This window comes from Marinococcus halotolerans DSM 16375 (assembly GCF_000420725.1).
GTDB lineage: Bacteria > Bacillota > Bacilli > Bacillales > Marinococcaceae > Marinococcus > Marinococcus halotolerans.
The window spans coordinates 57,672-109,418 of sequence record NZ_ATVM01000009.1 but is presented as its reverse complement, the minus strand read 5'-3'; the positions used below and the strand labels follow the sequence as shown (position 1 = coordinate 109,418).

At 49.6% G+C, this 51,747-nt stretch carries 47 protein-coding genes and 2 riboswitches; of the genes, 38 read left to right on the top strand and 9 right to left on the bottom strand.

Annotation, left to right across the window (positions count from 1 at the left end):
• The 5 genes from G548_RS0108515 to G548_RS17735 all read right to left on the bottom strand — a co-directional run.
• On the bottom strand, positions 1-281 hold a 281-nt coding region (locus tag G548_RS0108515), incomplete at its 3' end, for a helix-turn-helix domain-containing protein (RefSeq protein WP_022793740.1).
• 89 nt (positions 282-370) lie between these two features.
• Positions 371-1,180 (bottom strand): ABC transporter ATP-binding protein, encoded by an 810-nt coding sequence (locus tag G548_RS17740; RefSeq protein ID WP_022793739.1) that lies wholly within the window; start codon positions 1,178-1,180, stop codon positions 371-373.
• Positions 1,181-1,209: 29 nt separating this feature from the next.
• Complete coding sequence (locus G548_RS0108505; RefSeq protein WP_022793738.1) at positions 1,210-2,244, bottom strand: FecCD family ABC transporter permease; 1,035 nt, start codon at positions 2,242-2,244, stop codon at positions 1,210-1,212.
• The gene (locus G548_RS0108500) at positions 2,245-3,285 is read right to left on the bottom strand and encodes a FecCD family ABC transporter permease (protein ID WP_022793737.1); all 1,041 of its coding nucleotides are present in this window, start codon (positions 3,283-3,285) and stop codon (positions 2,245-2,247) included.
• Between the two features lie 214 nt (positions 3,286-3,499).
• Entirely contained in the window at positions 3,500-4,408 is a 909-nt protein-coding gene (locus G548_RS17735; RefSeq protein WP_022793736.1) for a VOC family protein, read from the bottom strand.
• Positions 4,409-4,639: 231 nt separating this feature from the next.
• Between G548_RS17735 and G548_RS0108490 the strand changes: the two genes are divergently transcribed.
• On the top strand, positions 4,640-4,846 hold the full coding sequence (locus tag G548_RS0108490; RefSeq protein WP_022793735.1) for a hypothetical protein: 207 nt from the start codon (positions 4,640-4,642) through the stop codon (positions 4,844-4,846).
• A 1-nt stretch (position 4,847) separates the two neighbouring features.
• A complete protein-coding gene (locus tag G548_RS17730; RefSeq protein ID WP_022793734.1) occupies positions 4,848-5,420 on the top strand; it encodes a Fic/DOC family protein in 573 nt (190 codons plus the stop codon).
• A 33-nt stretch (positions 5,421-5,453) separates the two neighbouring features.
• On the opposite strand, the gene G548_RS17725 is transcribed toward G548_RS17730, so the two are convergent.
• Positions 5,454-6,089: a YitT family protein gene (locus G548_RS17725; protein ID WP_022793733.1), complete on the bottom strand. Its 636-nt coding sequence runs from the start codon at positions 6,087-6,089 to the stop codon at positions 5,454-5,456.
• A gap of 153 nt (positions 6,090-6,242) precedes the next feature.
• Here G548_RS17725 and G548_RS0108475 point away from each other — a divergent pair, with 153 nt between their 5' ends.
• The 8 genes from G548_RS0108475 to G548_RS0108440 all read left to right on the top strand — a co-directional run bounded on the left by G548_RS0108475 (position 6,243) and on the right by G548_RS0108440 (position 15,484).
• The gene (locus G548_RS0108475; RefSeq protein ID WP_022793732.1) at positions 6,243-6,692 is read left to right on the top strand and encodes an Lrp/AsnC family transcriptional regulator; all 450 of its coding nucleotides are present in this window, start codon (positions 6,243-6,245) and stop codon (positions 6,690-6,692) included.
• 89 nt (positions 6,693-6,781) lie between these two features.
• A complete protein-coding gene (locus G548_RS0108470; RefSeq protein WP_027847294.1) occupies positions 6,782-7,741 on the top strand; it encodes an AAA family ATPase in 960 nt (319 codons plus the stop codon).
• Positions 7,738-8,922 carry a DUF58 domain-containing protein gene (locus tag G548_RS17720; RefSeq protein ID WP_022793730.1) on the top strand — a complete coding sequence of 395 codons (1,185 nt, stop codon included), beginning with the start codon at positions 7,738-7,740 and terminating at the stop codon, positions 8,920-8,922. The genes G548_RS0108470 and G548_RS17720 overlap by 4 nt, the downstream gene beginning before the upstream one ends.
• Positions 8,923-8,937: 15 nt before the next feature.
• Positions 8,938-11,085, top strand: coding sequence for a transglutaminase TgpA family protein (locus G548_RS0108460; protein WP_022793729.1), 2,148 nt, complete (start codon positions 8,938-8,940; stop codon positions 11,083-11,085).
• A 31-nt stretch (positions 11,086-11,116) separates the two neighbouring features.
• Positions 11,117-11,217: riboswitch (purine riboswitch) on the top strand.
• Between the two features lie 21 nt (positions 11,218-11,238).
• On the top strand, positions 11,239-11,382 hold the full coding sequence (locus G548_RS19195) for a hypothetical protein (RefSeq protein WP_022793728.1): 144 nt from the start codon (positions 11,239-11,241) through the stop codon (positions 11,380-11,382).
• 47 nt (positions 11,383-11,429) lie between these two features.
• Positions 11,430-12,974 (top strand): glutamine-hydrolyzing GMP synthase, encoded by a 1,545-nt coding sequence (gene guaA / locus G548_RS0108450; protein ID WP_022793727.1) that lies wholly within the window; start codon positions 11,430-11,432, stop codon positions 12,972-12,974.
• An 88-nt stretch (positions 12,975-13,062) separates the two neighbouring features.
• Positions 13,063-14,376 carry an NCS2 family permease gene (locus G548_RS0108445; protein WP_022793726.1) on the top strand — a complete coding sequence of 438 codons (1,314 nt, stop codon included), beginning with the start codon at positions 13,063-13,065 and terminating at the stop codon, positions 14,374-14,376.
• Positions 14,377-14,488: 112 nt separating this feature from the next.
• Positions 14,489-15,484, top strand: a complete 996-nt coding sequence (locus G548_RS0108440) for an acrylyl-CoA reductase family protein (RefSeq protein WP_027847292.1) — start codon at positions 14,489-14,491, stop codon at positions 15,482-15,484.
• Between the two features lie 6 nt (positions 15,485-15,490).
• On the opposite strand, the gene G548_RS0108435 is transcribed toward G548_RS0108440, so the two are convergent.
• Complete coding sequence (locus G548_RS0108435) at positions 15,491-16,087, bottom strand: DNA-3-methyladenine glycosylase (RefSeq protein ID WP_022793724.1); 597 nt, start codon at positions 16,085-16,087, stop codon at positions 15,491-15,493.
• Positions 16,088-16,249: 162 nt separating this feature from the next.
• Between G548_RS0108435 and G548_RS0108430 the strand changes: the two genes are divergently transcribed.
• The 27 genes from G548_RS0108430 (at position 16,250) to gatB (ending at position 49,373) form a co-directional block, all read left to right on the top strand.
• Positions 16,250-17,137, top strand: coding sequence for a nuclease-related domain-containing protein (locus G548_RS0108430; protein WP_022793723.1), 888 nt, complete (start codon positions 16,250-16,252; stop codon positions 17,135-17,137).
• A gap of 208 nt (positions 17,138-17,345) precedes the next feature.
• Entirely contained in the window at positions 17,346-18,944 is a 1,599-nt protein-coding gene (locus tag G548_RS0108425) for a diguanylate cyclase (RefSeq protein WP_022793722.1), read from the top strand.
• A 20-nt stretch (positions 18,945-18,964) separates the two neighbouring features.
• The gene (locus G548_RS0108420; protein ID WP_022793721.1) at positions 18,965-19,333 is read left to right on the top strand and encodes a response regulator; all 369 of its coding nucleotides are present in this window, start codon (positions 18,965-18,967) and stop codon (positions 19,331-19,333) included.
• Complete coding sequence (locus tag G548_RS0108415; RefSeq protein WP_022793720.1) at positions 19,326-22,142, top strand: ATP-binding protein; 2,817 nt, start codon at positions 19,326-19,328, stop codon at positions 22,140-22,142. Before G548_RS0108420 ends, G548_RS0108415 begins: the two co-directional genes overlap by 8 nt.
• A 48-nt stretch (positions 22,143-22,190) precedes the next feature.
• The gene (locus G548_RS0108410) at positions 22,191-23,498 is read left to right on the top strand and encodes a Zn-dependent hydrolase (RefSeq protein WP_022793719.1); all 1,308 of its coding nucleotides are present in this window, start codon (positions 22,191-22,193) and stop codon (positions 23,496-23,498) included.
• A 106-nt stretch (positions 23,499-23,604) separates the two neighbouring features.
• Positions 23,605-23,805 carry an NETI motif-containing protein gene (locus tag G548_RS0108405; protein WP_022793718.1) on the top strand — a complete coding sequence of 67 codons (201 nt, stop codon included), beginning with the start codon at positions 23,605-23,607 and terminating at the stop codon, positions 23,803-23,805.
• Between the two features lie 91 nt (positions 23,806-23,896).
• A riboswitch (purine riboswitch) is annotated at positions 23,897-23,998 on the top strand.
• 175 nt (positions 23,999-24,173) lie between these two features.
• On the top strand, positions 24,174-24,668 hold the full coding sequence (gene purE / locus G548_RS0108400; protein WP_027847291.1) for a 5-(carboxyamino)imidazole ribonucleotide mutase: 495 nt from the start codon (positions 24,174-24,176) through the stop codon (positions 24,666-24,668).
• Entirely contained in the window at positions 24,656-25,795 is a 1,140-nt protein-coding gene (purK, locus tag G548_RS0108395; RefSeq protein WP_022793716.1) for a 5-(carboxyamino)imidazole ribonucleotide synthase, read from the top strand. The genes purE and purK overlap by 13 nt, the downstream gene beginning before the upstream one ends.
• A 31-nt stretch (positions 25,796-25,826) precedes the next feature.
• Entirely contained in the window at positions 25,827-27,122 is a 1,296-nt protein-coding gene (gene purB, locus G548_RS0108390; RefSeq protein WP_022793715.1) for an adenylosuccinate lyase, read from the top strand.
• 29 nt (positions 27,123-27,151) lie between these two features.
• Positions 27,152-27,871 carry a phosphoribosylaminoimidazolesuccinocarboxamide synthase gene (gene purC, locus G548_RS0108385; protein ID WP_022793714.1) on the top strand — a complete coding sequence of 240 codons (720 nt, stop codon included), beginning with the start codon at positions 27,152-27,154 and terminating at the stop codon, positions 27,869-27,871.
• Positions 27,864-28,112 (top strand): phosphoribosylformylglycinamidine synthase subunit PurS, encoded by a 249-nt coding sequence (gene purS / locus G548_RS0108380; RefSeq protein WP_022793713.1) that lies wholly within the window; start codon positions 27,864-27,866, stop codon positions 28,110-28,112. Before purC ends, purS begins: the two co-directional genes overlap by 8 nt.
• Complete coding sequence (gene purQ, locus G548_RS0108375; RefSeq protein ID WP_022793712.1) at positions 28,112-28,795, top strand: phosphoribosylformylglycinamidine synthase subunit PurQ; 684 nt, start codon at positions 28,112-28,114, stop codon at positions 28,793-28,795. Before purS ends, purQ begins: the two co-directional genes overlap by 1 nt.
• A complete protein-coding gene (gene purL, locus G548_RS0108370; protein WP_022793711.1) occupies positions 28,779-31,007 on the top strand; it encodes a phosphoribosylformylglycinamidine synthase subunit PurL in 2,229 nt (742 codons plus the stop codon). The genes purQ and purL overlap by 17 nt, the downstream gene beginning before the upstream one ends.
• Complete coding sequence (purF, locus tag G548_RS0108365) at positions 30,983-32,404, top strand: amidophosphoribosyltransferase (RefSeq protein ID WP_022793710.1); 1,422 nt, start codon at positions 30,983-30,985, stop codon at positions 32,402-32,404. Before purL ends, purF begins: the two co-directional genes overlap by 25 nt.
• An 18-nt stretch (positions 32,405-32,422) precedes the next feature.
• The gene (purM, locus tag G548_RS0108360) at positions 32,423-33,460 is read left to right on the top strand and encodes a phosphoribosylformylglycinamidine cyclo-ligase (RefSeq protein WP_022793709.1); all 1,038 of its coding nucleotides are present in this window, start codon (positions 32,423-32,425) and stop codon (positions 33,458-33,460) included.
• Positions 33,457-34,068 carry a phosphoribosylglycinamide formyltransferase gene (gene purN / locus G548_RS0108355; RefSeq protein ID WP_027847290.1) on the top strand — a complete coding sequence of 204 codons (612 nt, stop codon included), beginning with the start codon at positions 33,457-33,459 and terminating at the stop codon, positions 34,066-34,068. Before purM ends, purN begins: the two co-directional genes overlap by 4 nt.
• Positions 34,065-35,597, top strand: coding sequence for a bifunctional phosphoribosylaminoimidazolecarboxamide formyltransferase/IMP cyclohydrolase (purH, locus tag G548_RS0108350; protein ID WP_022793707.1), 1,533 nt, complete (start codon positions 34,065-34,067; stop codon positions 35,595-35,597). Before purN ends, purH begins: the two co-directional genes overlap by 4 nt.
• 89 nt (positions 35,598-35,686) lie before the next feature.
• Entirely contained in the window at positions 35,687-36,934 is a 1,248-nt protein-coding gene (gene purD / locus G548_RS0108345) for a phosphoribosylamine--glycine ligase (protein WP_022793706.1), read from the top strand.
• 370 nt (positions 36,935-37,304) lie between these two features.
• On the top strand, positions 37,305-39,047 hold the full coding sequence (locus G548_RS0108340) for an adenine deaminase C-terminal domain-containing protein (RefSeq protein WP_022793705.1): 1,743 nt from the start codon (positions 37,305-37,307) through the stop codon (positions 39,045-39,047).
• 115 nt (positions 39,048-39,162) lie between these two features.
• Positions 39,163-39,477, top strand: a complete 315-nt coding sequence (locus G548_RS0108335) for a YerC/YecD family TrpR-related protein (protein ID WP_022793704.1) — start codon at positions 39,163-39,165, stop codon at positions 39,475-39,477.
• Between the two features lie 227 nt (positions 39,478-39,704).
• On the top strand, positions 39,705-40,391 hold the full coding sequence (gene pcrB, locus G548_RS0108330) for a heptaprenylglyceryl phosphate synthase (protein WP_022793703.1): 687 nt from the start codon (positions 39,705-39,707) through the stop codon (positions 40,389-40,391).
• 72 nt (positions 40,392-40,463) lie between these two features.
• Positions 40,464-42,686 (top strand): DNA helicase PcrA, encoded by a 2,223-nt coding sequence (gene pcrA / locus G548_RS0108325; protein WP_022793702.1) that lies wholly within the window; start codon positions 40,464-40,466, stop codon positions 42,684-42,686.
• Positions 42,687-42,700: 14 nt separating this feature from the next.
• A complete protein-coding gene (gene ligA / locus G548_RS0108320; protein ID WP_022793701.1) occupies positions 42,701-44,704 on the top strand; it encodes an NAD-dependent DNA ligase LigA in 2,004 nt (667 codons plus the stop codon).
• A 137-nt stretch (positions 44,705-44,841) separates the two neighbouring features.
• Positions 44,842-46,044 (top strand): CamS family sex pheromone protein, encoded by a 1,203-nt coding sequence (locus G548_RS0108315; protein WP_022793700.1) that lies wholly within the window; start codon positions 44,842-44,844, stop codon positions 46,042-46,044.
• A 110-nt stretch (positions 46,045-46,154) separates the two neighbouring features.
• A complete protein-coding gene (gene gatC / locus G548_RS0108310) occupies positions 46,155-46,445 on the top strand; it encodes an Asp-tRNA(Asn)/Glu-tRNA(Gln) amidotransferase subunit GatC (protein WP_022793699.1) in 291 nt (96 codons plus the stop codon).
• Positions 46,446-46,462: 17 nt separating this feature from the next.
• A complete protein-coding gene (gene gatA, locus G548_RS0108305; protein ID WP_022793698.1) occupies positions 46,463-47,920 on the top strand; it encodes an Asp-tRNA(Asn)/Glu-tRNA(Gln) amidotransferase subunit GatA in 1,458 nt (485 codons plus the stop codon).
• A 16-nt stretch (positions 47,921-47,936) separates the two neighbouring features.
• Positions 47,937-49,373 (top strand): Asp-tRNA(Asn)/Glu-tRNA(Gln) amidotransferase subunit GatB, encoded by a 1,437-nt coding sequence (gene gatB / locus G548_RS0108300; protein ID WP_022793697.1) that lies wholly within the window; start codon positions 47,937-47,939, stop codon positions 49,371-49,373.
• Positions 49,374-49,392: 19 nt separating this feature from the next.
• On the opposite strand, the gene G548_RS17715 is transcribed toward gatB, so the two are convergent.
• Together G548_RS17715 and G548_RS0108290 are read right to left on the bottom strand one after the other, a co-directional pair.
• Positions 49,393-49,980 (bottom strand): GNAT family N-acetyltransferase, encoded by a 588-nt coding sequence (locus tag G548_RS17715; protein WP_022793696.1) that lies wholly within the window; start codon positions 49,978-49,980, stop codon positions 49,393-49,395.
• 73 nt (positions 49,981-50,053) lie between these two features.
• Positions 50,054-50,365 (bottom strand): hypothetical protein, encoded by a 312-nt coding sequence (locus G548_RS0108290; RefSeq protein WP_022793695.1) that lies wholly within the window; start codon positions 50,363-50,365, stop codon positions 50,054-50,056.
• Positions 50,366-50,804: 439 nt separating this feature from the next.
• On the opposite strand from G548_RS0108290, the gene G548_RS0108280 reads away from it, so the two are divergent.
• Entirely contained in the window at positions 50,805-51,740 is a 936-nt protein-coding gene (locus G548_RS0108280; protein ID WP_022793693.1) for a helix-turn-helix domain-containing protein, read from the top strand.
• The last annotated feature ends 7 nt before the right edge of the window (positions 51,741-51,747 follow it).

Sequence of the window (51,747 nt, the reverse complement as noted above, 5' to 3'; positions counted from 1 at the left end):
CTACTCGAAATGCCGTAGAGGTTAATAATATCCCGCTGGGATATCCCCTCATTCAGGTACGCTTCCACAGCTTCTTGTTTCCATTCCGGGGGATACCGCTTCCACTGGGTGGCTTTCGTCAGCGCTTCGGCTCCATGGCGTTCGTACCGATCGATCCATCCCCTTAACGTCTTTTCGTTGATGTCCCAATGACGACAAAACTCAGCCATATTCATTGTCCTCTGATCAAAAGCGTGGATGATTTCTATTTTCTGCTCGGTCGTATATCCTCGATAAGGCATAAAAATGCTCCCCTCTAAGCAAAACAGATGATTTATTTCATCTGTCTACTTAAAGGGGAGCATATCATAAATAATGCGCGGCTCTCTTTTTAGGATCCAAATATTGGGGAAGCTGCCTGTTCTTCGCATAAATTATAAGGAAGGCAGAGTGGCATGCCGGAACGGGGATCTTTAATAATATCGCTTTTAATGCCAAACACTTTTTCGATAATGCCTGCTTCCATTACTTCGTGAGGGGTGCCGGTCTTTACGACATTACCGTGCTTGATGGCAACAATATGGTGAGCATAGCGGCTGGCATGGTTCAAATCATGCACGACCATCACGATGGTCCGATGCTCCTGTACGTTCAGTTTTTCAAGGATGTTCAGCACTTCCATCTGATGGGCCATATCAAGAAAGGTGGTAGGCTCATCTAAAAACAGGGTTTCGGTTTCCTGGGCCAGAGCCATGGCGATCCATGCCCGCTGACGCTGTCCGCCGGATAAATGATCAATCGGGCGGTTGGCGAATTCGCGCATGCCGGTGATTTCAATTGCCCAGCCGATCATTTCTTTATCATGGGCCTTTAAGGAACCAAAACCGCGCTGATGGGGAGCCCGCCCATATGTCACAAGCTCCGTAACCGTTAAGCCCTGCGGTGCTTCGGGATTTTGGGGAAGAATGGCCATCTGCTTGGCGAGTTCTTTTGTTTTTTGGCTGTGGATGGAGCTGCCGTTTAAGTAAACGACGCCCTTCGAAGGCTTCATCAGCCTTGAGAGGGCTTTTAAAATGGTTGACTTTCCGGAACCGTTTGCGCCGACAAGCGCGGTAATTTTACCAGAAGGAATCTCAATATTTAAATCGTTTACGATTGTCTGCTGATCATAACCAATATGGAGTTGATCTGTTTCGATCATCGCATAAACATCCTTTCAGGGTAATAAAGTTAGACATTGCTTCTGGCAAGCAGGTATAGGAAATAAGGAGCGCCAATAACCGCCACAACAATCCCGGCATGAATTTCCGACGGTTGAATAATAGTACGGCCGAGCGTATCCGCAAATAAAAGCAGAAGTCCTCCGAGAAGTGCCGAAGCAGGGAGGGCGAGCGCATGATTCGGACCGATCAGCCTCCGTGCTATGTGAGGAGCAATCAGTCCGACAAAGCCAATCCCGCCACTGACAGAAACTGCCGATGCTGCAAGCGCCACTGAGGCGAAGGTGAGTAAAAGGCGTTCTTTTTCCACCCGGAGGCCGAGCCCTTTTGCCATCTGTTCGCCGAAGGTAAGGGTGTCGAGGGCGCGCCAACGGTAATAAATGAAAATCGACAAAATAATAAACCAGGGAAGAAACGAATATACATAAGGCCAGGTGGAGCCGTAAATTCTTCCAGCCAGCCATATAGCGACAAAGTCAAACTGTTCCGGCTGCAGACGCAGCATGAGAACAGTCATCAGTGCATTCAGCCCGGCAGCTACTGCAATACCGGTCAGTATCATTCTCATTGGCACGAGACCGAGCTGCCGGTCGTAGGCAAGAATATAAATTAATGCTGCAGCGAGCAGGCCGCCCACAAGCGCGAATACCGGAAGCAGATACGGAGAAGCGGCATCAATCGAACTGAAAAACGAAATATATAAAACTACAAACAATCCTGCTCCGGTAGTAATGCCAAGAATACCCGGGTCTGCCAGGCTGTTACGGGAGATTCCCTGCAGCACGCAGCCTGAAACGGCAAGAGCCGCCCCGACAAGAAGAGCGAGCACGATCCGGGGCAGGCGGAACTGAAATAGTACGAGATTTTGATTACTGTCCCCAAACCCGAAGAGTGTCTTTAACACCTCGAGCGGGCCCAACGGGGTAACCCCGGAATTCATGCTGAACAGCAGCACGATAAATATGAGAATGGCGAGGAGGCTGAATACTAAAATGCGCCTTCTACGGCGTTTTCGTTCCCATTCGCCGGAAAATATAGATTGCATTTAAAGCTCCCTCCTCTCGCGGCGTGCAATGTATAAAAAGAAAGGCACACCGATAAGCGCGAATAAAGAGCCGAGAGGGGTTTCGTACGGTGGGTTGATAATCCGGGCACCGATATCGGCAAGCGACATAAAAATTCCGCCCACCACGATAGAACACGGAATGATCGCCCGGTAGTCGACTCCAACAAAAAAACGGACTACGTGAGGGATAACGAGACCGACAAATCCGATAGGACCCGCAATGGATACGGCAATGCCGGCGAGAAACAAAACGGCAAGTGTGCATAGCAGTTTAATCAGGCCGACACGCTGCCCAAGACCTGAAGCGATATCGTCCCCAAGGCTTAAAATAGTGACAGAGCTCGAGAGGGCAACCGCAAATATAAGCGCTCCCCCCATCCACGGGAGGGCTGGCAGCAACTGTTCCCACCGGACGCCGGACAATCCGCCGGCATACCAGAAAGCAATATCCTGGCTGAGGTCAAAGTGAATGGCGATGCCTTCACTTAACGCCGTAAACAGGGCGTTAATCGCCGCCCCGGCAAGCACCATGCGAAGAGGTGTCAGGCCGATGCGTGAAAGCGAAGCAATCCCAAAAATCAGTCCCATGCTGATTGCTGCCCCTAAAAAAGAAAAGACTATCAACAGGTTATAAGTGAGCCCCGGCAGAAACGCAAAACAGACTGCCACCATAAAAATTGAACCTGCATTGATGCCAAGAATCCCGGATTCGGCCAGTGGATTTCTTGTCATCCCCTGCATAATAGCTCCGGCTACGGCAAAGCAGGCGCCGACAAAAATATCTGCAACGGCCCGCGGGAGACGAAGCTCCCGGATAACTACGTGATCATTCAAGGAAGCGTCATAGTGAAACAATGCGTTCCAAACAGTACCAATTTCCACGTCTGCAGCACCGACAGAAATCGAAAGCAAAAAAATAAATCCAAGTATAGGAAGGCCGGCAATAAACATTAGTACAGCTGTTACAGGACGTGAAGTAATATCGTCTTTATAGGTGGAAGATTCCGTTTGTTGACGCATGTTATATCCTCTTTCAACATTAAAAAATCATTCAGTAGTGATAATCATTATCAATCAATGTTTATCATATCAGCTGTACTTCTTTCTGTCCATGTTTTCCTGTATAAGCAGTGCAAATAAAACACATCCGGCCCTTTCCGAAAGAAGGCAGGATGTGCTTAAAAGTTATGTCAGTTGATTATTTTTAAACTTGCATAGCAGTGAAAAGTGATTTTTATTCGGTCAGCCGGGTCATCTGGGCAGAGGACAGGACGGCATCCGGAGCAATTGCAGTATAGCATACGACAATGCCCGAAGGATCGGTGGCATAAAGGGCATGTTCTTCGCGGTGAAACCGGTAGCCGGCTGCCTCCAGCCGTTCGGCGACGGGGTCGAGAGCACGGGCAGAAGGAAGCAAAATCGTGTACATGTCGAGGCCGGTGTTTCGTATGGATGCTTTAGGAGCCCTGGCTCCGGCCCATGGATTAAGGCCGATATGATGATGATAGCCGCCGGCGGCAACAAAAAAAGCAGGGAATTTCTGCGGGTCGGCGGCCAGGTCGAATCCCAGCACCTCTACATAAAAACGATAAGCTTCATTCATATCGTGCACATGAAGATGAACGTGTCCCATCACGGTCCCGGCCGGCACACCGTGCCACTGAGTATTTTTTCCCTCCTGAAGCAGCTGATGTTCATGTAGGGGATCAACCGTCATGTGGACAAATCCGTTACTGTCGTAGTTCCACTCTGTCCGGGGGCGGTCACGGTAAACCTCGATGCCGTTTCCATCCGGGTCCGTCAGATAGAGCGCTTCGCTGACGCTGTGGTCGGAGGCTCCGTACTGCTCGCCGGTGCTGTGCAGATGACGGATGAAGGCCCCCAGGGACGCACGGTCCGGAACAAGAAGAGCAAAGTGGTAGAGGCCGGCATGCGTGCGCGGGGGAGTGATCGAACCTTCCACCTCCCGGAGCATGACAAGAGGCGTGCCGTCAGACGGCACGCAGAGAACAGCGGTGGAAGACGAGCGTCCGAGCATCCGGAGTCCGAGGACATTTTCATAATAGGCAGCGGCCCGGCTGATACTCTGAACTCTAAGTTGCACAGGGCCGACAGAAACAGCGGGATCAATCACATTAGTCACGCGTAAACACTCCTCTTATTTTTATTATAGTATGCAGCTTTCATCATACTAGCAGGAGGCTCACGCATGGAAGTACCCACTTTAAAGTGGTATAGTATCCAAAATGATACTAACAGAAGCGACACCTGAAAAACGTGCAAAAAAGATTTTCTTTTGTTCTGGGCAGGAGAGAGTAAATGGAAACGAGAAGAAAGCAAAAACTGTTTCATTACAGGCAGGGGAGGGCAAACAATGCATGAAAAACACGGATCGTCCGCAATAGACAAATACGATTTCCTGGATACCCCCGAAGAACGGGAGCTTCAGAATGCGATTGTTTCTGCAGAAATAGAAGGGTTTGTGTTTTCAGAAAAAGATATCGAAGCCGTGCGGAAGCTCCGCGACGGGCAAATGACGATTAAAGAAGTGACAGCTTCTGTAGCGGAAGGACGTTTATAATATGAGCGAATCCTATTACACGTATGGAGACAGCGGAGTGCTTATAAACAAAATGAATTTTCGGGAAGCAGCCAAAGCAAAGAAAATCGAACAGATTATTACAACGTACCGCCTGCAGCAGATGATGACAGCAAAAAAGGTGCTTGGCTCCTTTGATGAAGAGCATATACGGCGTATTCACCGGCGGCTGTTTTCTGATGTTTACGCCTGGGCCGGAGAATTTCGGACGGTGGATCTTGCAAAAGGGCATACGTCATTTCTGCCTGCAGCGTTTATCGATAGAGGTCTTCGTCATCTAAGGGACTCTGTACAGGCAAAAAATAAAATGACGTACAGGGACAGGAAGGCTTTTGCCGAAGCATTTGCCCCAATTTACAATGACCTTAATCATATTCATCCGTTCCGGGAAGGGAATGGCCGAACGCAGCGGGAATTCATTCGGCAGATTGCCTGGCACCACGGCTTCGACATGAAGTATACTCCGCTCCAGCAGGAAAAGCTATTTGAAGCCTCTGTAGCTGATGATGAAAAGAAAGCAGCCGCAGCACTGGTGGAGGCACTGACTGAAAGCTGAAAAAGCAGCCTCCTGCGGGAAGCTGCTTTTGATTTATTGTTTTTCGATCAGTGCTCCCTGGCGCGAAGAGCGTGGCTTCGCTTTAGGAACGGGTCTTGAAGCGGCGATTTTTCCTTTAGCTATACTGAGTACAAAAGCAGTAGCGATAATAGAGATTGTGGAGTAAGCGCCGGCGATTAAGCCGACAGAAGCGAGTCCCACAGCCACAGCCAGTATATCAAAGGATAAATTGACTTTACCGGGGTTCCACTGGAGACGGCGCTGAAGAAACAACGCCAGAATGTTAGCTCCGCCGAGCGAGGTGTTGTTCATAAATAAAACCGATATGCCAGCTCCGATGCTGACACCGCCGAAAATGGCCCCGGCAGCCGGGTGAATACTGAAAGCAGGAAGAAAGTAATCCAGGCTTGTCAGGGCAGAAAGCAGGGATACTGCAGCGATTGTATTCAGCGTGAATTTCCATCCCATATGCACAACAGAAAACACGTAAAAAGGCAGGTTGATTATAAAAAACACTGCTGAAAAAGACAGCGGCAGGACGTAGGTTAAGCCGAGCGCAAGGCCTGCGGTGCCTCCGGTGACTAAACCAGCGTGCTGGAGCAGAGTAATGCCAAAGGCAGCTAACAAACATCCGGCCAGGACTTGTAGTATATTGGTTATGTTTATCAACGGTCGTCTCTCCTTCAACAATAGGTTACTTCTATTATAAGAAAAAATAATCCATGGCTGAATAATTATATGAAGGATAATATCTTGAAAATCGTTAAAAATGAATACATATTTGATTATTAGCATTCAAAAAGAAAGGTGAAGTGCATTTAAATGGATCATATTGATATCGAAATGCTCGAAATACTTCAGGAGGACGGAAGGATATCGGTAAGTGATTTATCCAAAAAATTAAATTTAAGCCGTCCAAGCGTTTCTGAGCGAATGATGAGGCTGCAGGAGAAAGGGATTATTGATCACTTCAGTGCTGTTGTTTCTCCGGAAGCTGTGGGTCGGGATACGCTTCTGATGATCCAGGTGAGCGAATTAAAGGACACCATTCCCCGTTTTGAAAAGATGATTGCAGAGGACACGCGGGTACTGGAATGCCACAGGGTGACCGGGGAAGTGAGCTATTTTATTAAAGCAGCGGTGGAAGGAATGGACAGCCTGAGAGAGCTTGTTGATACCCTGATCTCCTATGGAAATATTAATACGTCGATTGTGCTGAAATCGCCGGTGGAGAGAAGGAAAATACTGCCGGAAAAACGGGAGCAGGAATAGTCGGTTTTCTTTCTAGGGGTGGGTAACTGTGATAAGATTAATATGATTTACAGAGCGAGAGCATATACAGTAGGGGGAGAAAGATATTGGTGAACGAACGTGAAGCGTTGCAGCGTGTCATCGAAAACGTGCAGCAGGTCGTGGTCGGAAAAAAAGCTGAAATCGAATTAAGCCTGACAGCGCTTTTGGCCCGCGGGCATATCCTGCTTGAAGATGTGCCCGGAGTGGGCAAGACGATGATGGTGCGGGCAATTGCCAAATCCATTGGCGCGAGTTTTAAACGAATACAATTCACCCCGGATCTTCTCCCATCAGACGTTACAGGTGTGTCTATATATAATCAACGGACGATGGAGTTTGAATTCCGGCCCGGCCCATTAATGGGAAACGTTCTGCTTGCTGACGAGATTAACCGTACTTCCCCGAAAACGCAGTCAGCCCTTCTCGAAGCGCTGGAGGAAAAAAGTGTGACGGTGGACGGCGAAACGAGAAACCTCGAACGTTTATTTTTTGTGATGGCCACACAGAATCCGGTAGAGTACGGGGGGACGTACCCTCTACCGGAAGCACAGCTCGACCGTTTCCTGTTTAAGCTCCGGCTTGGCTATCCGACAGAAGAACAGGAAATAGAGGTGCTCGAGCGCGTGGAATTCACACATCCGATTAACGAGCTTTCATCCGTCATGAGTCTTGAAGACGTCCTGAAAGCCCAGGATCTCGTGAAAGACGTGCATGTGGACCATTCAGTGAAACAGTATATCGTTTCTATTGTGCGGGAAAGCCGAAATCACCGCGATATTTATCTTGGGGTCAGTCCAAGGGGGTCAATTGCGCTGATGAAGGCCTCGCAGGCATATGCTTTTGTGAGAGGAAGAGACTACGTGACCCCGGATGACGTAAAGTATCTTGCGCCGTTTGTCATGGGGCACCGCCTTGTTCTGCAGACAGACCAGCAGATGGCGGACAAAGACGGAGAGACCGTGGTGCGGGACATTTTATCAAGTGTCCGTGTACCGGCATCGGACAGTGATTCGGCGGTACGCCCATGAATCGGTTTTTAAAGATTGGAAGAAAAGTAATGCAGCTGGCAGCTGTTCTGGCTGCATTAGCTGTATTATTTATTTACGCTATGTTTCAAGGAGGATTTGTCAGCTGGTTTTTATTTTACAGTGTAACAACCCTTGCAGTACTGCAATTATTATTATTAATTTATCCGCTCCGTTCCTTAAAGGCTGAACGCAGACTAAGTGCTGATATGCTTTCCTTTAACGGTCACGCTGAAGCTGTAGTCACATTAAAAAAAAGAATTCCGCTTCCGCTTATGTATGTGAAGATCCGGGATCACCAGCCTTACGGGCTCCGGGATTGGGAAACGTCGGCTGAAGCGTTGATTTTCCCTTTTTTTCAGAGGGAGGCGTCCTACTCCTACAGCCTTAGGGGCAGAAGAAGGGGAAAGCATACCATCGACTATCTCCGCGTCCGTGCCGGCGATCTGTTTGGCTTTGTGGAGAAAGATTACGATTTGTTGGTTTCTTCCACGGTAGTAGTGCTTCCAAGAATGAGAAAATTAGCGAACTGGAATACCACGGCAGACAACTCCTCGGAAGCAGTCTCGCTGTCCCAGCGGATACAAAATGAATCCGTTAACGTCGCAGGGGTCAGGGATTATATACCGGGGGACCGGATGGCAAATATTGACTGGAAGGTAACGGCCCGGGCAGGAAAGCTTGTCACCAAAGAATTTGAAGCCGAAAAAGGAGAGGGCTATTTTCTGCTGCTTGAAAACGCAGCTGATGTAACGTCTGAACCATTTGAAACGGCGGTGGAATTTGCTGCTTCTTTAATGGAGTACGCCTACCAGATGAAAATGCCTGTGGGTTACGGAGTTACTGCTTCCGAGCAGCTCCTGCAGAAGCCCGGTACCTCGAAAGAGCATTTTCAGCGTATTTATCAGAGCCTGGCGTATGTGGAATTAAATAAAGAAACAGCAGCTTCGCCGTTTTTACGTCAGTCCCCTGGGTTCGAAGCACTGATTTATATTACCCCGGCGCTTTCAGATATTAGAATTAAAGAATTAAAGCAGTGGGCCGGACAGAAACGGTCTGTTATTGTAGCTCTGCTTCCTGATGAGAGCGGGTTGTCCCGCCGCGATGGTGTAGAAGCACTGCGGCACGCCAATATTCATATATACTATGTGCAGCCGGGTGATGCCGGCTTTGAAGTTTTGTAGAGGAGGCATAATTATTTGATTAAACCGGAGCATACCTGGAAAAAATTGATTGTTTATATTCTTGGTTATTTTCTGCTGGCAGAATGGCTGCTGCCTTTGCCGGAAGCTACCGGGACAGGATCAGTGACCGTATTTATGGTTGTTTCTGCCGCCTTTTTTATCGTAATTTATCTGCAGCTGTCCTGGTGGGCGATTCTTGGCAGCGTAATGCTGATTATACTGACGGGCATAAACACTGTTTTTTATGAGGAGTCCCTGCTGCAGCTAAGCTGGCTGATTTCGTTGGCTGCGGAAGTGCAGACAAATGTCGGTTATATTATCAGCGGCCAGTGGTACGCTCTGACAGATATGTTCCGCAGTATTTTATTTATGCTTCTGCTTGCTATTATGAGCTATCTGATTTATTTCTGGGTGGTACAGTCCCGCCGGATTTTATTTTTCCTGACGTTTACGATTATTTATATTGGCGTAATGGATACTTTTTTCGAATACAATGGAATGTTTGCGATAATCCGTACGTTCGTTATAGGATTTTTGCTTTTAGGGCTGCTTCAGTGGGACCGTATTGTATCGCGGGCGGAAGACAGAGGGGCACAAAGGAAGATTTTTCTCCGGTGGGCGCTGATTATGGCTGGTTTTTTAATTACTGCCGGTGGCGTTGGAGTGCTTGCCCCCAAAAGCGAACCGCGCTGGCCTGATCCCGTTCCGTTCTTAACGTGGGGAGAGAGCAGCACCGGGAGCAGTCAGGGCGTGCAGAAGATTGGCTATGACAATACCGATGAACGCCTGGGCGGCGGATTTCAGATGAGTGATATGCCGGTATTTACTGCCTCCGGAGATATTGACGGCTACTGGAGAGGCGAAGCTAAAAATGTATACACCGGTCTTGGATGGGAAATAGATGCCCCTGATGAAACGGCTTCTGAGGCTGGCCTGTACAGTGAAAGCATCGAGACAGAAGAACAGGAAGTAAATATTGAAATGGCAGAAGCCCAGGAGTTTGGTTTTGCCTTTTATCCGGGGTCGTTTCTTTCTATTGAAGAAGACATAGAAACCTCGGTGGACGCCTGGACCACCCAGGTAGAGTTTGAGACTGGCGGGGAGCCGGCGTCGTTAACTAATTATACGGTAGCGTATGAAACCGCAGACTTCCCCGTAGAGCAGATGAGTGCAGTTACAGATGATTCAGAAGACCCGGAGGAAGTCACGGAATACTTTACACAGCTGCCGGACGATCTTCCGGGAGAAATTCAGGAGCTTGCCGAAGATCTTACAGCAGATGACGACAACCGCTATGCAAAAGCCAGAGCCGTGGAAAGGTATTTGCGCGGCCCGAATTTCTCCTATCAAACCACAGACATTCCAGCTCCATCGGAAGGCGGAGATTATGTTAGCCAGTTTTTGTTTGAATCACGGACCGGGTACTGTGATAATTATTCGACTTCGATGGCGGTGCTGCTCCGGACACTGGATATACCGACGCGCTGGGTCAAAGGCTTCACAGAAGGTGACCAGGCACCGGGCGATGAAAATCAGGTAGAGGTTACAAATGAAAATGCGCATTCCTGGGTGGAAGTGTATTTTCCTGAAGTAGGCTGGGTGCCGTTTGAACCGACGAAAGGTTTTTCTTCAGAGTTTAATTACACTTATGAAAATAATGAAGCCTCGGAAGAAGCACCCGAAATTGAAGAAGAGGAAACGGAGGAAGAGGAATCCGCCCCTGAAGAAGCGGCTCCTGAAACAGAGGAAGAGGGGGAAGAAGAGCAGGAGGATACCTCCGGCGGCGCTGGCATTGACTGGAGCCTTCCGCTGTGGCCCTTTTTTGCAGTGACTGTTATCCTCCTTGGAGCTGGATGGCTTTTCCGGAAAAAGCTGTTGGCCAGCTATCTTCTTTTCAAATACCGGCATATGCATTCCGATGAAGAATTTCAAAGTGCTTACCAGGCATTGCTGCGGCTGCTGCAGACAGCACGTGTGAAACGAAATGCAGGAGAAACGCTGCGGGAATTTGCTGTGCGGGTGAATGACCTCTACGGCACCGGGGAGATGGAGCAGCTGACAAAGAAATACGAACGTCTTTATTACGGGCGTAAAACCGGGAACGAAGCCGGGTCGGAAACAGTCACGGCATGGAAACGACTGGTAAAGAAAGTCCGTTCTTGACCGGCACTGAGCCGACTGTTAGAATTTATTTTATGTTTACAGGTGAATACCTCGTATAGTTTGGGATCAGGCCCGAATGTTTCTACCCGGCCGCCGGAAAATGGCTGGACTACGAGGGCAGTGAAGGGCAGACGGTGGCAGGAGTTCCGCCGTATGTCCTCGGTCAGAGCTGCTTTCGTATATGATGCGAAAGCAGCTTTTTTGTTCTGCAGAGAGCCGGCTTCTGGGAGAGTATTTTACGTGCGGATGAACTGGCAATCCATGCAGGCTGTTGCCCGGAAGCAGGCATTCCTTTAAAGTGAACCTTGAACGTACATATTTGAAAACAGTTAGGGGTAGAAGCGATGAGCGTAAAAAATATCAGTGAAACGATTATTGTTCTGGATTTTGGCGGCCAGTATAATCAATTGATTACACGCAGGATCAGAGATCTCGGCGTTTTTAGTGAACTCCATCCGAACACGATCAGTGCAGAAAAAATTAAAGAACTGAACCCGGCGGGGATTATCTTTTCCGGCGGGCCGAACAGTGCGTATGTTGAAGGAGCGCTTACCTGCGATCCAGCTATTTTTGATCTGGATATTCCTATTCTGGGTATCTGCTACGGGATGCAGCTGATGACGCTGCATTACGGCGGAAAGGTGGAAAAAGCCCAGCACCGGGAGTATGGTAAGGCTGATATACATGTGCAGGCGAATCCGGTATTATTTGAAGGGCTGCCGAAAACACAGAGCGTGTGGATGAGTCATGGCGACTTAATTGTCGAGCCGCCGGAAGGTTTTACGGTGGACGCGACCAATCCCTCATGCCCGGTAGCTTCAATGAGTGCCCCAGAGAAGAAAATGTACGGCGTCCAGTTCCATCCGGAGGTGCGCCACACCCAATTTGGCGATGACATGCTGAAAAACTTTGCTTACCGGGTCTGCGGATGCTCCAATGAATGGACAATGGCCAACTTTATTGACGAGCAGGTGGAAATTATCCGTGAACAGGTGGGCAGCCGTAATGTACTGTGTGCATTGAGCGGTGGTGTGGACAGCTCAGTAGCTGCAGCGCTCGTTCACAAAGCGATCGGAGATCAGCTTACATGCATGTTTATTGATCACGGTCTGCTGCGTAAAGAGGAAGCAACAGGCGTCATGGAGTCGCTCGGACGTGGATTTCAGATGAATATCGTGAAAATAGACGCAGCCACGCGTTTCCTCGATCAGCTCGACGGAGTGAGCGATCCGGAGGAAAAGCGGAAAATTATCGGAAATGAATTTATATACGTGTTTGAAGAAGAGGCAGGAAAGCTTGAAAACGTGGATTTTCTTGTTCAGGGCACGCTGTATACAGACGTCATTGAAAGTGGCACGGATACAGCACAGACGATCAAGTCCCACCACAATGTCGGCGGCCTGCCCGAGGATATGAAATTCGATCTGATTGAGCCTTTAAATACGTTATTTAAGGATGAAGTCCGCAAGCTCGGAACGGAGCTGGGGGTGCCGGATGAAATCGTATGGCGTCAGCCGTTCCCGGGACCGGGACTTGGTATTCGCGTGCTCGGGGAGATCACGGAGCAGAAGCTCGAAATTGTCCGGGAATCGGATTACATTTTACGCGAAGAAATCAAAAATGCCGGTCTTGACCGTGAAATCTGGCAGTACTTTACGGCGCTTCCGGATATGAGAAGCGTGGGCGTAATGGGAGACAGCCGGACATACGACTATACGGTCGGAATCCGTGCGGTTACTTCGATTGACGGTATGACTTCGGACTGGGCCCGTATCCCGTATGACGTTCTCGAAAAAATTTCCACGAGAATCGTTAATGAAGTGCAGCACGTTAACCGTGTAGTGTATGACGTTACATCCAAGCCGCCTTCGACCATCGAATGGGAGTAGGAACTTGCGCGGTAAGCACTTAGTAAATATATAATATAATCAGAGAGAGTTTTGCCTGGGGAGAGCAAAGAGAGGAAGAGATAAGAGGATGGATCGTTTTTTTGAATTTACAAAGAATGAAACGAACTACAAGAAAGAATCGTTAGCCGGTTTAACGACTTTCCTTGCGATGGCGTATATTTTATTCGTCAACCCCAGTATTTTAGCCGAAGCCGGAATGAATGAGTCCGCTGTGTTTGTAGCGACAGCCCTGGCAGCAGCTATCGGCACATTGATTATGGGGCTGCTTGCCAGATATCCGATAGCTCTGGCACCGGGGATGGGGCTTAATGCCTTTTTTACATATTCCGTTGTGCTGACGATGGGGATCCCCTGGGAGCTTGCACTGTTTGGGGTATTCTGCTCCGGAATGATCTTCATCGGATTAACGACATTTGGTATTAGAGAGAAAATTATTAACGCGATTCCGGAGGAATTAAAATACGCTGTTTCTGCCGGTATTGGACTGTTTATTGCCTTTGTCGGCCTGCAGGGAGCGCAGATTGTGGTGGCCGACGAGTCTACGCTCGTCACGCTCGGTACACTTACCTCCGGTCCGGCTGCGCTTGCGGCATTTGGGCTGCTTGTTACCGTCATACTGATGACCCTGGGTATCCGTGGAGGTATTTTTTACGGGATGGTGATTACCGCACTGGCTGGCATATTGGTGGGACAGATTCAGCCTCCGGGCCAGATTGTCTCCGGGGTGCCTAGTATCGCCCCAACCTTTGGGGCTGCTTTCACCTCTCTTGCAGACTTTTCGTGGGATTCAAGTTTTGTTATTGGATTTATCGTAGTGGTGCTTACGTTTTTGTTTGTAGACTTTTTTGATACAGCCGGGACTTTGTTTGCAGTAGCCAATCAGGCCGGATTTGTAAAAGATAACAAACTGCCGCGTGCTGGCCGTGCCCTGGTGGCGGATTCCTCTGCTACCGTGATCGGCTCGATTCTCGGGACGTCTACCACGACAGCATATATTGAGTCCTCAGCCGGCGTAGCTGTCGGAGGGCGTACCGGTTTTGCATCGATAATTACGGCGCTGTTGTTTCTTGCCGCTTTGTTTTTCTCACCGCTTCTCGGTGTGGTAACGAGCGCCGTAACAGCTCCGGCTCTTATTATTGTAGGGGCACTGATGGTATCGTCGCTTCGCTTAATTGAATGGCAGCGTCTTGAAATTGCTGTGCCAGCCTTTTTAACCGTAGTCTCGATGCCGCTTACCTACAGTATCGCAACCGGTATTGCCATGGGCTTCATCTTCTACCCAATCACAATGGTGCTCACTGGAAGAGGAAAGCAGCTGAACCCGATCATGTACGCTTTGTTTTTTGTGTTTATCATCTTTTTCTTATTTTTAACACCGTAGCAACACCACACGTGCTTCCTGAAGGAGGCGCGTGTTTTTTGTTTTTTTACTCTGCATGGAATAAAGCTTTTATGGGAATAGAGTAGAGGATCATTTTATGGAGGTGGAAAGTATGAGTACATTTAAGGCGCTGGTCGTGGATAAAAACGACCAGGGAGAAGTTACAAAAGAGGTACGTACGCTGGAAGAAAGCGACCTGCCTGAAGGCGACGTCACCATCGATGTGCACTATTCAAGCATCAACTATAAAGACGGAATGGCAGCAGCTCCTGGAAGCCAGATTGCCCAGGGCTACCCACTGATTCCAGGCATCGATCTCGCCGGCGTTGTCGCCTCATCCAATGATTCGAGATATCAGGAGGGCGACGAGGTGCTCGTTACAGGCTACGAGCTCGGAGTGGCCTATCACGGCGGCTATGCGGAAAAAGCAAGAGTGCCAGCTGACTGGGTAGTAAAGCTGCCGGAGGGGATGACCCCAAGAGAAGCCATGATTTTTGGTACTGCCGGATTTACAGCAGGATTATCGGTCGTGCGCCTGGAAGAGGAAGGAGTCACTCCTGAAAAGGGCGAGGTCGTTGTAACCGGTGCTACTGGCGGTGTCGGAAGCATGGCCGTAGCGATGCTTCACTCCCTTGGATATGACGTTGCAGCCGTTACCGGGAATGCCGAAGCCCATGATTACCTCCGCAGTATTGGAGCAGGCCGTATTCTCTCCCGCGAAGACGTGAATCCGGATAAACGAAAGCCGCTTGGCAAGGCGATGTGGGCCGGTGCCGTGGACCCGGTTGGGGGAGAAACGCTTGCCTACCTGCTGAGTACGATGAAATATCACGGCACCGCAGCTGTCAGCGGACTTACCGGAGGGACAGACGTTCCTACGACGGTTCATCCGTTTATTTTAAGAGGTGTCAATCTGGCTGGAATTGATTCTGTTTATTGTCCGGCAGAAAAAAGGCAGCACGTGTGGAACCGGCTCGCAGATGACCTGAAAATTCAATCAATGCTTGATACGATTGCAAGCGAGACCACTCTGGACGATTTGGCGGAGGATCTTGACGCTATTTTGGAAAGTCGTATTCAGGGCCGCCGCGTCGTCGCTTTGAAATAACAGGACTCAGGCCCTCCATTTAGATACGTAGGGATTTTCGGCTTCGAAGAATCGCCACGGATAATGACGTGCTTCGCCGCTTCCGGAAATACCCACGCGCGGGCCGCTTTGAACCTCGGGTTCATAATCTTTTGGTGACAGATACAGCGGCGGGCGGTCAAGTTCATGCCCGTAGTAGCTCATATCAATGCCAAGAGCTTTCGTTAACTTGCCGGGGCCGTTTGTCTGCTGAATGCCGCGGACACGGTGCCGGCGTTTTTGAATGAGCTCATGGCCTGCTACAGGCTCGACAGCGCGGATAAGGACAGCTTCCGGGGACTCTTCTACCCCGCTGACGATATTTAGAAGCGCATGGGTGTGCATCGTATACATATATACGCGCCCCGGGGGAAAGAACATTACGTCAGTCCGCTTTGTTCTGCGGTAATTGTAGCTGTGGGCAGCACGGTCCACGGGACCTATATAAGCTTCCGTTTCAACGATTCTGCCGGCTGCAGGGCCTTCCGGCGTCTCATGTACGAGTACACAGCCGATCAGTGCCCGGGACAGCTCGAGCGTCGGTTTTTCGTAAAAGTCTTTTGGAACAACAGGATAAAATGTCATAGAGAAGAATCCTTTCTTTTGGTGTATACGAAAAGGAATATATTGATTATGATAGAAATATAATGTATATAGTTTTACATAGCGAATAAGAAGCGTTTTTTAGTGTACCAAATCCCGGGTCATAGTAAAAATATTAAGGCAGGAGATGGAAGAGGTGCTTATATGGGTATAGCGGTTACAGTTATTATAGCCTTAATTATTATTGGAGCAGTCATTTTAATTCAGCGGGACCAGTATTTAAAAAAAGTCCGGCAGTACGATAGAAAAATGGAAGAAGAGATTGAAGGAAAAAGTTCGCAGTACCGCGAGGATATCCAGGCGATACGCGGCAAGTATGAGGAAGAAAAAGGGAAACTGACGGATTATATTTATCATTTGGAGAAAATTTCACGGGAACCGGAAGAAATGAAAACGCATGAGCTGCTTCGAAGCATTAAAAATGACCTTGTAGAAGCAAATCAGATTGCCGTGGATGAAATGTTGATTTCCGGACACGTATATGTGCCGCTGGACGAACGGACGGAGCTGTCGACCCGCCAGGTGGACCACGTCGTTTTGACGACCCGGGGGCTGTATGTGCTTGAGACGCAGAAATGGAAAGGCCATATTATTCACGGGGTCAGTAAACACAATGCCGGAACGCTTGATTTTGTACTTGATACACTGTATCCGGACCTTGAAGAAGACGTGGAAACGACGATGGTATTTCAAAACACAAGCCGGGGACACGTTCGGTCAGGGACATTTGAAGTACACGACAGTCCGATTGAACACGCCAAAGCGACGGCTTCGATTACAGAAGACTTTCTGCGCAGGGAAAAGCACAACCCGGGTGAAGTGACGCCGATTATTTTCTTCGGCCATTCGAACACGCAGGATGACCGGTTTGTCCAGGATGTGTCGGTAGATGCTTATACCCATCGTTTTACGACGGAAGCAGCACTGCGGGCTTTCTTTCACGAGCAGTTTTCCCAAAACGCGCCCTTGTACTCCCAGGAGCAGCTGTATCAAATGGAGCGCTCTATCATTACGACAAATTATGTTTCGTAGATCACTATGCAGAAGCCGCCCCGGCAATCACCGGGGCGTTTTTTTGCGTCAAAACGCTGATATATATATACCTTTTCGCTGTTTCTATAGAAAGCTTAAAAATTTCTGTTTTTAAAACAGGAGTATTTTTTCTTGTATTAAGCTACTTTTGACACGGTTAAATAGTATATAATGGAAGCAGATAATAATGGTTAGAAGGGATATCTTTATGATGAAACAGTATCAGAAAACCTTTATTGAAAATATTAAAAAGCAGCATGAATACTTAGAACAAAAATGGTACAAAGATTTTGATGAAATGCACAGGTGGCTGCACACGATTAAAGGCACCGGCGCCACGATCGGCCTGGGGCAGGCAGCTGAAATGGCGGAGGAAGCGATGCGGGCGCTTAGCGCAGAGGCTCCCGCAGAAGTCCGGAAGACATACGCAGAAAAAATCATGAACGTGCTTGAGGAGGAAAGTGAAACGGAAAAACTTCCTATCTCCTATGACGCCCCCGAAGAAGAATCTTCATTTGTGCTTCTCGGGCATACATCGCTGCAGGTTTTGTATGAGGTGAAAGAACAGCTTGAGACGCTCGGGCACCATGTGCTGCTTGCTTCTGACCGGAGAAAGCTTATGGAGAAAATAGAGGAATTCCATCCAGAAATGATCCTGCTCTCGGAAGAACTGGCCGTGCGGGGGGGGGGGGGGGGGAGGACAATCATTAAACGTATCAAAGATGCAGCGAGAGATGCGCTGGTGCCTGTGGTTGTGTTTTGCAGCGGCGGAATAGACAGGAAGAGAGCAGATAAACTGTATGAAGACGGGGCCTCCTTTGTGATCAAACCACCGTATTCCACGATCGAAATGGTGCAGGTCATTCATCGTCATCTGGAGTGGCAGGCCCCGATGAAAGAAGCGCTCACGGTGGACGAGCTGACGGGCGCCTATAACCGTAAAATGCTCGAAATGGAGGAAAGCCGTCTGTGGGCAGAATTTAAACGGAGTGGTAAGCCTTTTTCTATAGCGCTGACGGACCTTGATCACTTCAAGCAGATCAATGACAGCTACGGTCACGAGGAAGGCGATCAGGTGCTCAGGTGGTTTGTCAGCCACATGTTTTCCCAGAAGCGTCCGAGCGATCACTTGATCCGCCTGGGCGGTGACGAATTTTTATTTATTTTCCAGCAGACCTTTTCAGAAGAAACAGAAAAGATCATGAAGCGCCTGCAGCATTCCTTTGCCGATTTCGTAGCGGGGCGTCGTCTGCCTTACCGGCTCGGGTTTACAGCGGGAACGTCAACAGCAACGACTAATCATGCTTCCCTGCAGGAGTTGATCAATGAAGCAGACGCAGCTATGCTTGAAGCAAAGGATGCCGGCCGAAACGCCGTTGTCTCCTATTCAGGTAAAACCACTATCGATCTTCCCTACATAAATGTATTTATCATCGATGATGATGAAGCGATGGCTTCCTTTGTCGCTGGCCAGTTTCACCAGTTGAATATTGCGAGGTACCGGATACGGACCACGTATTTCTCGTCCGGAGAAGCATTTTTTGAAAAAGAAAACTATGAACGCGGGCAGCGTTATTTTGTCGTACTGGATGTTACCATGCCCAGGATGGACGGATTTGCAGTACTTAAAAAGCTCCGCGGGAAATATCCGTCGAGCAACATGATCATATTAATGCTTACAGGCAACCGGAACGAAGAGGATATTGTTCATGCACTTGAACTCGGAGCCGATGATTATTTGATGAAGCCATTTCGAAAAGAAGAGCTCGTGGCGCGTGCAAAACGATTGATTCAGCGGGTGCTGTAAGCAGGGAAAGGCGGGAGGAAATGTACAAAATACTGGTAGCCGACGATGCGGAAGTCCTTCGAATGCTTGTCGTGGACACACTGGAGGACGAAGAGGAGTACATAATTGACGAAGCAGCAGACGGGAAGGAAGCATACGAAAAAGCGAGCACTGCCTCTTACGATCTTTTAATTATCGACAACATGATGCCTGGATATAACGGGGTGGAGGTTGTTTCCATGCTTCGAAAGGATGGGAAGCTCGAAAATATGAAAACACTGATGATTACAGCGAAATCGCGGGATAAAGACGAAGAGGAAGCGAGAAAAGCAGGCGTGATGGAATTTGTTTCCAAACCGTTCAGCCCGGCTCTGCTTATTACGATTGTGGAGGAGCTTTTGGATGCTTAAATACATAAAAAGCCGTCTCCATCGGAGATTCAGCATCATTTTCCTGCTCGTATTAGTGCTGGCTGCTGCCGGAGGGATCGGACAGCACGCGTATATGAGCTCGAATCAGCAGGAGCTTGAAAACGAGTCCAGACAGTGGCGGGACACGCAGAACGTGCTTGCAGATCTGGAATTTTACACCCAGCAGATTATTATTGCCGGCCGTGGCTATCTTGCTTTTGGAGACGAAAGTGAGCGGGAGGACATTGAGAGAAGCTTAAGTGCTGCGAGAACCCAGCTCGAGGAGTACCGGAGCCTGAATAAAGCGGAGACCGATTTGGTCGCTCAGACGGAACAGTTTCTGGATGACTATGAAAACGACTGGCTGCCGCAGCTGACCGAAGCGGTAGAATCCGGCAGCACGACTATTGAAAACCGTGAACAGGTCAGCTCTCAGGTCGGAGCCCTTATCAACAGTTTATCAAGCGGGCACGACCAGGCTGAGGCTGAACGGATGAGCGTAAATGAGCAGTATTTTGAAGTGAACGAAAACTCGCATCTTGCCTATCTGCTGTATTTGATCGCGATACTGATAGCGCTCGGTGCTATCGTCTGGCTGCTGCTGCGAAAAGTTACCGGCCCGCTGTGGGAAATGAAAGAAGCCGCAGCCAAGGTAGGAAACGGCGAAGAAATATCGATTTCCGATAATCATCGAAGCGATGAAATAGGGGAGCTGAGTCGTTCCTTTAACGTAATGGCAGCAAGCATCCAGCAGAATCAAAATGCGATTATGGACCGCAACGAAGAGCTCGTCACCCAGCAGCACGAGCTGCAGGAGCAGCAGGAATACCTTAGAACATTAAATGAGCTGAACGAAACGTTCAGCGGTTCGATGGGAAAACAGGCGTTAATGGAACAGCTGCTTACTAAAATGTACACTCTGTTTCATTTTGAAAAAGGGATGGTTGCAGCTTTAGAGCCCAGCTGGCAGGCTGCCTGGTACGGGGTGAGTGAAAAAGAAAAGCAGCATTTTGAAAATCATTCCGAAGGGAGCCCGCTCTCTTTAATCGCTGATACGAAACAGGCTCATGTGATCGAACGTAAAGCACGTGACGGGGAAGAAGGTCTTGGAACAAACGAAGCAACCGTGTATGAAATGTATCTGCCGGTGTTCAGCAGCAAAAAAGAAATGATCGGAGCGGCGGTATTTGTACGGACCGGGCATAAATTTTCGGAGCAGGAGCGTGAAACGATGCGCGGCATTCTCCGTCAGGCCTCGATCTCCTTCAGCCGTATTCTTCTGTTTGAGGAAACGGAAGAGGAACGCTTTTTATACCAGCGCATTATCGACAGCGTAGATGAAGGAATACAGTACATAAATGAAAACGGCACCCTTGAGCATGCGAATCATTGGACGTGGAGTATGATTGGTGCGGGAGGAGAAAATGAGACGCAGACACTTCCATTTGCGGAATGGACGTCGGGATGGATCCAACAAATTGATGAAGACTGCCGGGAAAAGGTCGGAAACTATTTCAAGGCTTTTATTGGCGGGGGAGAAGTGCCGGACTACAGCATCGAATATAAAATTACGACAGAGAGCGCTGTAAATGTTTATGAGCTGTATGGACGTGCTGTGCAGATGGAATCTGAAGAAAAGGGAACTATTTTTGTTCACCGCAACCGGACAAAAGAATTTGAGCTTGACCAGATGAAGTCAGATCTTGTCAGCACCGTAAGCCACGAGCTCAGGACACCGCTTTCGAGTATTTTAGGCTTTGCTGAGCTGCTGCTCGTCAAAGATTTAAAACCAGCCCGGCAGAAAAAGTATATAGAAACTATTCACCGGGAAGGCGAAAGGCTGACGTCATTGATTAACGATTTTCTCGACCTGCAGCGGATGGAATCCGGCCGTCAGGAATACGGCATGGAAGAGGTTGATATCAGCAGTCTGATGCTTGAAGTAGTGGATACCTTTGAACCTAACCAGCCGGATCACACGTTTGTTGTAAAGGACCGGCTCCAGTATGGGAGAATCTATGCAGATAAAGGTAAAATTGTGCAGGGTGTTACCAATATTATTGGCAATGCGGTAAAATTCTCTCCAGAGGGCGGCGAGGTAAAAATTGAGCTTGCTAATGAGCAGAATATGGTGAGGGTAAGAATAAAGGATGAAGGCCTTGGGATTCCGGAAAAAGAACTCCCTCATCTTTTTGGCAAATTTCACCGTATTAATGATGAAGACCGGAGGAAAATCCGCGGCACTGGTCTCGGACTTGCAGTGACGAAGCAAATTGTTGAAGACCATAAAGGCCGGATAGAGGTTGATTCGACAGAAGGGGAAGGCAGCAGCTTCTGCTTATTCTTCCCGATCTCAGGGGTCGATTTCGATATTGAAGACCTGCCCGAGGAGAGTGATCTTCACTCGGTGCTGATACTAGAAGACGACCGGAGCCTCGGGATGCTTCTTTCAGAGGAGCTTCGTCACGCCAAATACGAAGTGGTGCACTACTTCAATCCTTACAAAGCGCTGAACGCGTTAAAACGGGGACTGCGGCCGGAGGTTTTTGTCGTGGATCTGATGCTTGGAGAAGAAATGGACGGATGGGGGTTCATTGAAGAGCTGAAATCTTTCCGCCATACTGAAGACGTGCCGATTATTATTTCTTCAGCTCTGCACGAGGATAAAGAGCGAATGGCCCGTATGGATGTGAGGCATTACCTGACCAAGCCATATCCGCCGAACAGTTTATCCCAACAGGTACGCCGCATTATTGAACAGGCAGATAATCAGGGAGAAGTGTATGTTCCTTCCTTTAATGAAGTGTAACGTTTTTGCCGGTGTGTTAGTGTGAAAGAAGAGAAGGAGTGATGATGTTTGGGTAATGAGGGATTCAGCAGGGAACGCCTGCTCCAGACGATTGAGGAGAGCAGGGGCTTTCCGTCAATTGATCCCGAGATTTTGGCCAGCCGCCTCGAAGGACTGGCGGCCATCGGCCGCACGGAAGAAGGTGGCATTACACGATATGTCTATACAGAAGAAGAGCAGAAGGCAAAGAACCTTTTTCGTTCCTGGATGCAGGAAGCGGGCCTGAGTGTGAGGGAAGATGGTGTGGGGAACATTTACGGCCTTTGGGAGTCTGGCCGGACCGGAGCCCCGATCATCCTTACCGGCTCTCATCTGGACACTGTGAAAAACGGGGGCGCTTTTGACGGAGCTCTCGGCTGCGTATCAAGCCTGATGGCAGTAGAAGCATTGAAGGCCGAGGGGGCCGAACTGGACTGCTCCATAGAAATTGCTGTTTTCGTCGATGAGGAAGGGGCGCGCTTTGGAAGCGGTATGCTAGGAAGTCGTGCGGCCGTCGGCGATATATCGAAGGACGATTTTTTTCAGATGCGTGATGAAGAAAGAGTGACGGCGGCGGAGGCAATGAAGCTGATGGATTATTCGCCAAACAAGCTCGAAAGTAATATTTATCCGCGTGAACGGCTGCGGGCATATTTAGAGCTGCACGTAGAGCAGGGAAAACAGCTCGAACAGCAGGAGGCAAGTATCGGAGTGGTAGAAGGAATCGCCGGCCCTTCCTGGCTTGACGTTCATTTTTTTGGAGAAACGGATCACGCCGGTAATACACCGATGAATATCAGAAAAGACGCGGCCGCCGCAGCAGCAGAATTTATTCTGTATTTGGAGAATCTTCCAACCATGCACAGTGACACCGCAGTAGCTACCGTAGGAAGGCTTTCTCTTGAACCAAACGGTTCCAACGTAATTGCCGGGGAAGCCCGGCTGACAGCGGACATTCGTGATCTTGACGAGAAAGTCCGGGATCAGATGATAAGCCTCGCACGAAGCGAAGCAGAAAAAATAGCCGAGCGCCGGGGGATTACTGTGTCTCATGAAGTTGCCTTCAGAGTAAAACCGGTGCCGGTTCCTGAATGGATACGGAATTCGATTGAGGACGCCTCCCGGGGCATTGGCCTGACTACAGAATCCCTCGTCTCGGGAGCAAGCCATGACGCCATGATGTTCGGCGCCTACGTGCCATTTGGCCTGCTTTTTGTTCCGAGCTTTGAAGGAAAAAGTCACACGCCGGAGGAATTCACCGAATTAAAAGACTGTGTAAACGGGGTTGCTGTCTTAAAAGAGACTATACGAACGATAGGCACAGAAAAAGAGCGATAAATAAGCGAATGAAGCGGGAAATGAAATTCTGCTTCGTTCGTTTTTTTTAGAAAGAACCTGTTATAATAAAAGCATTGAAGTAAAGAAATAAGGAGCCGCTGCGCAAATGGCAAAAAAGAAAAATAAACAGACGTTTTACGTTCAGCAAAAAGAAACAGTAGAAGAGTGCCTCGAACGGATTGCCGCGGAAGGCTTTATGCCGGTACGCAGAATGGAAAAGCCCGTATTTGAAGAACAAACCATCAACGGAGAAACACAGTATGTGCCGGTGAGGCAGGAAATCAGCTTTGAAGCAAAAAAGAAATAAACGAACATTTAAGCTTTTAACATTATGATTGTTCGAATTTTGATTGACAGATAATATAACAACTTGTTAAGCTAAAACACGTAAGCAAGAAAAGCAGAACGATGACAATCCTCATATACTTTCGGGAATAAGGCTCGAGCGTCTCTACCCGGCAACCGTAAATTGCTGGACTATGAGGAGAATGATCAAACGAAGCCTTTGTCTGAAATAGTGGAAGCTTCGGCTTGAAATTTTCTTCTATAGTAGAGCGTATACGTTCACGAGACCTTCCCCGGAGTGCGGAAGACTATCCTTTTTTAGGGATGGATCTGGCACCGGGGCTTCTTTATGTCAAAAAGTACGTGAGGAAAAGCAAAGGAGTGGCGCAAGTGGAACCGCAGGTAGGAGTAGTAATGGGCAGCACATCCGACTGGGAAACGATGCAGAAGGCATGCGAGGTGCTCGGTGAACTCGGGGTGCCGTTTGAAAAGAATATCGTATCCGCCCACCGGACACCGGATTATATGTTTGAGTACGCGGCAGAAGCTAGAGAGCGTGGAATAAAAGTGATTATTGCCGGTGCAGGCGGGGCAGCTCATCTGCCGGGCATGATAGCAGCGAAAACGACCCTTCCGGTCATTGGGGTGCCGGTGCAGTCCAAGGCTTTAAGCGGTTGGGACTCGCTTTTATCCATTGCTCAGATGCCCGGCGGCGTGCCGGTAGCGACTGTGGCAATTGGAACATCCGGAGCGACAAATGCCGGACTGCTCGCTGCACAGATGATTTCAGCCTTTGATGAAAAACTGGCGGATAAATTGCAGCAGCGTAGAGAACAAATGCGTAAACAGGTCATGCAGTCAGGAGATGAATTATGGGACGAGTGATGAAACCAGGACAGACAATCGGAATACTTGGAGGCGGACAGCTCGGACGGATGATGGCGTTTGCGGCCAAGCCAATGGGATACCGGGTGGCTGTGCTTGAACCAAAAACAGATTCGCCTGCGGGGCAGGTGGCAGATGTTGAAATTGAAGCTTCTTATGACGACCGTGCCGGAGCAGACAGAATGGCAGAAGCGTGCGACGTATTAACGTATGAATTTGAAAATATTGACGCAGAAACAGCCAGGCATCTGGAAAACACCCTTTATCTTCCTCAGGGCAGCCAGCTCCTTCACACAGCTCAGCACCGCCTTCGTGAAAAACAGGCAATTGAAGCAGCAGATATTAAAGTAGCTCCGTACCACCAGGTGACTTCCCGCGAGGAGCTTTCAGCAGCGGTAGAGCAGATTGGCGTTCCGAGCGTGCTGAAAACATGCCGCGGCGGCTACGACGGTAAGGGACAGGTAGTATTAAAAGCGAAAGAGGACGCAGAAGCAGCATTTGAAACTCTCGGTGGGAGCGACGGAAAGGAACTCGTACTTGAAGCGTGGATTCCGTTTCAAAAAGAAATTTCCTGCATCGTCACCCGGAGCGTGCACGGGGAGACCGGAGTGTTTCCGGTCGGAGAAAATATCCATGTTAATAATGTGCTTCACCAGACAATTGTACCAGCGAGGATTTCCCGCTTTGTGAACGAAGAAGCGATCCGTATCGCCCACCGGCTTGCGGAGCATATGGATCTTGTCGGCACCCTGGCGGTGGAAATGTTTGTTACAGACGAGGAAACGGTGTATGTAAATGAAGTGGCGCCAAGGCCGCACAACTCAGGCCACTATACGATTGAAGCATGTGAAACATCCCAGTTTGAACAGCACATCCGAGCTGTCTGCGGTCTTCCGCTCGGGCCTGCAAGACTGAAGCAGCCGGTGGTCATGACCAACATTCTCGGTGAACATGTCGAAGCGGTAACCGCGAATATGGAAGAGTGGAGCAAGGATCATGTGCATCTGTATGGCAAGGATGAAGCCAAGCCCGGCCGGAAAATGGGGCACTGGACAGTACTGCGGGAGGACCTGCAGGACGCGCTTGACCGGTCCGCGGACGTATGGAAGCAGTACATAGAGACGTAATTATTAAAGAGAAGAGTGGAGGAACCTGATTATGATCGATCGTTACACGCGCCCGGAAATGGGTGCCATCTGGACCGAAGAGAACCGCTTCAACGCTTGGCTGGAGGTCGAAATCTGCGCCTGTGAAGCCTGGTCGGAGCTTGGAGACATTCCAAAGGAAGATGTAAAAAAAATAAGGGACAATGCGTCCTTTAATATCGAACGGATCCAGGAGATTGAAGAGGAAACACGCCATGACGTTGTGGCGTTTACACGGGCGGTATCGGAGACGCTCGGCGATGAGCGCAAATGGGTGCATTACGGCCTGACCTCCACTGACGTTGTAGATACGGCGCTCTCCTATCTGATTAAACAGGCCAATGACATTTTACGGGCAGATCTGGAGCGCTTTCTCGAAATTTTAAAAAACAAAGCAAAAGAGCATAAGCATACGATCATGATGGGGCGTACCCACGGCGTGCACGCGGAGCCCACTACCTTTGGGATTAAGCTTGCTCTCTGGTATCAGGAAATGAAGCGCAATATCGAACGCTTTGACGCTGCGGCCGAGGGGATTCGCGTTGGGAAGCTGTCGGGAGCGGTTGGAACGTTTGCCAACATCCCGCCGGCTATTGAAGAATCGGTCTGCCGGAAGCTTGGCCTTCAGGCAGCGCCGGTATCGACGCAGACGCTGCAGCGGGACCGCCATGCAGATTACATGAGCACCCTCGCATTAATTGCTACGTCGATTGAAAAGATGGCGGTTGAAATCCGCAGCCTGCAGAAAAGCGAAACCCGGGAAGTGGAAGAATTTTTCGCCAAAGGCCAAAAGGGATCCTCAGCGATGCCGCATAAACGCAATCCGATCGGATCGGAGAATATGACCGGGCTGGCCCGGGTCATCCGCGGCCATATGCTGACTGCTTATGAAAATGTGCCGCTCTGGCATGAGCGCGATATTTCCCATTCCTCGGCTGAACGAATTATTATTCCAGACGCCACCACGGCACTCAATTACATGCTGAACCGCTTTGGCAATATCGTGAAAAACCTGACAGTATTCGAAGACAATATGAAAGCAAACATGGACAAAACGCTCGGCCTTGTCTTCTCGCAGCGTGTGCTGCTTACGCTGATCAACAAAGGCATGGTGCGCGAGGAAGCGTATGACACAGTCCAGCCCAAGGCGATGGAGGCCTGGGAAAAAGGCATTCCATTCCGTGAACTTGTGGAAAATGAACCGGCCATTACAAATGTTTTAAGCAGTGAAGAAATCGAAGAGTGCTTTGACCATCGTCACCACATGAAGGAAGTCGATACGATCTTCGCTCGTGCCGGCATCGAATAACAAAGGATAGTCCAAAGGAGGAGCCTGCGATGGAAAAACGCGCTCTATTGTATGAAGGAAAAGCCAAAAAACTGTATGAAACAGATGTGGAAAATACGCTCTGGGTAGAGTACAAAGACGATGCGACAGCGTTTAACGGGGAGAAAAAAGAAGTCCTGGTCGGAAAAGGCAAGCTGAACAACGAAATTTCCTCCCTGCTCTTTCAAAAGCTGCACGAAGAAGGCATAAACAACCACTTCGTGGACCGGCTCTCTGAAACCGAGCAGGCGGTCAAAAAAACAACAATCATCCCACTTGAGGTCGTTGTGCGCAATATTGTCGCCGGCAGCCTCCACCGCCGCACCGGCATTGAGGAAGGCACTGAAACGGATCAGCCGGTGGTGGAATTCTACTACAAGGATGACGAGCTGGGGGATCCTTTAATTAATGATGATCATATCCGCCTGCTGGAGGCGGCTTCCCCATCGCAGGTGAAGGATATGAAGCATATGGCCGAACACGTGAACGAAACGCTTAAAAAGCATTTTTCCGACCACGGCCTGCTTTTGGTGGACTTTAAAATTGAATTTGGAACGACAGAGGACGGGGAACTCCTGCTGTCTGACGAAATTTCTCCGGATACGTGCCGGCTGTGGGATAAAGAAACCCGGCAGAAATTTGACAAAGATCTGTTCCGTTACGGGATTGGTTCTCTTCAGGAAGGCTACACCGAAATATTACAGCGATTAGGAGGGGCTGCACATGGTTAACGTTCAAGTGTATGTGACATTGAAAGAAGGAGTGCTTGACCCGCAGGGAAGCACGATTGAAAACGCCCTGCAGACAATGGGGTACCATGAGGTGGCATCTGTCCAGACCGGCAAGTATATTGAGCTTGAAGTAGAGGAAGGAAACAACCTTGAAGCCCGGATTGAGGAAATGTGTGAAAAGCTCCTCTCCAACCCGGTGATTGAAGATTATACGTACACGATCGGAAAGGGCGTGTCCTGATGAAGTTCGCGGTTATTGTGTTTCCAGGATCCAACTGTGATGATGACATGTACTACGCAATCCAGGAGGGTCTCGGAGAGCCGGTGGATAAAGTCTGGTACACCGAAGAAAGCGTCGCGGATTATGACGGTATTCTTCTGCCCGGCGGTTTTTCCTATGGAGACTATCTTCGTTCCGGTGCAATTGCCCGTTTTGCCCCGGTTATGGCAAGCGTCGTGGAACAGGCGGAAAAAGGCAAGCCGGTTCTTGGCGTGTGCAATGGCTTCCAGGTACTGCTTGAAGCCGGACTGCTTCCGGGAGCTATGCAGCGCAACCGGTCGCTGAAGTTTATCTGCCGCCCGGCAAGCCTCGTGGTGGCGAATCATGAAACCGGCTTTACCTCCGAATACGGCGAAAGCGAACGAATAACGATCCCGGTCGCCCACGGTGAGGGAAACTATTACTGCGACGACGAGACTCTAAAGGACCTGCAGGCTAGCAACCAGATTGTGTTCACGTACGAAGACAATTTTAACGGCTCCAAAGAAGCGATTGCCGGCATTATAAACAAACAGGGCAACGTGATGGGCATGATGCCGCATCCGGAACGAGCAACCGACCAGATTCTTGGCAGTGACGACGGATTGAAAATCTTTCAATCAATATTGAAGCAATGGAGGAAATCCCATGTCCTTACTACTTGAGCCTTCTGCAGAACAGATTGAACAGGAAAAAATTTATCAGGAAATGGGCGTAAAAGACGAAGAATTCGAAATGATTAAAAAAATTCTCGGACGCCTGCCAAATTATACAGAAATCGGCCTGTTTTCAGTCATGTGGTCGGAGCACTGCAGCTATAAGCATTCCAAGGCCCAGCTGAAAAAGTTTCCGACAGAGGGCGAGCGCGTGCTGCAGGGGCCTGGTGAAGGTGCCGGCATTATTGACATCGGCGACGAGCAGGCGGTTGTGTTTAAAATGGAAAGCCACAACCATCCGTCAGCGATCGAGCCCTATCAGGGGGCGGCTACCGGCGTCGGAGGCATTCTCCGGGACGTGTTCTCGATGGGGGCCCGGCCGGTCGCTATTATGAATTCGCTTCGTTTCGGGGAATTGGTCAAGCCCCGGGTGAAATATTTATTTGAAGAGGTTGTGGCCGGCATTGCCGGATACGGTAACTGCATCGGTGTGCCGACGGTCGGAGGCGAAGTACAGTTTGATCCGAGCTATGAGGGCAATCCGCTTGTGAACGCCATGTGCGTTGGGCTGATTGACCATAAGGATATTCAGAAAGGAATTGCCAGCGGCGCCGGAAATACGGTTATTTACGTCGGGGCAAGCACCGGTAAAGACGGGATCCACGGAGCTACTTTTGCTTCGGAAGAAATCAGCGACGAATCAGAAAGCAAGCGTCCTTCCGTGCAGGTGGGTGATCCATTTATGGAAAAGCTGCTGCTCGAAGCATGCCTCGAACTTGTAAAGTGTGAATCACTTGTCGGGATTCAGGACATGGGAGCTGCAGGGCTGACTTCTTCTTCAGCAGAAATGGCCAGCAAGGCGGGTTCGGGCATTGAGATGAACCTTGATACGGTGCCTCAGCGGGAGCTTAACATGAGCCCGTATGAAATGATGCTTTCCGAGTCCCAGGAGCGGATGCTTCTGGTGGTCAAACAGGGCGAAGAAAAAGAAATTCACGACATCTGCAGCCACTGGGGGCTTCACTCGGCGGAAATTGGCCATGTCATCGATGATCAGCGTCTTGTGCTCTGGCACAATGGTGAAAAAGTTGCGGATGTGCCCGTGGATGCGCTGGCCGAAGATGCACCGGTGTACTATCCCGAGTCGCGGGAGCCGGAAGCGTTCCGCAAACGCCAGCAGCAGAAGGCGTGGCGGCCGGATGTGAGTGATGCGAAAGAAACGCTCACAGACCTGTTAAAGCAGCCGACGGTGGCCAGCAAGGAATGGGTATACGACCAGTACGATTACATGGTCCGCACCAATACTGCCGTAATGCCAGGCTCCGATGCAGCGGTGCTCCGGGTACGCGGCAAAGATAAAGCACTTGCGATGACAACCGACTGCAACGCGCGTTACCTCGGGCTTGACCCGGAGCAGGGCGGAAAAATCGTTATCGCAGAAGCGTCCCGGAACATTATCTGCTCGGGCGGGCTGCCGCTTGGGCTGACCGACTGCCTGAACTACGGCAATCCGGAAAAGCCGGAGATTTACTGGCAGTTTGAAAAGTCGATTGACGGCATGACGGAAGCATGCAAAACCCTTGAAACACCGGTTATCGGCGGCAATGTGTCGCTCTACAACGAAACGCAGAACGGCGCGATCTATCCGACGCCGGTCGTTGGCATGGTCGGACTGATTAAAGAGCTTGCCCATATTACAACCCAGGAGTTTAAGCAGGCAGGGGACGCCGTATATGTTATCGGTGAAGCGGGCGAAGACTTTGGTGGCAGCGAGATTCAGGAGATGCAGACCGGCTCGATTGACGGACGGGCGCCGGAGCTTGATCTTGACACCGAGTACCGGAGGCAGCGTGACGTGTTAAAGGCGATTCAGGCAGGGCTGGTGCAGTCGGCGCATGACGTATCCGAAGGCGGTCTTGCCGTCGCACTTGCGGAAAGCACATTTGGCACCGGACTCGGAGCAGAAGCAGTGATCACCGGAGAGGTTATCGATGAATTGTTTGCAGAAACGCAGTCCCGCTACGTAATTTCCGTAGCTGCAGAAAACAGGAAGGCTTTTGAAGAGACAGTACCAGACGCGAGATACGCCGGCAGAGTGACAGAAGAAGCGACATTGCACTTACTCAAAGAATCGGGAGAGACGATTCTTCAAGCTTCTGCCAAGGAGTTGGAGAACGCCTGGAAAGGAGCTATTCCATGCTTGGTGAAATCAAAGGCTTAAACGAAGAATGTGGTGTGTTTGCTGTCTGGAATCACGAGGAGGCAGCGCAGCTGACCTATTACGGGCTGCACAGCCTTCAGCACCGCGGGCAGGAAGGGGCAGGCATCGTCGTCAGTGACGGCGATAAACTGTCGAGCCACAAAGGACTCGGTCTTATCACGGAAGCCTTTAAAGAAGGAGACCTTGAACAGCTGCAGGGAAATGCAGCCATCGGCCACGTACGCTACGCTACAGCCGGCGGCGGGGGTCTTGTAAACTGCCAGCCGCTGCTTTTTCAGTCGCAGACAACTGGTCTTGCTGTTGCACATAACGGAAACCTTGTGAACGCCAACCACGTAAAAGAGGAGCTCGAAAGAAAGGGGAGTATTTTCCAGTCTACCTCGGACACTGAAGTGCTCGCCCACCTGATCAAGAGAAGCGATGAAACCCGCTTCGAAGACCAGCTGAAGGATGCCCTGTCCTATATTGAAGGAGCATACGCTTTTGCGGTAATGACGGAGGACAAACTGCTTTGTGCTATGGATCCGAACGGTCTTCGTCCGCTTGCGATCGGAAAAATTGGCGAAACCTACGTGGTCGCTTCCGAGACGTGTGCGTTTGATGTGATCGGGGCCGAATACGTCCGGGACATGCAGCCGGGAGAAATTATCAGCATTGATGACTCGGGCATGCGCTCGGAATTGTTTTCAACTGCCACATCCCGGGCGATCTGCAGTCTGGAATACGTCTATTTCGCCCGGCCGGATTCCAATGTGGACAATATTAATGTGCATACGGCAAGGAAAAATCTCGGCAAGGAAATGGCTAAAGAAGCGCCGGTGGAAGCGGATGTCGTGACTGGGGTGCCGGACTCTTCCATTTCCGCCGCTATCGGATATGCCGAAGCTACGGGTACACCGTATGAACTCGGACTAATTAAAAACCGGTACGTCGGCCGGACCTTTATCCAGCCGTCGCAGGCTCTTCGTGAGCAGGGTGTGAAAATGAAGCTGTCTGCTGTGCGTGGGGTCGTGGAAGGTAAAAGAGTCGTGATGGTGGATGATTCAATTGTCCGCGGTACGACAAGCAAACGGATCGTCCGCATGCTCAAGGATGCAGGAGCAACGGAAGTGCACGTACGGATCACGTCACCGCCGATTACGCATCCGTGCTTTTACGGGATAGATACGTCAACGAAGGCAGAATTGATTGCCTCGAATTACACCGTCGATGAAATGCGCGATCTGATGGGGGCCGATTCCCTGTCGTTTATCAGCATTGAAGGCCTGCAGAACGGCATCGGCCGGGATAAAAGCGAGCCGAACTGCGGCCAGTGCCTCGCGTGCTTTACCGGCAAATACCCTACAGAAATTTACGATGATACGCTCCATCCGCACGATAAAATTATGAATGGTTAACAAAGGAGGGCCTTACGGATGTCTGAAGCTTACAAGCGGGCCGGTGTAGACGTTGAAGCAGGATACCAGGCGGTAGAGCGGATGAAAAAACACATTGCCCGCACCGGGCGCCCGGAAGTGATGGGGGCTCTCGGTGGTTTTGGGGGTATGTTTGATATTTCCGGACTTCCTTACAAAGAGCCTGTGCTTATATCGGGCACAGACGGTGTCGGTACGAAATTAATGCTTGCTTTTCAAATGAATAAGCACGATACGATCGGCCAGGACGTGGTGGCGATGTGTGTAAATGATATTGCCGTCCAGGGGGCCGATCCCCTCTATTTTCTGGATTATCTCGCCCTGGGAAAAGCAAACCCGGAAAAAATCGAGCAGATCGTCAAAGGCGTGGCAGACGGCTGTGTGCAGGCAGGCTGTGCTGTCATTGGCGGAGAAACCGCCGAGATGCCGGGAATGTACAGCGAGGAAGAATACGATCTGGCCGGCTTTGCCGTTGGGGCAGCGGAAAAGGCGGACATTCTGGCTGAACCAAAGGCCGAGCCCGGGGACGTGATTATCGGGGTAGCATCTTCAGGCGTGCACAGCAACGGGTTTTCCCTCGTGCGCAAGGTATTGTTTGAAGACGGCCTGTTTACGATGAATGACACGGTTCCTCCGTTTCAGCGTCCGCTCGGTGAAGAGCTGCTTGAGCCGACAAAGATTTACGTGAATGCGGCGAAAGCCATTAAGCAGCTGGGCACATCCAGAGGAATGGCCCATATTACTGGCGGCGGTTTTTTTGAAAATGTACCGAGAATGCTGCCGGACGGCTGCGGCGCGATGTTTGATGTCCACAGCTGGAAGCAGCCGGAGATTTTTCCTTTCATTCAAAACGAGGGTCATTTGTCCCCGGAAGACATGTTTGGCACCTTTAACATGGGCATTGGTTTAATGACAGTGGTCCCGTCTGCGGAAAAGGAAAACGTGCTCGAGGCCCTGAAGCAGGCCGAGGAAGAGGCGTGGGCCATCGGGGAAGTGACTGATGGCGGCGGTGTGCAGGTGAAGGGGGCGACGTGCTGATGAAGCTCGCCTTATTTGCCTCTGGTACTGGGTCGAACGCCCGTTCACTGGTCCGCGCAGCCCGGGAAGAGAGACTCGAAGCGGAATTTGTGCTGATTGTCTGTGATAAGCCGCAGGCGCCGGTCGTTGCCTTTGCCGAAGAAGAGGGCATCCCGGTGTTCGCTTTTTCACCGAAGGAGTACGAGAACAAGGCGGCGTTTGAAACTGAAATCGTGAAGGAATTATATGCTAAAGGGGCGGAGCGGATCGTGCTTGCCGGCTATATGCGGTTAATCGGCGATACACTGCTTAGCGAATACGGTGGGCGTATGATTAATGTCCATCCTTCACTGCTTCCGGCTTTTCCTGGAAAGGATGCCATCAGGCAGGCATGGGACGCAGGAGTAAAGGTGACCGGTGTCACGGTTCATTACGTTGATGAAGGCATGGACACCGGCAGCATCATTGCGCAGGAGCCGCTGTATGTAAAGGATACGGATTCGCTCGGAACACTCACCGCCGGCATCCAGGCCGTTGAACACCGGCTTTACCCGGAAATTGTCCAGCAATGGATCAGCCGCCCCCTGAAAACAGCACAAACCAATACGGAGGGAGCCAACCATTCATGAAACGAGCATTAATTAGTGTGTCAGATAAAGAGGGGATTGTACCCCTGGCCAAAAGCCTTGAAAAGCAGGGAATTGAAATTATCTCGACGGGAGGAACGAGCCGCGTACTCGAGGAAAGCGGTGTGCAGATCAAGGGTATTTCAGACGTTACCGGCTTTCCGGAAATACTTGACGGACGGGTGAAGACGCTGCATCCAAACATACATAGCGGACTGCTTGCCCGCCGCAGCGACGATGCCCATACAGCTCAGCTGAACGAGCACGGCATTGAACCAATTGACCTGGTAGTCGTAAATCTGTACCCGTTCAAAAAAACGATCGAAAACCCGGACAAGTCGTTTGAGGATGCCATTGAAAATATTGATATCGGCGGCCCGACAATGCTTAGGGCAGCGGCGAAAAACTTCGAAGACGTCACAGTTGTGGTAGATCCGGATGATTACGAGCTTGTGCTTACAGAATTAAATGACGGCGGCTCGGTATCTGCGGAGACGAACAAAAAGCTTGCAGCCAAGGTCTTCCGGCACACTGCTTCCTATGACGCGTTAATTGCGGATTATTTAACCCGGGAAGCCGGCGAAAAGCATCCTGAAATGTATACCGTGACGTATGAGAAAAAGCAGGATCTGCGCTACGGCGAAAACCCTCATCAGGAGGCAGCTTTTTACCGGGAGCCAATCGGGCCGCTCAGCTCGATTGCAAATGCCTTCCAGCTGCACGGCAAGGAGCTGTCCTATAATAATATTAACGATGCCGAAGCAGCGCTCAGTATGATCCGCGAATTCACGCACCCGGCCTCGGTGGCTGTTAAACACATGAATCCGTGCGGGGTCGCGATTGGGGAAACGCTCGAGGAAGCCTACGACAAAACGTATGCCGCAGACCCGGTCTCGATATTCGGGGGAATCGTTGCGTTTAACGGCGAAGTAACAGAGGCCATCGCAGAGAAGCTGAAGGAGATCTTCCTTGAAATTGTTATCGCACCGAGCTTTTCGCAGGAAGCCCTTGATTTACTGACACAAAAGAAAAATATTCGTCTGCTGACAGTAACGCTCGAGGGAATGGCGGAGACACGCTCTCAGCTGACTTCAATTCACGGCGGCCTGCTTGTACAGGACGAGGACACCAAAGGTTTTCTGGATGCGGACGTCCGGGTGGTAACTGAAAGGGAGCCGACAGAAGCGGAATGGGAGGACTTGAAGCTTGCCTGGAAGGTAGTTAAGCACGTGAAATCCAATGCGATTGTATTGACGAAAAATGTCCAGACGATCGGAATTGGCGCAGGGCAGATGAACCGGGTCGGCTCGGCCGGCATCGCTATTGATCAGGCCGGGGAGGAAGCGGCGAACAGTGCTCTTGGCTCCGACGCCTTTTTCCCTATGCAGGACACGGTGGAAACCGCCGGGGAAGCAGGTATTTCAGCGATTATCCAGCCGGGCGGCTCAATCCGGGACCAGGAGTCCATCGACCGGGCCAATGAACTGGGTATCACTATGGTGTTTACCGGGATGCGCCATTTCAGGCATTAAGATCCGAAAAGCCCGGGATTTTGTTTCCCGGGCTTTTCTTTGGAACCGGTGAGGTGCAGATATTACGGCTTTTGAACAGGAGGATGGCGATGAATGTCTTAGTAGTAGGAGCAGGGGGCCGCGAGCATGCCCTTGCTTATGCCTTTGCAAAAAGCGCAAGCGTGGACCGGGTATATGCAGCACCGGGCAACGACGGTATGGTGAATTACGCAGAATGCGTGAACATAGCAGAAACCGATCAGGAAAGCCTCGTGGCCTTCGCGAAAGAAAAGGCGGTGGAGCTGACCGTGATCGGACCGGAAGCCCCTCTGTTACAAGGGCTTGCCGACCGTTTTGAGCAGGAGGGCCTGCGTGTATTCGGTCCGGGCGAGAAAGCAGCTATGATTGAAGGAAGTAAGTCGTACGCGAAAGAAATCATGGAGCGCTACCATATTCCAACCGGTGCCTATGCTTCGTTTTCAGCATACGAAGAAGCAGAAGCTTATGTACGCAGGCAGGGAGCGCCGATTGTCATTAAAGCAGACGGCCTGGCTGCCGGCAAAGGGGTCACCGTGGCAATGACCGAAGCAGAAGCGCTGCAGGCGCTTGAAGAAGTGCTCAAAGACCATAAGTTCGGAAAAGCGGGGGCCGAAGTAGTCATTGAAGAGTTTTTGGAGGGTGAAGAGTTGTCTTTGATGGCTTTTGTACACGGCGAAATGGTGGTGCCGATGGTGGCTGCGCAGGACCACAAACGCGCCTATAATAACGATGAAGGTCCCAACACTGGAGGGATGGGTGCCTACAGCCCCGTGCCTCAGTTTACACAAAAAGACATCGATGAAGCAGTGGAAAAAGTGCTCCAGCCGGCAGCCTCCGGCCTGGTGCAGGAAGGTGCGCCGTTCACTGGTGTCCTGTATGCCGGATTGATGATGACATCTGCTGGGCCGAAGGTGATTGAATTTAATGCAAGGTTCGGCGATCCGGAAGCGCAGGTCGTGCTTCCCCGGCTTGAATCGGACCTGGCGGAGCTTCTGACAGCCCTCCTCGACGGAGAAAAGCCAGAGCCTGTATGGTCAGAAGAAGCTGTCCTCGGGGTAGTAGCCGCCTCTAAAGGCTATCCGGGAAGCTATGAAAAGAACCTTCCCATCGCCCGTGTGCCGGAAAGCCCGCTTCTTTTTTTCGCGGGAGTGGAAAAAAAGGACGACGTATATGTAAACAGCGGCGGCCGGGTGCTGCTGCTGTCAGAAAAAGCTGCGACTCTCGGAGAAGCGAAAAAACAGGTGTATGAAAAAATGAAGGAACTCGATACGAATAATTTGTTTTACCGCACCGATATTGGCTTTCGGGCGCTGCAATAGTGAAAAAGGAAACTGTTTCTGCCGTCAGCAGAAGCAGTTTTTTTATGAATTTTGCAAAGTAAATGTGAATTTTATGTTATATTTCCTGCCATTTTCTTTTTCCTGCATGCAGGAGTCTGTTACAATAAGCAGGATGAAAATATTAGTACAGTTTTATCGCCTCTTCAATAAAATTTCCTAAAATTTTAAGTGAATTCTGACAATTACCTAAAACTGTTTCACTATTTTTTGTGAAAATATGAAAACAGTTGTAAAAAAGGAAAACGTTTCAAAATTGTCACCTGAAAATATAAAAAAGCGTTTACATTTGTGATATGATAGGGAAAATGAAATCGAGCAACGAACTGTGTGCAGGAGGAGAGATGTTTGAATGGCAAATAAGCTGTATCATTGGAGCAAATCAACATTGAGAGAGCATCTTTCCGTGATGAGGGGTGAAACAGCTCCCTCAATTATTTTAAAAGATGCAACGTACTTAAATAGTGCCCGAAAAAGCTGGACGCGCGGAAACATATGGATATATGACGACCGTATTATGTACGCCGGGCCTGAATGGCCGGAGAAAACAGACGGTTCAGAAATCGTCGACTGCAGTGAAAAATGGGTGGTGCCAGGTTATATTGAACCGCACGCCCACCCGTTCCAGCTGTACAGCCCGCAGACGTTGGCGGAGTATGCGTCTGTACGCGGAACGACGACGCTTGTGAACGACAATTTATTTTTGTTTTTAAATATGGAAAAATACCAGGCGCTCTCTGCCATTGAAGACCTGGGGGAGCTTCCCACATCCATGTTCTGGTGGGCCCGGTATGACTCCCAGACGGAGCTTGAGGAAGAAGACCGGTGGTTTTCGCCGTCGAACATGAAGGACTGGCTGGAGCATCCGCTCGTCGTCCAGGGCGGAGAGCTGACTTCGTGGCCTAAAGTAATGACCGGCAACGATACGATCCTGCACTGGATGCAGTATACCAAGGAGCTTAATAAGCCGATAGAAGGCCATCTGCCGGGTTCATCAGTATCGACGATTACGCAGATGGCACTACTCGGCGTGGACGGCGAGCACGAAGCGATGACTGCAGAAGAAGCACTGCGCCGGCTGGATGCGGGACTTGTTACCTCGCTTCGCTACTCTTCGATCCGCCCGGATCTTCCGGATATGATCGAAGGGCTGCTTGAAGCCGGAATTACGGACTTTCGCCGTTTCACACTGAATACCGACGGATCTACGCCTGCCTTTTACAAGGAAGGTGTTATTGACCGGACCATTCAAATTTGCCTGGACAAAGGCGTCCCCGAAATCGATGCATATGAAATGGGTTCGTACAACGCTGCGGTTCATTTGGGCCTCGACAATTTAATCGGCATGATCGCACCGGGGCGGCTTGCCCACCTGAATATTTTATCGGACAAGCGCGAGCCTAAGCCTGAAGCCGTGCTTGCTAAAGGGCAGTGGGTGTACAAGGATGAAACGAACCTGTATCCGAAAAAGCCGTTTGAATGGGAGAAATACGGCGTCACGCCGCTTGAAATTGACTGGGAATTAAAGGACAGTGACTTTCACTTTTCGATGCCAATGGGAATTGAATTGATGAATTCCGTTATTTTAAAGCCCTATCACGTCGGCATTGAAGCAAACAATGATGAGCTGTGGAAAACCCACGATGAATCCTTTTTCATGGTCATTGACCGGTACGGAAACTGGCGGGTGAATACGATATTAAAAGGATTTGCGACCAGGGTGGACGGATTTGCCTCCTCCTTTAATAACAACGGCGATATTATTATGATCGGCAAGCACAAGGAAGACATGGAAAAAGCAGCCGAAGAGCTGATAAAAAATAAAGGCGGCATTTTTCTGGTCGAGGACGGGGAAGTGGTGGAGCATATCTCCCTGGACATTTTCGGCCTGATGTCCTCGAAGCCGATGGAAGAGGTTATTGTTGAGCATGAAAAAATGGTGGATGCGCTGAAGAGTCGGGGCTATCCGCATGAGGATCCGATTTATTCTCTCTTATTTTTTGCAGCGACTCATCTCCCATACATCAGGGTTACGCAAAAAGGCATATATGATGTTCATAAAAAAATGGTACTCTTTCCTGCCATTATGCGTTAAACTGTAAAAGCAGGTACTGATATCAGCTAGTTTCAGCTTGGATGAAACTGTTTTGCGCGTCGATTTATGAATAAATACCTTCGTCTGTCACGTAGCCAAAAAGGAGTGTAGTGTGTTGCAGATTGACAAATTAAGGGGCAAAGAGCTCGATCAGCTCTTTCAGGCGATCCTTTCGTTAAAAAATATCGATGAGTGCTATGAATTTTTTGACGATCTATGCACGATTAATGAAATTCAATCACTTGCCCAGCGGCTTGAAGTAGCAAGAATGCTTCAGCACGGATATACGTATCACAAGATTGAATTGGAAACCGGTGCAAGCACCGCGACGATATCACGTGTAAAACGGTGCCTGAATTATGGAAACGACAGTTACCAGATGACTCTCGACCGTGTGCATGATGAAAAACAGGAACAGGACTCACAATAGAGCGTAACAGACAGACGCGTATAAAACTCCCGCCGGCCTGCCGGATGGGAGTTTTTTTGCGGGGGAAACCGAATAAGTTTATTTAGTAACGGCAGTGGATTTGGTATAATGAAAGACTGAGGAACAAAAAGCGGAAAGGCCCTGGGTATTTGGCCGTTTCAGGTATTAGAAGCTTCAAATGAAAGCCTGTGTGAGCTTATCTATTTGCATAAAGGGAGTACGTCAGGATGCTATCATATTCGGAATGGAGACATGTCTTTAAGCTCGATCCCGCGAAGACGATCAGCGACGAAGATTTAGAACAAATATGTGAGTCGGGAACAGACGCGGTCATTGTGGGGGGTAGCGACGGGGTTACCCTCGATAACACATTGAATCTTCTGGCCCGGGTGCGGCGGTTTCCGGTCGCGTGTGCGCTTGAAATCTCAAATATAGAGGCTGTAACGCCCGGCTTTGACTGCTACCTCGTGCCAACGGTGTTAAATGCCGGGGATGCACGATGGATTACCGGGCTGCATCAGCAGGCACTGAAGGAAATGGGCCCGGCCCTCGAGCAGGAGGAAGTGCTCGCAGAAGGGTACTGCATTTTAAATCCGGATGCTAAGGCAGCGGCGTTAACAGAGGCTATGACGGAACAAACAGACGAAGATATTGAAGCTTACGCCGCGATGGCGGACCGGCTGTTTCATCTTCCGATTTTTTATATAGAATACAGCGGTACTTACGGCGATGTGCGTATGGTGGAGGAAGCACGCAGAACGTTAAAAGAAGCAAGGCTCTTTTACGGCGGCGGTATCCGTTCGAAGGCCCAGGCAGCGGAAATGGCTGCTTACGCAGACACCATCGTAGTCGGAGACATTGTGTATGAAGACATTAAAAAAGCAGTCCAGACCGTCAAGGCGGTCAGACCGTAGCGTGAAGCACAAATATCCGGTATACTGAATAGGAACATATGTTCCTTAATACTTATGAAAGGCGGTGGCATCATGCAGCGACAAATCATTGAGCGCATGTTATCCGGAATGAACGAGCCGCAGAAACGGGCGGTCCAGCATACAGAAGGCCCGCTGCTGGTCATGGCCGGGGCGGGAAGCGGAAAAACCCGGGTGTTGACCCACCGGATTGCTTACTTAATCAGAGAAAAAATGATCCCGCCCTACGCGATTCTTGCGATTACTTTTACAAATAAAGCAGCTAAAGAAATGAAAGAGCGGGTCGGCAAACTTGTCGGCCCGGTTGCTGAGGACATTTGGATGTCGACCTTTCACTCGATGTGCGTCCGTATTCTCCGCCGGGATATCGACCGGATCGGCTATAACCGGAACTTTTCGATCCTGGATTCAAGCGACCAGCTGTCTGTGATCAAGCAGATTTTAAAAGACCAGAACATCGATTCGAAAAAATTTGAGCCACGGGCGATTCTTGGCATGATTTCATCCAATAAAAACGTACTCGAAACGCCGAAGCAGTTTGAAGAAAGAGCGGAAGGCCCGTTCGAAGAAATTGCAGCGGATGTGTATAAAGAGTACCAGCGCCGGCTCCGCAACAACCATGCTCTTGACTTTGACGACCTTATTATGAAGACAATCCAGCTGTTTGAAGACGTACCGGAGGTGCTGCAGTTTTATCAGCGGAAATTCCAGTACATTCATGTGGATGAATACCAGGACACCAACCGGGCGCAGTATATGCTCGTGAACATGCTCGCAGCAAAGCGCCACAATCTCTGTGTGGTAGGGGATTCAGACCAGTCCATCTACAAATGGCGCGGAGCCGATATACAAAATATTCTTTCCTTTGAGCGTGACTACCCGGAATCGGTCACTATTTTCCTCGAGCAGAACTACCGGTCGACGAAAACGATTCTGCGCGCGGCAAATGAAGTGATTAAAAACAATGCCGGCCGAAAAGAAAAAACGCTTTGGACGTCGAATCCGGACGGGGAAAACATCTACTATTTCCAGGCCTCCAATGAACGCGACGAAGCGTATTACGTAGTGGATAAAATTAAAGAAATTACGAGAAAGAAGGATATACGCCACGGTGATATTGCCGTTTTATACCGGACGAATGCCCAGTCCCGTGTGATTGAGGAAATGTTTGTCAAATCAGGCGTTGAATACAATATGATCGGCGGCACCAAGTTCTACGACCGGAAAGAAATTAAGGACCTTCTAGGCTATTTGCGGACAGTCGCGAATCCGGACGACGACATCAGTCTCGGGAGAATTGTAAACGTACCGAAACGGGGCATCGGAGCTTCTACGATGGAGAAGGTGACAAAATACGCTGCGAATCAGGATATTTCCCTCATCCATGCCCTGGAGGAGGCCGACCAGATTGGTCTCGGTGCCGGGCCGGTCAAAAAGCTGCAGTCCTTTGCCGAGCAGATGAAGCACTGGATGCAGATGCAGGACTACCTTTCGGTGACTGAACTGGTCGAAGAGCTGCTGGAGAAAACCGGCTACCGGGAAGCGTTGAAAAATGAACGCTCGCTTGAGTCACAGAGCCGCCTTGAAAACCTCGAAGAATTTATGACAGTAGCGCAGGAGTTTGAAAAACGGAGTGAGGATAAATCATTAATTTCATTTTTAACAGACCTGGCGCTCGTAGCTGATTTGAACGAAAATGACGACACAGACGTACGGGACAAGGTAGCGATGATGACCCTGCACTCCGCCAAGGGACTGGAGTTTCCGACGGTATTTCTTATCGGGATGGAAGAAGGAATATTCCCGCACAACCGTTCACTGTTTGAGCCCGAAGAAATGGAGGAGGAGCGCAGACTCGCCTACGTTGGAATGACCCGGGCCGAACAGGAGCTTCACCTGACCCACGCCTCCATGCGGATGCAGTACGGACGAACGCAGGCAAATCCAATGTCGCGGTTCATTCAGGAGCTTCCGCAGGAGTTGATCTCCGGCCGCGAGGAAAAGCAGCAGGCTCCTGCCGGTGGAAAAACAGCTTCCCCATTTGAACGCAAGCGCCAGGCTGCTACGGCTGCGCCCCGGGAAAGCAAAGCACCGACGCCAAGCGGAGGCAGTGACCTTGCCTGGAGTATTGGAGACAAAGCGAAGCACAAAAAATGGGGAACCGGTACCGTGGTCAGCGTACGCGGCGAAGGCAATGACATGGAGCTTGACATTGCCTTTCCGAGCGAAGGCGTCAAGCGGCTGATGGCCACGTTTGCCCCGATTGAAAAAGCGTAGAAAGGACGAAGCCGATGGAGAGAAAGCAAGCAGAAGAACGTGTGGAGAAGCTTCGACAACTGTTGGATAAGTACGGCTACTATTACTATGTAAAAGACGATCCGATCGTGCCGGATGCGGAATACGATGAACGGCTGCAGGAGCTGATCCAACTTGAAAATGACTTTCCGGATCTGCAGGCTCCTGATTCTCCTACGGTCCGGGTCGGGGGAGCCCCCCTGGAGGGCTTTCGCAAGGTGCAGCACCGGATTCCGATGCTGAGCCTCGGAAACGTGTTCAATGAACAGGATGTACGGGACTTCGACCGGCGGGTACGCCAGGTGACCGGCGATAACGTGGAGTATGTGTGTGAGCTGAAAATTGACGGGCTGGCCGTATCGCTTTCCTATGAAGACGGGCGCTTTGTCCTTGGGGCCACCCGGGGCGACGGTACTACCGGGGAGGATATTACCCACAACCTGAAAACGGTCCGGGCAATCCCTCTGCGTCTTGAAGAAGCGGTGGACATTGAAGTGCGAGGGGAAGTGTTTATGCCGGAGCGCTCATTTCTCAGCCTGAATGAAGACAAGGAGAAAAACGGAGAAGAGCCGTTTGCCAACCCGCGCAACGCAGCTGCGGGATCTCTCCGGCAGCTTGATCCGAAAATTGCGGCCAAGCGGAACCTGGATATTTTCCTTTACGGTGCCGGTAACGACGATGAGCTGGACGTAAATACGCACGCCGAGTCGCTTGATTTTATGGACCAGCTCGGATTTAAAGTGAATCCGGAAACAAAGAAATGCCAGACCATCGAAGAGGTGCTGGAATTTGTGGACTACTGGACGGAAAATCGCAACGGGCTCTCCTATGAAATTGACGGTATCGTGATTAAAGTGGATGACTTAGGCCAGCGGGAGGACCTCGGATTTACGGCAAAAAGTCCGCGCTGGGCGACAGCCTATAAATTCCCGGCAGAGGAAAAGGTGACGACGCTCGAGGATATTATTTTAAGCGTTGGACGTACCGGGGTGGTGACCCCGACGGCGAAGCTGACGCCGGTCCAGGTGGCGGGAACGACGGTGCAGCGGGCCTCGCTTCACAATGAAGACCTGATCCGGGAAAAGGGGATCAAGCTCGGGGACCAGATTGTCATCAAAAAAGCCGGGGATATTATTCCAGAGGTTGTACGGGTACTGACAGAACTCCGCGAAGGAAACGAACGGGAATTTGAAATGCCGACCGAGTGCCCCTCCTGCGGGACAGAGCTTGTCCGTCTCGAAGAGGAGGTGGCTCTTCGCTGCATGAATCCAAACTGCCCGGCCCAGCTCCAGGAAGCTCTGATTCATTTTGTCTCCCGGGGAGCGATGAATATCGATGGTCTCGGAGAAAAGGTGATTCAGCAGCTGTTTTCGCATCAATTAGTCTTTGGTATTGAAGACATTTATAAGCTCGACCGGGATGAGCTGCTTGAGCTTGAGCGTATGGGGGAAAAATCCGTTGATAATCTCTTGAGAGCGATTGAATCGTCTAAAGAGAATTCGTTGGAACGCTTATTGTTCGGCCTCGGGATCCGGTTTGTCGGCTCTAAGGCGGCCCGGACGCTGGCGGAAGAATTCGGTACGATGGAGGCGCTTGAACAGGCAGATAAAGAGCAGCTTCTTGCCATTTATGACATTGGCGAGAAGGTGGCGGACTCCATTGTCAGTTATTTTGAGCAGGAGAACGTTTCGACACTGCTTGGAGAGCTGCGCCGGCTTGGGCTGAATATGGAATACAAAGGGCCGCGGAAATCAGAACAGGCAACAGATACAGCGTTTAGTGGTAAAACGGTTGTTCTTACCGGAAAACTGCAGGAATTGACCCGCAAGGACGCCAAAGAACGTATCGAGGCGCTGGGCGGAAAAGTCACCGGCAGCGTCAGCAGCAATACGGATATCGTGGTGGCAGGAGAAGAAGCCGGCTCTAAACTGGAAAAAGCAAGAGAGCTGAATATTGCTGTTTGGAATGAACAGCAGTTAATTGAACAGACAAGTGAATAAAAAGAAGATAAAAGTAGCTTGTTTCACTCGGGCATACCTTCTAAGATAGAGAGTAGAAAGAAAAACTGTAAATCTCTGGACACACAAAAGAGAGAAAATAACTGGAAGGAAACGCCGGGAATGGAGGAAATGATATCATGCGGAAAAGAGCCGGCTTTATTATAGCTGCTTCCGTGTTTGCATTATCAGGGTGCGGGTTGTTTGGCGGGGAGGAATCTGAATCAGAGAACTCTCAGCCGGAATCAGAAGAAGATTTGTCGCTTAGTGCCGGCATTCCAAGTCTGGATGAGTACTACCGGGCGGTACTCACTGACGACGGCCAGTATGTCACAGGTGAATCCCGGGGACTCAGCAATTCCATTGTTTATAATCGCTTTGATCTTGAGCGGATGGAAATAGGCATGCAGGAGCTTGCTTCGGAGGAGTTCAGCCAGGACAACTATTACTTCCGGGAAGGCCAGCTCATTGAACGCAGTGAGTTAAACAACTGGCTGCTCCGGGAGGGCGAAGAAGGCGACGGGGAATCGACCACGAGGCCGAGAGGGCTGAATCCGCCGCTTGCCGGCAGTGAAGGAGACGGCTTTGAGGAGCGCGAGCGCGGCGAGCCGAGAACCATGTCTAATCTGCTTGAACATAATTATATGGAAGAGGGGAGCGACGGCCTTGAGCTTGGCGGTATTGTCATCGGGCTTTCGATGAATGAAACATATTACTTCCGCGAAGAATATGAAGACGGTACATACGGCCCGTGGCTTGAGGAGTCCATCAGTGAAGAGAATGCTCTCGAGGATGCACAGCGTATTGCAGAAGAAATTACCGAGCGTCTGCGGAACGATGAACGTGAGAATTCGGATCGGATTGAAGAAGTACCGATTATGTTTACTGTCTTTCAGGAGGCGCCGCGGGATTCGAGCGTGCCGGGAACGTTTATTGCCACTGGTATGGCTGATCCGGGACAGGAACCCGGAAACTGGAATGAGTTAAATGAATCAAACTATCTGTTCCCGTCCTCGGAAGCAGAGGAAAATAACCGTTCGGATTCCGAAATGTTTGATGAGTTTAGTAATGAAGTGAACAGCTTTTTTGATACTACAGTCGGTGTGGTTGGAGAGGGTCATTACGTCAACGGCGAACTCGACAGCCTGACGATTGATATCCCAATTCAGTTTTACAGTAAAACAGAAATTATTGCCTTTACCCAGCACGTGGCGGATAAAACAGAAGACATTTTTCCGGACGGTCTTGAAGTTGAAGTAAATATTAATTCCTCTGCCGGCCAGGAAGCGTTAATTACAAAAGAACCGGGAGAAGATATGTACGTTCACGTATACAATGAGTAATTTGTGAGCGCGGGAAGTGGGCACAGTTGCCCGCTTTCCTTTTTCTTTGATATGATCAGAGTATTGTCACGACAGAAGAACGACAGAAGCATTTAAAGGAGGAAAAACTGATGGCTCATATTTCAAAAGAAGACGTGGAGCACGTGGCCCATCTGGCACGACTTTCTGTTTCAGACGAGGATGTGGAAAAGCTGACCGAAGAGCTTGATGCGATCATTGGTTTTGCTGAACAGCTCGATGAACTTGATACGACTGACGTGGAGCCGACATCCCACGTACTGGATATTCACAACGTACTGCGTGAAGACACTATTCAACCATCGCTTGACCGGGAGGAAGCATTAAAAAATGCTCCGGACCAAAAAGACGGCCTGGTCAAAGTACCATCCGTGCTGGAGTAAAAGAAGGGAGATAACGTATGTCCATTTTGGAAGAAAGTGTAGCGTCGTTACATACGAAATTAAAAAACCAGGAAGTAACTGTCGCCGAACTGGTGAAAGCTTCATTTGCCCGTATTCGTGAAGTAGACACAGACGTAAAAGCGTTTTTAACGTTAAATGAAGACCGGGCCCTCGAGCAGGCTGAAAAGCTCGACAAGCAGATACAAAACGGCGGCGAGGTACCGTTTTTGTTTGGCATGCCAGCAGGCATTAAAGACAATATTATCACCGAGGACCTGCGGACCACCTGCGCGAGCCAGCTGCTTGCAAACTTTGATCCGGTTCATAATGCGACCGTGATGGATAAGCTTGGAGAGGCAGAGACGGTGACCATCGGGAAGCTGAACATGGACGAATTCGCCATGGGATCCTCGACAGAGAACTCCGGTGTGCAGGAAACGAGAAATCCGTGGAACACTGAATACGTTCCAGGCGGCTCAAGCGGTGGTTCGGCAGCCTCTGTGGCAGCCGGCGAAGTGCTGTTTTCGTTAGGGTCTGATACGGGCGGATCCATCCGCCAGCCGGCGTCCTACTGCGGAGTTGTCGGCTTGAAGCCTACCTACGGCCGCGTATCCCGGTACGGTCTCGTTGCATTTGCTTCTTCTCTCGATCAGATTGGGCCGCTTACCCGTTCGGTGGAAGATAATGCTTATGTATTGCAGCAGATCGCCGGCCATTCGGAGAACGACTCAACATCTGCAGACGTGCAGGTACCAGATTATTTAGAAGCACTTGGCAAGGACGTCAAAGGCCTGAAAATTGGTGTGCCGTCCGAATACATCGGAGAAGGTGTGGATGAAGGCGTTAAACAGCGAGTGCTTGAAGCTCTGAAAGTTCTGGAGGAGCAGGGCGCTGTATGGGAGGAAGTCTCCCTGCCGCATTCAAAATACGCAGTTGCCGCATACTATTTGATTGCTTCTTCAGAGGCTTCAGCCAACCTGGCCCGCTTTGACGGTGTCCGCTATGGTGTCCGCGATGAAAACGCGAAGGACCTGGTGGAAATGTATAAAGAAACCAGAAGCAAAGGCTTCGGCGAAGAAGTAAAGCGCCGGATTATGCTTGGAACCTTTGCTTTGAGCGCCGGGTATTATGATGCGTACTACAAGAAGGCTCAGCAGGTACGGACGCTCATCCGCCGGGATTTCGAAAAAGTATTTGCCGACTATGACGTCATCGTCGGGCCGACAGCACCGACGACCGCGTTTAAACTTGGGGAACAGCTCGATGACCCGCTCACCATGTACGCCAACGACATTCTGACTATTCCTGTAAACCTGGCGGGCATTCCGGCGATTTCAGTGCCTTGCGGCTTCTCGGACAATCTGCCGGTAGGCCTGCAGATTATAGCCAAGCCGTTTGCTGAAGAAACGATCTATACAGTTGCTCACGCTTTTGAGCAGGCAACTGAACACCATAAAGCCAGACCGGAATTATAGGGGAGGAACCAGGACCATGAACTTTGAAACAATCATTGGACTCGAAGTCCATGCAGAGTTAAAAACAAACACAAAGATCTTCTGCAACTGCTCAACCGAATTTGGTGCTCCTCCGAATACGCATACGTGCCCGGTCTGTCTGGGCCATCCGGGAGTGCTGCCGGTTTTGAATGAGCAGGCGGTTAACTTCGCCATGAAAGCAGCGCTCGCATTGAATTGCGACATTGCTGCAGAAACGAAATTCGACCGGAAAAACTACTTTTATCCAGACAATCCTAAGGCTTATCAAATTTCCCAGTTTGACCAGCCGATCGGAGAAAACGGCTGGATTGACATTGAAACAGAAGAAAACGGGCGGAAGCGTATCGGTATCACCCGTATTCATATGGAAGAAGATGCCGGAAAGCTCACGCACGATGAAGACGGAGGACACTCTCTTGTCGATTTTAACCGCGTCGGGACGCCGCTGATTGAAATTGTGTCCGAGCCGGATATTACGACACCGGAGGAGGGCTACGCCTATCTGGAAAAACTAAAGGCGATTCTGCAGTATACCGACGTGTCCGACTGCAAAATGGAAGAAGGATCGCTCCGTTGTGATGCGAACATTTCCATCCGTCCGGCAGGCCAGCAGGAATTCGGTACGAAAACTGAGCTGAAAAACTTGAACTCGTTTACGAATGTGCAAAAAGGGCTGGCGTTTGAAGAAGAGCGTCAGGAAAAAGAACTGCTTGCCGGCGGGGAAGTGCTGCAGGAAACGCGCCGGTGGGATGACGCGAAAAAAGAAACTGTTCTGATGCGTATCAAAGAAGGCTCGGACGATTACCGTTACTTCCCGGAGCCGGACCTGGTTACGTACTATATCAACGAAGACTGGAAATCACGAATCCGTTCATTAATTCCCGAGCTCCCGGACGCCCGGAAGAAGCGTTACATTGAGGATTTCGGTCTTTCCGAATACGACGCATCAGTGCTGGTGCAGTCCAAAGCAATCGCGGACTTTTTCCAGGAAACTGTGGATGCCGGAGCGGACAGCAAGCTCACAGCCAACTGGCTGATGGGCGAGGTAAGCGGCTATTTAAACAATAACGATATGGATATTGAAGAGACGGCGCTCACCCCGCAGTCGCTCGCCAAGCTGATTGAACTCATTGAAAAGGGCACCATTTCAAGCAAAATCGCTAAGCAGGTTTTTGCAGATGTAATGGAGCAGGGCGGCGATCCGGAACAGATCGTAAAAGACAAAGGACTTATGCAGATCTCCGATGAAGGAGAACTTAAGCAGGTCGTCGATGGTATACTCGATAACAATCCGCAGTCGATCGAAGACTACAAAAACGGAAAAGATAAAGCGCTCGGCTTCCTGGTCGGCCAGGTGATGAAGGAAACGAAGGGGAAAGCCAACCCGCAAATGGTGAACTCTTTAATTCTTGAAGGCATGGAACAGCGCTAATACGAAAAACCCCGCAACGTTAAAATTGCGGGGTTTTTGTATGCTCTATACCAGTACCGAGGATGGCCGGAAACCAAAAACGCGAGCGCATGGTATAGACGACATGATCGACGTAATGGTCATACAGCCATTCGGCATTGCGCACATATTTATATTTTTCAAAGCCGAGGCGCTCCGGGATCGAACGACTGGGCCGGTTGTCCGGAGCAACACAAATATCCACACGCCGGAGATGAATATCCCGAAAGGCGTAATCAGTCAATGTCTGTACTGCCCGGGTCATAATGCCTTTGCCCTGAAAAGGAGCGGCGAGCCAGTAGCCAATAACGGTGCGCCGGGTCCACCGGTACACGTGGTTGAAGCTGATCGCCCCGGCGAGTCTGCCTTTGTACCAGATGCCAAACGTGTAGGATTTGCCGCGACGGGCGAGTCTGGCCCGGTGCTCAAAAAAACGGAGTACATCGCGCAGCTCACGCGTTTTATCCACCCACGGGAGCCAGTGTCGCAGGTAAGAACGATTATCCTCCACCAGCTGCAGATAATCGGCGGCGTCCTGATCTTTAAACGGGCGAAGGTATATTTGGGAATCCACGGTAAACTCAGCCATTTTTTATCCCCTCCGTAAACTATAGGTGGAGAGTATTTTCCCGATAATCAGCTGAATATAACTCTTTTTCTGTTTAGGCAGAAAGCCTGGCCCATTCGTGCAGCCGCCAGCGCATATATACAAACTGGTTCGAAGAAATATGCTCAAACGTATCAACCAAAACTCCGTAGCAGACAGGCTCATCCTCAAGCGCCTCCTGAAGGATAGAAGGGCGCTTATACCAAAGTGTGCCCATCATTTCAATGTAAGGGAGGCGGGTACCGATAAGAGTCCCCTGTTCAAAAACACGGTCGCGGAGCTCACAGAGCTTAGCCGGATCATCCGCGTGATCCAGCTGGTGTAAAAATTGATCTACAAAATAAGCAATATGTTGGTCGGAATGCATGGCCGGGCCTCCTGTGTCGATGAATGGTCAAGCAATAAGTAATCAAAAAGAATCCCCTGCCAGCTAAACTGCAAGGGATACAAAAAATATAACAGGGGTAAGCTTGGTTAATGGTGTGAAAAGTGTCGAGAGTGACGGTTTACACTTAGAACTTAGATATTAAGCTACTCCAGGCAGGTTGACTAGAGTTTGGAAATCCCCAGTAGCAGCTGCAAATGATGCCATTATGGCAAAAGTTGCTATTTTACACAAATACGCTTTGGACATTACTGCATTCCTCCTAAAGACTAGTTAATCAAGCTCTATCCATATTATTACACAATTAATAAAAAAGTGTATTCCGCGAATTCGGGCTTTAGAGGTGATTAACTGCTTTAAGATCCAGTATTCATGATACAATAGAAATGTTAAGAACTATAGTACTTAACTGGAGGTTGTTATGGAAACATTAACTTTGGGTACAAAACTTAAGGACCTAAGACAATACTATGAAGTTAGCCAAAGTGAACTAGCTAAAAGTATATGTTCACAAAAAGCTATTTCTAAAATTGAAAGAGATGAAATGCAACCGACTGCGGAAATTTTAAATTTGATAGCTATAAAATTAGGGGTTAAGATAAGTTATTTTTTTGACGATCATGAAGCTCCACGATTTAATTATATTCGGGACACTAAAGATAAAATTGATAAGTTAATCCGTGACTATGATTTTATTGAGGCTATGAATATCATAAGAGAGGAATTAAAAAACCCTCTTTTCAGAAAGCCAGTGCACAAAAAGTTTTTATTATGGAAAAGAGCTATTTTACATTTTAAATTAACAAATGAAAAAGAAGAAGCCTTAGAATTATTGCAATTAGCTAGAGACCTTAAGACGGAAACGTTGAGTATTACAGAAGAAGACATAGGTATTATTATAAATTTTGGCACTATTTATATGGACACAAAAGAATTTAATAAAGCAGTTAAATATTTTGACGAAGCAAGAACTTTGTATAAAAAACTACCTATAGATCAATGGGGGCCGATGCAAACAAAAATATATTTTAATACATGTGTAGTTTATGCAAACTCTAATAAATTTAAAAAAGGGTTGAAAGTTGTTGATGAAGGAATTAAAAACGTATATGAGCAAGAATCATTATACTTACTGGGAGAATTATATTATCAAAAAGGAATATGTTTGTACTATTTAGGTAATATAAAAGAAGCGCTTCGTTGTATGGAGAAATCCTTATTTTATTTAGAAGAAAAAGGACAGACAATTTTTTATGACTTTATTCTCCAAAACTATCTGCGTTTTCAGCGTGCCGCTTTGGCGCAGCGTCCATATTTTCAACCTGGTAGTATCGACCCTACAACCGCTACTGTTTAATGAATTA

What these genes read in the sequence shown, in the direction of transcription:
- purF (WP_022793710.1), top strand. Translation starts at nt 30,983, where the DNA reads ATGCTTGGTGAAATCAAAGGCTTAAACGAAGAATGTGGTGTGTTTGCT.
- G548_RS0108440 (WP_027847292.1), top strand. Translation starts at nt 14,489, where the DNA reads ATGAGTACATTTAAGGCGCTGGTCGTGGATAAAAACGACCAGGGAGAA.
- purC (WP_022793714.1), top strand. Translation starts at nt 27,152, where the DNA reads ATGGAAAAACGCGCTCTATTGTATGAAGGAAAAGCCAAAAAACTGTAT.
- purH (WP_022793707.1), top strand. Translation starts at nt 34,065, where the DNA reads ATGAAACGAGCATTAATTAGTGTGTCAGATAAAGAGGGGATTGTACCC.
- gatA (WP_022793698.1), top strand. Translation starts at nt 46,463, where the DNA reads ATGTCCATTTTGGAAGAAAGTGTAGCGTCGTTACATACGAAATTAAAA.
- G548_RS0108405 (WP_022793718.1), top strand. Translation starts at nt 23,605, where the DNA reads ATGGCAAAAAAGAAAAATAAACAGACGTTTTACGTTCAGCAAAAAGAA.
- pcrB (WP_022793703.1), top strand. Translation starts at nt 39,705, where the DNA reads ATGCTATCATATTCGGAATGGAGACATGTCTTTAAGCTCGATCCCGCG.
- G548_RS17715 (WP_022793696.1), bottom strand. Translation starts at nt 49,980, where the DNA reads ATGGCTGAGTTTACCGTGGATTCCCAAATATACCTTCGCCCGTTTAAA.
- gatB (WP_022793697.1), top strand. Translation starts at nt 47,937, where the DNA reads ATGAACTTTGAAACAATCATTGGACTCGAAGTCCATGCAGAGTTAAAA.
- purD (WP_022793706.1), top strand. Translation starts at nt 35,687, where the DNA reads ATGAATGTCTTAGTAGTAGGAGCAGGGGGCCGCGAGCATGCCCTTGCT.
- G548_RS0108340 (WP_022793705.1), top strand. Translation starts at nt 37,305, where the DNA reads ATGGCAAATAAGCTGTATCATTGGAGCAAATCAACATTGAGAGAGCAT.
- ligA (WP_022793701.1), top strand. Translation starts at nt 42,701, where the DNA reads ATGGAGAGAAAGCAAGCAGAAGAACGTGTGGAGAAGCTTCGACAACTG.
- purS (WP_022793713.1), top strand. Translation starts at nt 27,864, where the DNA reads ATGGTTAACGTTCAAGTGTATGTGACATTGAAAGAAGGAGTGCTTGAC.
- purM (WP_022793709.1), top strand. Translation starts at nt 32,423, where the DNA reads ATGTCTGAAGCTTACAAGCGGGCCGGTGTAGACGTTGAAGCAGGATAC.
- purB (WP_022793715.1), top strand. Translation starts at nt 25,827, where the DNA reads ATGATCGATCGTTACACGCGCCCGGAAATGGGTGCCATCTGGACCGAA.
- gatC (WP_022793699.1), top strand. Translation starts at nt 46,155, where the DNA reads ATGGCTCATATTTCAAAAGAAGACGTGGAGCACGTGGCCCATCTGGCA.
- G548_RS17720 (WP_022793730.1), top strand. Translation starts at nt 7,738, where the DNA reads ATGAATCGGTTTTTAAAGATTGGAAGAAAAGTAATGCAGCTGGCAGCT.
- G548_RS19195 (WP_022793728.1), top strand. Translation starts at nt 11,239, where the DNA reads ATGTCCTCGGTCAGAGCTGCTTTCGTATATGATGCGAAAGCAGCTTTT.
- G548_RS0108500 (WP_022793737.1), bottom strand. Translation starts at nt 3,285, where the DNA reads ATGCGTCAACAAACGGAATCTTCCACCTATAAAGACGATATTACTTCA.
- G548_RS0108415 (WP_022793720.1), top strand. Translation starts at nt 19,326, where the DNA reads ATGCTTAAATACATAAAAAGCCGTCTCCATCGGAGATTCAGCATCATT.
- G548_RS0108505 (WP_022793738.1), bottom strand. Translation starts at nt 2,244, where the DNA reads ATGCAATCTATATTTTCCGGCGAATGGGAACGAAAACGCCGTAGAAGG.
- G548_RS0108315 (WP_022793700.1), top strand. Translation starts at nt 44,842, where the DNA reads ATGCGGAAAAGAGCCGGCTTTATTATAGCTGCTTCCGTGTTTGCATTA.
- G548_RS0108430 (WP_022793723.1), top strand. Translation starts at nt 16,250, where the DNA reads ATGGGTATAGCGGTTACAGTTATTATAGCCTTAATTATTATTGGAGCA.
- G548_RS0108420 (WP_022793721.1), top strand. Translation starts at nt 18,965, where the DNA reads ATGTACAAAATACTGGTAGCCGACGATGCGGAAGTCCTTCGAATGCTT.
- pcrA (WP_022793702.1), top strand. Translation starts at nt 40,464, where the DNA reads ATGCAGCGACAAATCATTGAGCGCATGTTATCCGGAATGAACGAGCCG.
- G548_RS17740 (WP_022793739.1), bottom strand. Translation starts at nt 1,180, where the DNA reads ATGATCGAAACAGATCAACTCCATATTGGTTATGATCAGCAGACAATC.
- G548_RS0108475 (WP_022793732.1), top strand. Translation starts at nt 6,243, where the DNA reads ATGGATCATATTGATATCGAAATGCTCGAAATACTTCAGGAGGACGGA.
- G548_RS17730 (WP_022793734.1), top strand. Translation starts at nt 4,848, where the DNA reads ATGAGCGAATCCTATTACACGTATGGAGACAGCGGAGTGCTTATAAAC.
- G548_RS0108425 (WP_022793722.1), top strand. Translation starts at nt 17,346, where the DNA reads ATGATGAAACAGTATCAGAAAACCTTTATTGAAAATATTAAAAAGCAG.
- G548_RS0108290 (WP_022793695.1), bottom strand. Translation starts at nt 50,365, where the DNA reads ATGCATTCCGACCAACATATTGCTTATTTTGTAGATCAATTTTTACAC.
- G548_RS0108445 (WP_022793726.1), top strand. Translation starts at nt 13,063, where the DNA reads ATGGATCGTTTTTTTGAATTTACAAAGAATGAAACGAACTACAAGAAA.
- G548_RS0108280 (WP_022793693.1), top strand. Translation starts at nt 50,805, where the DNA reads ATGGAAACATTAACTTTGGGTACAAAACTTAAGGACCTAAGACAATAC.
- purK (WP_022793716.1), top strand. Translation starts at nt 24,656, where the DNA reads ATGGGACGAGTGATGAAACCAGGACAGACAATCGGAATACTTGGAGGC.
- guaA (WP_022793727.1), top strand. Translation starts at nt 11,430, where the DNA reads ATGAGCGTAAAAAATATCAGTGAAACGATTATTGTTCTGGATTTTGGC.
- G548_RS0108435 (WP_022793724.1), bottom strand. Translation starts at nt 16,087, where the DNA reads ATGACATTTTATCCTGTTGTTCCAAAAGACTTTTACGAAAAACCGACG.
- purQ (WP_022793712.1), top strand. Translation starts at nt 28,112, where the DNA reads ATGAAGTTCGCGGTTATTGTGTTTCCAGGATCCAACTGTGATGATGAC.
- purL (WP_022793711.1), top strand. Translation starts at nt 28,779, where the DNA reads ATGTCCTTACTACTTGAGCCTTCTGCAGAACAGATTGAACAGGAAAAA.
- G548_RS0108490 (WP_022793735.1), top strand. Translation starts at nt 4,640, where the DNA reads ATGCATGAAAAACACGGATCGTCCGCAATAGACAAATACGATTTCCTG.